The sequence below is a fragment of the Nocardia vaccinii NBRC 15922 genome (genome assembly GCF_001613305.1).
GTDB classification, from domain to species: Bacteria; Actinomycetota; Actinomycetes; order Mycobacteriales; family Mycobacteriaceae; genus Nocardia; species Nocardia vaccinii.
This window is the reverse complement of the sequence record NZ_BDCC01000065.1, coordinates 56,947-101,185: the sequence shown is the minus strand read 5'-3', so window position 1 is coordinate 101,185 and position 44,239 is coordinate 56,947. Positions and strand designations below refer to the sequence as shown.

The 44,239-nt window shown below is 65.7% G+C and carries 48 protein-coding genes (1 of these 48 cut by a window edge); 24 read left to right on the top strand and 24 right to left on the bottom strand.

Features of this window, described 5'->3' with window-relative positions:
- Positions 1-294 precede the first annotated feature (294 nt).
- The 4 genes from NV1_RS34235 to NV1_RS47030 all read left to right on the top strand — a co-directional run bounded on the left by NV1_RS34235 (position 295) and on the right by NV1_RS47030 (position 6,509).
- Complete coding sequence (locus tag NV1_RS34235) at positions 295-4,257, top strand: DNA-directed RNA polymerase subunit beta' (RefSeq protein WP_067901169.1); 3,963 nt, start codon at positions 295-297, stop codon at positions 4,255-4,257.
- A gap of 188 nt (positions 4,258-4,445) precedes the next feature.
- The gene (locus tag NV1_RS34230) at positions 4,446-5,258 is read left to right on the top strand and encodes a Uma2 family endonuclease (RefSeq protein ID WP_169813476.1); all 813 of its coding nucleotides are present in this window, start codon (positions 4,446-4,448) and stop codon (positions 5,256-5,258) included.
- 309 nt (positions 5,259-5,567) lie between these two features.
- On the top strand, positions 5,568-6,035 hold the full coding sequence (locus tag NV1_RS34225) for a PaaI family thioesterase (protein WP_084526191.1): 468 nt from the start codon (positions 5,568-5,570) through the stop codon (positions 6,033-6,035).
- Positions 6,036-6,080: 45 nt separating this feature from the next.
- On the top strand, positions 6,081-6,509 hold the full coding sequence (locus tag NV1_RS47030) for an IPT/TIG domain-containing protein (RefSeq protein ID WP_373864688.1): 429 nt from the start codon (positions 6,081-6,083) through the stop codon (positions 6,507-6,509).
- Here NV1_RS47030 and NV1_RS34220 read toward each other — a convergent pair.
- Complete coding sequence (locus NV1_RS34220; RefSeq protein ID WP_067901226.1) at positions 6,449-7,453, bottom strand: aldo/keto reductase; 1,005 nt, start codon at positions 7,451-7,453, stop codon at positions 6,449-6,451. The genes NV1_RS47030 and NV1_RS34220 overlap by 61 nt on opposite strands.
- A 102-nt stretch (positions 7,454-7,555) precedes the next feature.
- Here NV1_RS34220 and NV1_RS34215 point away from each other — a divergent pair, with 102 nt between their 5' ends.
- Positions 7,556-8,431, top strand: a complete 876-nt coding sequence (locus NV1_RS34215; RefSeq protein ID WP_067901165.1) for a helix-turn-helix transcriptional regulator — start codon at positions 7,556-7,558, stop codon at positions 8,429-8,431.
- A 169-nt stretch (positions 8,432-8,600) separates the two neighbouring features.
- Here the strand turns inward: NV1_RS34215 and NV1_RS34210 are convergent, their stop codons facing one another.
- From NV1_RS34210 to NV1_RS34195, 4 genes are all read right to left on the bottom strand, one after another.
- Positions 8,601-9,575, bottom strand: coding sequence for a pirin family protein (locus tag NV1_RS34210; RefSeq protein WP_067901163.1), 975 nt, complete (start codon positions 9,573-9,575; stop codon positions 8,601-8,603).
- Positions 9,572-9,883 carry a GNAT family N-acetyltransferase gene (locus NV1_RS44770; protein WP_067901160.1) on the bottom strand — a complete coding sequence of 104 codons (312 nt, stop codon included), beginning with the start codon at positions 9,881-9,883 and terminating at the stop codon, positions 9,572-9,574. The genes NV1_RS34210 and NV1_RS44770 overlap by 4 nt, the downstream gene beginning before the upstream one ends.
- Positions 9,884-10,360, bottom strand: a complete 477-nt coding sequence (locus tag NV1_RS44765; protein ID WP_067901158.1) for a carboxymuconolactone decarboxylase family protein — start codon at positions 10,358-10,360, stop codon at positions 9,884-9,886.
- A 61-nt stretch (positions 10,361-10,421) separates the two neighbouring features.
- On the bottom strand, positions 10,422-10,883 hold the full coding sequence (locus tag NV1_RS34195; protein ID WP_067901155.1) for a MarR family winged helix-turn-helix transcriptional regulator: 462 nt from the start codon (positions 10,881-10,883) through the stop codon (positions 10,422-10,424).
- Positions 10,884-10,978: 95 nt separating this feature from the next.
- Between NV1_RS34195 and NV1_RS34190 the strand changes: the two genes are divergently transcribed.
- On the top strand, positions 10,979-11,608 hold the full coding sequence (locus NV1_RS34190) for a GTP cyclohydrolase II (RefSeq protein ID WP_067901153.1): 630 nt from the start codon (positions 10,979-10,981) through the stop codon (positions 11,606-11,608).
- An 11-nt stretch (positions 11,609-11,619) separates the two neighbouring features.
- The gene (locus tag NV1_RS34185; protein ID WP_067901151.1) at positions 11,620-12,405 is read left to right on the top strand and encodes a dioxygenase family protein; all 786 of its coding nucleotides are present in this window, start codon (positions 11,620-11,622) and stop codon (positions 12,403-12,405) included.
- Between the two features lie 193 nt (positions 12,406-12,598).
- Here the strand turns inward: NV1_RS34185 and NV1_RS34180 are convergent, their stop codons facing one another.
- Together NV1_RS34180 and NV1_RS34175 are read right to left on the bottom strand one after the other, a co-directional pair.
- Positions 12,599-13,342 (bottom strand): MBL fold metallo-hydrolase, encoded by a 744-nt coding sequence (locus NV1_RS34180; protein WP_067901147.1) that lies wholly within the window; start codon positions 13,340-13,342, stop codon positions 12,599-12,601.
- Positions 13,343-13,352: 10 nt separating this feature from the next.
- On the bottom strand, positions 13,353-13,658 hold the full coding sequence (locus tag NV1_RS34175; protein ID WP_067901144.1) for a hypothetical protein: 306 nt from the start codon (positions 13,656-13,658) through the stop codon (positions 13,353-13,355).
- 160 nt (positions 13,659-13,818) lie between these two features.
- Between NV1_RS34175 and NV1_RS34170 the strand changes: the two genes are divergently transcribed.
- The 3 genes from NV1_RS34170 (at position 13,819) to NV1_RS44760 (ending at position 15,880) form a co-directional block, all read left to right on the top strand.
- Positions 13,819-14,253 carry a hypothetical protein gene (locus NV1_RS34170; protein ID WP_067901140.1) on the top strand — a complete coding sequence of 145 codons (435 nt, stop codon included), beginning with the start codon at positions 13,819-13,821 and terminating at the stop codon, positions 14,251-14,253.
- An 81-nt stretch (positions 14,254-14,334) separates the two neighbouring features.
- Positions 14,335-15,417 (top strand): LpqN/LpqT family lipoprotein, encoded by a 1,083-nt coding sequence (locus NV1_RS34165; RefSeq protein ID WP_067901138.1) that lies wholly within the window; start codon positions 14,335-14,337, stop codon positions 15,415-15,417.
- Between the two features lie 124 nt (positions 15,418-15,541).
- Positions 15,542-15,880: an NIPSNAP family protein gene (locus tag NV1_RS44760; protein ID WP_067901135.1), complete on the top strand. Its 339-nt coding sequence runs from the start codon at positions 15,542-15,544 to the stop codon at positions 15,878-15,880.
- 201 nt (positions 15,881-16,081) lie between these two features.
- On the opposite strand, the gene NV1_RS34155 is transcribed toward NV1_RS44760, so the two are convergent.
- Positions 16,082-16,561, bottom strand: coding sequence for a hypothetical protein (locus tag NV1_RS34155; RefSeq protein WP_067901131.1), 480 nt, complete (start codon positions 16,559-16,561; stop codon positions 16,082-16,084).
- A gap of 598 nt (positions 16,562-17,159) precedes the next feature.
- On the opposite strand from NV1_RS34155, the gene NV1_RS34150 reads away from it, so the two are divergent.
- The 3 genes from NV1_RS34150 to NV1_RS34140 all read left to right on the top strand — a co-directional run bounded on the left by NV1_RS34150 (position 17,160) and on the right by NV1_RS34140 (position 18,773).
- Complete coding sequence (locus NV1_RS34150) at positions 17,160-17,510, top strand: MerR family transcriptional regulator (protein ID WP_067901223.1); 351 nt, start codon at positions 17,160-17,162, stop codon at positions 17,508-17,510.
- 691 nt (positions 17,511-18,201) lie between these two features.
- Positions 18,202-18,393, top strand: a complete 192-nt coding sequence (locus NV1_RS34145; RefSeq protein WP_067901128.1) for a hypothetical protein — start codon at positions 18,202-18,204, stop codon at positions 18,391-18,393.
- Positions 18,394-18,569: 176 nt separating this feature from the next.
- Entirely contained in the window at positions 18,570-18,773 is a 204-nt protein-coding gene (locus NV1_RS34140; RefSeq protein WP_067590617.1) for a cold-shock protein, read from the top strand.
- A 238-nt stretch (positions 18,774-19,011) separates the two neighbouring features.
- On the opposite strand, the gene NV1_RS34135 is transcribed toward NV1_RS34140, so the two are convergent.
- From NV1_RS34135 to NV1_RS34110, 6 genes are all read right to left on the bottom strand, one after another.
- Positions 19,012-19,791: an ESX secretion-associated protein EspG gene (locus tag NV1_RS34135; RefSeq protein ID WP_067901125.1), complete on the bottom strand. Its 780-nt coding sequence runs from the start codon at positions 19,789-19,791 to the stop codon at positions 19,012-19,014.
- Positions 19,775-21,130 (bottom strand): hypothetical protein, encoded by a 1,356-nt coding sequence (locus NV1_RS34130; RefSeq protein ID WP_067901123.1) that lies wholly within the window; start codon positions 21,128-21,130, stop codon positions 19,775-19,777. Before NV1_RS34130 ends, NV1_RS34135 begins: the two co-directional genes overlap by 17 nt.
- A complete protein-coding gene (locus tag NV1_RS34125) occupies positions 21,130-21,501 on the bottom strand; it encodes a hypothetical protein (RefSeq protein ID WP_084526185.1) in 372 nt (123 codons plus the stop codon). Before NV1_RS34125 ends, NV1_RS34130 begins: the two co-directional genes overlap by 1 nt.
- Before the next feature lie 13 nt (positions 21,502-21,514).
- A complete protein-coding gene (locus tag NV1_RS34120) occupies positions 21,515-22,063 on the bottom strand; it encodes a DUF3558 domain-containing protein (protein WP_169813475.1) in 549 nt (182 codons plus the stop codon).
- Positions 22,064-22,719: 656 nt separating this feature from the next.
- Positions 22,720-22,926 carry a DUF397 domain-containing protein gene (locus NV1_RS34115; RefSeq protein WP_067901114.1) on the bottom strand — a complete coding sequence of 69 codons (207 nt, stop codon included), beginning with the start codon at positions 22,924-22,926 and terminating at the stop codon, positions 22,720-22,722.
- Positions 22,923-23,807, bottom strand: coding sequence for a helix-turn-helix domain-containing protein (locus tag NV1_RS34110; RefSeq protein WP_067901220.1), 885 nt, complete (start codon positions 23,805-23,807; stop codon positions 22,923-22,925). The genes NV1_RS34115 and NV1_RS34110 overlap by 4 nt, the downstream gene beginning before the upstream one ends.
- A gap of 386 nt (positions 23,808-24,193) precedes the next feature.
- On the opposite strand from NV1_RS34110, the gene NV1_RS34105 reads away from it, so the two are divergent.
- Positions 24,194-24,499 carry a hypothetical protein gene (locus NV1_RS34105; RefSeq protein ID WP_157117545.1) on the top strand — a complete coding sequence of 102 codons (306 nt, stop codon included), beginning with the start codon at positions 24,194-24,196 and terminating at the stop codon, positions 24,497-24,499.
- A gap of 155 nt (positions 24,500-24,654) precedes the next feature.
- On the opposite strand, the gene NV1_RS34100 is transcribed toward NV1_RS34105, so the two are convergent.
- From NV1_RS34100 to NV1_RS34095, 3 genes are all read right to left on the bottom strand, one after another.
- On the bottom strand, positions 24,655-25,407 hold the full coding sequence (locus NV1_RS34100) for an isocitrate lyase/PEP mutase family protein (RefSeq protein WP_373864687.1): 753 nt from the start codon (positions 25,405-25,407) through the stop codon (positions 24,655-24,657).
- Positions 25,408-25,492: 85 nt separating this feature from the next.
- Complete coding sequence (locus NV1_RS44085) at positions 25,493-25,648, bottom strand: hypothetical protein (RefSeq protein ID WP_157117544.1); 156 nt, start codon at positions 25,646-25,648, stop codon at positions 25,493-25,495.
- A 52-nt stretch (positions 25,649-25,700) separates the two neighbouring features.
- On the bottom strand, positions 25,701-26,201 hold the full coding sequence (locus tag NV1_RS34095; protein WP_067901107.1) for a hypothetical protein: 501 nt from the start codon (positions 26,199-26,201) through the stop codon (positions 25,701-25,703).
- A 565-nt stretch (positions 26,202-26,766) separates the two neighbouring features.
- Here NV1_RS34095 and NV1_RS34090 point away from each other — a divergent pair.
- The 4 genes from NV1_RS34090 (at position 26,767) to NV1_RS34075 (ending at position 30,029) form a co-directional block, all read left to right on the top strand.
- A complete protein-coding gene (locus NV1_RS34090) occupies positions 26,767-27,312 on the top strand; it encodes an MspA family porin (RefSeq protein WP_307630841.1) in 546 nt (181 codons plus the stop codon).
- A gap of 57 nt (positions 27,313-27,369) precedes the next feature.
- Positions 27,370-28,065, top strand: coding sequence for an MspA family porin (locus tag NV1_RS34085; protein ID WP_067901101.1), 696 nt, complete (start codon positions 27,370-27,372; stop codon positions 28,063-28,065).
- Positions 28,066-28,302: 237 nt separating this feature from the next.
- A complete protein-coding gene (locus NV1_RS42740; protein ID WP_084526179.1) occupies positions 28,303-28,875 on the top strand; it encodes an IclR family transcriptional regulator in 573 nt (190 codons plus the stop codon).
- A 290-nt stretch (positions 28,876-29,165) separates the two neighbouring features.
- Positions 29,166-30,029 (top strand): P1 family peptidase, encoded by an 864-nt coding sequence (locus NV1_RS34075; protein WP_067901098.1) that lies wholly within the window; start codon positions 29,166-29,168, stop codon positions 30,027-30,029.
- Positions 30,030-30,245: 216 nt separating this feature from the next.
- Here NV1_RS34075 and NV1_RS34070 read toward each other — a convergent pair whose 3' ends face one another.
- On the bottom strand, positions 30,246-30,857 hold the full coding sequence (locus tag NV1_RS34070) for a TetR/AcrR family transcriptional regulator (protein ID WP_067901095.1): 612 nt from the start codon (positions 30,855-30,857) through the stop codon (positions 30,246-30,248).
- Positions 30,858-30,954: 97 nt separating this feature from the next.
- Here NV1_RS34070 and NV1_RS34065 point away from each other — a divergent pair, with 97 nt between their 5' ends.
- From NV1_RS34065 to fadD11, 6 genes are all read left to right on the top strand, one after another.
- Positions 30,955-31,836, top strand: coding sequence for a metal-dependent hydrolase (locus tag NV1_RS34065; protein WP_067901092.1), 882 nt, complete (start codon positions 30,955-30,957; stop codon positions 31,834-31,836).
- Between the two features lie 98 nt (positions 31,837-31,934).
- Positions 31,935-32,945: a PDR/VanB family oxidoreductase gene (locus tag NV1_RS34060; protein ID WP_067901216.1), complete on the top strand. Its 1,011-nt coding sequence runs from the start codon at positions 31,935-31,937 to the stop codon at positions 32,943-32,945.
- Between the two features lie 22 nt (positions 32,946-32,967).
- A complete protein-coding gene (locus NV1_RS34055) occupies positions 32,968-33,468 on the top strand; it encodes an SRPBCC family protein (protein ID WP_067901090.1) in 501 nt (166 codons plus the stop codon).
- The gene (locus NV1_RS34050) at positions 33,465-34,919 is read left to right on the top strand and encodes a flavin-containing monooxygenase (RefSeq protein WP_067901087.1); all 1,455 of its coding nucleotides are present in this window, start codon (positions 33,465-33,467) and stop codon (positions 34,917-34,919) included. The genes NV1_RS34055 and NV1_RS34050 overlap by 4 nt, the downstream gene beginning before the upstream one ends.
- Positions 34,919-35,806 (top strand): short-chain dehydrogenase/reductase, encoded by an 888-nt coding sequence (locus NV1_RS34045; RefSeq protein WP_067901084.1) that lies wholly within the window; start codon positions 34,919-34,921, stop codon positions 35,804-35,806. The genes NV1_RS34050 and NV1_RS34045 overlap by 1 nt, the downstream gene beginning before the upstream one ends.
- Before the next feature lie 123 nt (positions 35,807-35,929).
- Positions 35,930-37,753 (top strand): fatty acid--CoA ligase FadD11, encoded by a 1,824-nt coding sequence (gene fadD11 / locus NV1_RS34040; RefSeq protein ID WP_067901081.1) that lies wholly within the window; start codon positions 35,930-35,932, stop codon positions 37,751-37,753.
- Positions 37,754-37,816: 63 nt separating this feature from the next.
- Here fadD11 and NV1_RS34035 read toward each other — a convergent pair whose 3' ends face one another.
- The 6 genes from NV1_RS34035 to NV1_RS34010 all read right to left on the bottom strand — a co-directional run.
- The gene (locus tag NV1_RS34035; protein WP_067901078.1) at positions 37,817-38,707 is read right to left on the bottom strand and encodes a Sco1979 family transcriptional regulator; all 891 of its coding nucleotides are present in this window, start codon (positions 38,705-38,707) and stop codon (positions 37,817-37,819) included.
- 358 nt (positions 38,708-39,065) lie between these two features.
- Positions 39,066-40,040: an alpha/beta hydrolase gene (locus NV1_RS34030; protein WP_245714074.1), complete on the bottom strand. Its 975-nt coding sequence runs from the start codon at positions 40,038-40,040 to the stop codon at positions 39,066-39,068.
- Positions 40,041-40,345: 305 nt separating this feature from the next.
- The gene (locus NV1_RS34025; RefSeq protein ID WP_084526198.1) at positions 40,346-41,158 is read right to left on the bottom strand and encodes an SAM-dependent methyltransferase; all 813 of its coding nucleotides are present in this window, start codon (positions 41,156-41,158) and stop codon (positions 40,346-40,348) included.
- A 190-nt stretch (positions 41,159-41,348) separates the two neighbouring features.
- Positions 41,349-41,591: a hypothetical protein gene (locus tag NV1_RS34020; protein ID WP_157117543.1), complete on the bottom strand. Its 243-nt coding sequence runs from the start codon at positions 41,589-41,591 to the stop codon at positions 41,349-41,351.
- Positions 41,592-41,810: 219 nt separating this feature from the next.
- Positions 41,811-41,999: a hypothetical protein gene (locus tag NV1_RS34015; RefSeq protein WP_040828068.1), complete on the bottom strand. Its 189-nt coding sequence runs from the start codon at positions 41,997-41,999 to the stop codon at positions 41,811-41,813.
- A gap of 139 nt (positions 42,000-42,138) precedes the next feature.
- Positions 42,139-44,239 carry the 3' portion of a 2Fe-2S iron-sulfur cluster-binding protein gene (locus NV1_RS34010; RefSeq protein WP_169813473.1) on the bottom strand. The gene runs 392 nt beyond the window's last position, so only the last 2,101 of its 2,493 coding nucleotides appear in the window; its start codon lies beyond the right edge, outside the window; the stop codon is at positions 42,139-42,141.

Below are 44,239 nucleotides of genomic sequence, written 5' to 3'. Positions count from 1 at the left end.
TTCTGCTCAAGGAACTCCAGTCCCTGTGCCTGAACGTGGAGGTGCTGTCCTCGGACGGCGCGGCCATCGAGATGCGCGACGGCGATGACGAGGACCTGGAACGGGCCGCCGCGAACCTGGGCATCAACCTGTCCCGCAACGAAGCCGCCACGGTAGACGATCTGGCGCAGTGATTTTGGTCCCGTTCCCCCTGCTCACCCGGCCGCGCGCCGGGCGAGCAGGGCGGGCGGGGCACCTGTTCACGACGATTGAGAACTTGCTCGAAATCAATCCCGACAGGGGAAAGGAAGTTACGTGCTAGACGTCAACTTCTTCGATGAACTCCGGATCGGCCTGGCTACCGCCGAAGACATTCGCAATTGGTCTTTCGGCGAGGTCAAGAAGCCGGAGACCATCAACTATCGCACGCTCAAGCCGGAGAAGGACGGCTTGTTCTGCGAGAAGATCTTCGGTCCCACCCGGGACTGGGAGTGCTACTGCGGTAAGTACAAGCGCGTGCGCTTCAAGGGCATCATCTGTGAGCGCTGTGGCGTCGAGGTGACTCGCGCCAAGGTGCGCCGTGAGCGGATGGGCCACATCGAGCTGGCCGCCCCGGTCACCCACATCTGGTACTTCAAGGGCGTGCCCTCGCGTCTGGGCTACCTGCTGGACCTGGCGCCGAAGGATCTCGAGAAGATCATCTACTTCGCCGCCTACGTCATCACCGCTGTCGACAACGATCTGCGCCACAACGAGCTGTCCACGCTCGAGGCGGAGATGGAGGTCGAGAAGAAGGCCGTCGCCGATCAGCGCGACGCCGATCTCGAGGCCCGCGCCCAGAAGCTCGAGGGTGATATCGCCGAGCTCGAGGCCGAGGGCGCCAAGTCCGACGTGCGCCGCAAGGTCAAGGACGGCGGCGAGCGCGAGATGCGTCAGCTGCGCGACCGCGCCCAGCGTGAGCTGGACCGGCTGGACGAGATCTGGACCACGTTCACCAAGCTGGCCCCCAAGCAGCTGATCGTGGACGAGGTGCTGTACCGCGAGCTGCAGGACCGCTACGGCGAGTACTTCACCGGTGCGATGGGCGCCGAGGCGATCCAGAAGCTGATGGAGACCTTCGACATCGCGGCCGAGGCCGAGAACCTGCGCGAGACCATTCGCACGGGTAAGGGCCAGAAGAAGCTGCGCGCGCTCAAGCGCCTGAAGGTCGTCGCGGCGTTCCAGACCAACGGCAACTCGCCGATGGGCATGGTTCTGGACGCTGTTCCGGTGATCCCGCCGGAGCTGCGCCCGATGGTTCAGCTCGACGGTGGCCGCTTCGCCACCTCCGACCTGAACGACCTGTACCGCCGCGTGATCAACCGCAACAACCGCCTCAAGCGACTGATCGATCTGGGCGCGCCCGAGATCATCGTCAACAACGAGAAGCGGATGCTGCAGGAGTCCGTGGACGCGCTGTTCGACAACGGCCGTCGCGGCCGCCCGGTGACCGGTCCCGGTAACCGCCCGCTGAAGTCCCTGAGCGATCTGCTCAAGGGTAAGCAGGGTCGTTTCCGGCAGAACCTGCTCGGTAAGCGCGTCGACTACTCCGGCCGTTCGGTCATCGTCGTCGGCCCGCAGCTCAAGCTGCATCAGTGCGGTCTGCCCAAGCTGATGGCGCTGGAGCTGTTCAAGCCGTTCGTGATGAAGCGTCTGGTCGATCTGAACCACGCGCAGAACATCAAGTCCGCCAAGCGGATGGTCGAGCGGCAGCGGCCGCAGGTGTGGGATGTCCTGGAAGAGGTCATCGCCGAACACCCCGTGCTGCTGAACCGCGCGCCCACCCTGCACCGGCTGGGTATCCAGGCCTTCGAACCACTTCTGGTGGAAGGCAAGGCAATTCAGCTGCACCCGTTGGTGTGTGAGGCGTTCAACGCCGACTTCGACGGTGACCAGATGGCCGTGCACCTGCCGCTGTCGGCGGAGGCGCAGGCCGAGGCCCGCATCCTGATGCTGTCCTCGAACAACATCCTGTCCCCGGCCTCGGGTCGTCCGCTCGCCATGCCTCGTCTGGACATGGTCACCGGCCTGTACTACCTGACCCGGAGGGTCGAGGGTGCCAAGGGCGAGTACCGCGAGGCCACCAAGGACGAGCCGGAGTTCGGCGTGTACTCCTCGCCGGCCGAGGCGCAGATGGCGGTCGACCGCGCCGAGCTGACCGTGCAGTCGCAGATCAAGGTGCGGCTGACCGATCAGCGTCCGCCGCGGGCGATCGAGACGGAGCTGTTCCCGCAGGGCTGGCAGCCCGGTGACGCGTGGACCGCCGAGACCACCCTGGGTCGTGTGCTGTTCAACGATCTGCTCCCCGCGGACTACGCGTTCATCAACGAGCCGATGCCGAAGAAGCGTCAGGCCACGATCATCAACGATCTGGCCGAGCGCTATCCGATGATCGTGGTCGCGCAGACCGTCGACAAGCTCAAGGACGCCGGGTTCTACTGGGCCACGCGTTCGGGTGTGACGGTCTCGATGTCCGACGTGCTGGTGCCGCCGGAGAAGGCCGACATCATGGAGCGGTACGAGGGTCTGGCCGACGGGATCGAGAAGAAGTACCAGCGTGGTGCTCTCGATCACCAGGAGCGGAACAACGCGCTGGTCAAGATCTGGCAGGAGGCCACCGAAGAGGTCGGCGCCGCGCTGCGCCGCCACTACCCGGCCGACAACCCGATCATCACGATCGTCGACTCGGGCGCCACGGGTAACTTCACCCAGACCCGTACCCTCGCCGGTATGAAGGGCCTGGTGACGAACCCGAAGGGTGAGTTCATCCCGCGGCCGATCAAGTCCTCGTTCCGTGAGGGCCTGACGGTTCTGGAGTACTTCATCAACACCCACGGTGCGCGAAAGGGTCTGGCCGACACCGCGCTTCGCACCGCCGACTCGGGTTACCTGACCCGTCGTCTGGTGGACGTGTCGCAGGACGTCATCGTGCGCGAGACCGACTGTGGCACCGAGCGCGGTATCACCGTCGCGATCGCGGAGAAGCAGGCCGACGGCTCGATCATCCGCGACGCCCACGTCGAGACCAGCACCTACGCCCGGACGCTGGCCGCCGACGCGCTCGACGCCAACGGCAATGTGGTGGTGGAGAAGGGTCACGATCTCGGCGACCCGGCCATCGAGGCGCTGCTGGAGGCGGGTGTCACCGAGGTGAAGGTTCGCTCCGTGCTGACCTGCACCACCGGCACCGGCGTGTGCGCGACCTGCTACGGACGTTCGATGGCAACCGGCAAGCTGGTCGACATCGGTGAGGCCGTGGGTATCGTCGCCGCGCAGTCCATCGGTGAGCCCGGTACCCAGCTGACCATGCGCACCTTCCACCAGGGTGGTGTCGCCGGTGACGACATCACCGGTGGTCTGCCCCGCGTGCAGGAGCTGTTCGAGGCTCGCGTGCCCAAGGGCAAGGCGCCGATCGCCGAGGTCTCGGGCCGAATCCGGCTCGAGGACGACGACCGCTTCTACAAGATCACCATCATTCCGGACGACGGTTCGGACGAAGTGGTCTACGACAAGCTGTCGAAGCGTCAGCGTCTGCGGGTGTTCAAGCACGACGACGGCTCCGAGCGCCTGCTCGCCGACGGCGACCACGTCGAGGTCGGCCAGCAGTTGCTGGAGGGCTCGGCCGATCCGCACGAGGTGCTGCGCGTGATGGGTCCGCGTCAGGTGCAGGTCCACCTGGTCCACGAGGTCCAGGAGGTCTACCGGTCGCAGGGTGTGTCCATCCACGACAAGCACATCGAGGTCATCGTCCGGCAGATGCTGCGGCGCGTCACGATCATCGATTCGGGTGCGACGGAGTTCCTGCCCGGTTCGCTGGTGGAGCGTTCGGAGTTCGAGGCGGTCAACCGTCGCGTCATGGCCGAGCACGGCGATGCCGCGTCGACCGCGTCGGGGCGTCCGGTGCTGATGGGTATCACCAAGGCGTCGCTCGCGACGGATTCGTGGCTGTCGGCGGCCTCCTTCCAGGAGACCACCCGCGTGCTCACGGATGCCGCGATCAACTGCCGCTCCGACAAGCTGATCGGCCTGAAGGAGAACGTGATCATCGGTAAGTTGATCCCGGCCGGTACCGGTATCAACCGCTATCGCAACATCCAGGTCCAGCCGACCGAGGAGGCCCGCGCGGCCGCCTACGCGGTGCCGTCCTACGACGACACCTACTACACCCCGGAGGGCTTCGGCCAGACCACGGGTGCGGCGGTTCCGCTGGACGACTACGGTTTCAGCGACTACCGGTAATCCGGTAGGAGACAACACAATCCGCCCCGCCTCGGTTATCCGAGGCGGGGCGGTTGTCGTATGTGTGGGGATTGTAGTGCTGTACGGTTTCGTGGTGTTCAGATTGGGTCAGTTCCATTGTGCACCTGCAGGTTTCGGTAGAGTATCAATGTAAACTGTTGTGCTGCAACAGTTTAGAATTCATGCGCGTGGACTATCGCTGGGTCTGGCTGTATGCTTCGGACATGCTTGCCGACATGATGCGATCGCCTCGGGAGCCTGAGATGGACCGCCGTGAGATCGTCGAGCGGCTGCGTGAGGGGTTTGCCCAGTTGGCTGCGAATCCTGATTCATCCCGCATCTACACTCGTGAAGATTTGTTGCGGGAAGTTTTTTTCGACCGGTACCCTGCTGCTATGGCCGTCGCTGCGCACCATCAACCAGAGGAGCCGATTCGCTCTCGGTTGGTGTCGCTGCCAGTGCCTCCGCCCGAAGGGTTTACCACCGCTGACCTGCCTCGCCTGATCGAAGTGGTCGACGGCAGCTTCGAGTTGGAGGACGGACAAGTCGTGATGATGGCGCCTGCCACGCATTGGCACGATGAAGTGGTCTATGCGCTTAAATTTGCGTTGCGAGCGATTGCCCCTCGCGAGTTTGTTATCGCTACAGAAAAAGGTATCGACCTCGTCGAAAGCGCGCCCGAGCCAGACGTGCTGGTTGTCTCTCGCGAGGCGGTTACCGCTGGCAGCCTGATGTTCGATCCTTCAGATGTGCACCTCGCCGTCGAGGTCGTCTCACCCAATACGAAGACCAAGGACCGCAAACTGCGGCCGGTGCAATACGCCGAAGCAGGCATCAAATGCTTCTGGCGGGTCGAGAACGAGGACGACGAAATGGTCGTCTACGCCTTCGAATTACTTCCCGAGGGCGGTCAGTACGTGCCCAGCGGTGTCTTCCGCAAGCAACTGCGTCTCGATCGCCCGTTTCCGATCGACGTTGAACTACCCGAAATCACCTGGTGACCGAAGGCTGCTCGCCCGGCGCAGCTGTGAAGGGGCAAGCCCTGGCGCACAAGCGATTCAGCCGCGAATCGGTCGAATGTCCGCTGCAACCCGGACGCCCGTAAGGGGTTCGGCGCATCGGAGGGTTTTCGACCCAACAGCCTGATACCAGTCGCGCCGTGTGGGTGGAGCCGTCTCCTCTTCTTGCGCGCGGCTCCGGCGGAACCGAGTCGAAGGGCAAGCAGTCAAAGGACAAGCTTCACGCATGGACAGCGTTCCTCATCCACTGTATGAAAAGTAGAACGTGTTTCACTTGGGATGGGAGTAGTCGTGGACAGTGCCGTGGGTGAGCTGGTGTGGGGCGGGTTTCAGAAGTTGGGGTTCATCCAGTACGCGGGGATGGAGAACGTCGAGTACCGGGAGGGGTGCAATGTCGTGCAGATGGCGCCCAGGCCCGAGCATCTGAATCACAACGGTGATCTGCATGCGGCGATGCTGTTCGGGCTGGCCGAGACCGCGGCCATGGGTGCCTCGATCTCCGGGATCGTGGATCTGATGGGGGATGCGTTCATCGTCGCGCGGGACGGGCGCATCGAATATCTGGCGCGGGCGAAGGGAGAGGCGGGGCCGATCCGCGCCACCTCCGAATTGAACGCCGAGGAGTTGAAGCAGATGCGCGAGGACATCCTGGCGGGCGCCCCGGTCGAACTCTCCGTGCCGGTCGACATCACCGACAACACCGGAAAGTCCGTCGCCGCAGCAACTTTCACCGCCGTCATCCGCCCGCGCCGCAAGTAGCACATCGCTCGGCCCCCGGTCCGACCTGCGGACGGGGGCCGTGCTGTGCCGTGCTGCGCCCGGCCGAGCTGTGCTGCGCCGTCGTCGGGCACGGCGGCCGGTGGAACCGCCGTGACTCTCACCGGGACGGGTCTGACCGGCGTGACCGCGGTGAATTTCGGGGCCACACCGGCGAGTTCGTTCTTCGTGAACTCCGCCACGCAGATCACTGCTGTATCCCCGGCCGAGGCGGCGGGGACGGTGTCGATCACCGCGACAACCCCGTGCCGTGCCGCGCTGTGCCGTGCCGTGCCGTGCCGCGCTGTGCCGTGCTGCGCTGGGCCGAGCCGTGCCGGGCCGTGCCGGGCTGTGCCAGGCCTTGTCGGGCGGTGCCGCACGGGATGTGCTGCGGCCGGGCGGTCACAGGCCGCGGCTCAGTTCTCGCTGTCCAACAGTGCCATCTGCGCGGGCGCGTACCGATCGCCGGCGACCTGATCGGCGGGTACGGCCGCCTCGATCGCGGCGAGTTCCTCGGGGGACAAGGCGATATCGAGTGCGCCGATCGCCTCGGTGAGGCGGTCGCGCCGGCGGGCGCCGATCACGGGGACGATATCGCGGCCCTGCGCCAGAACCCAGGCGATGGCCAGTTGCGCGACACTCGTGCCGCGACGTTCCGCGATGGCGGCCAGCGCATCGACCAGGCGCAGATTCGCCGTGAGGTTCTCACCCTGGAATCGCGGGCTGAACGCTCGGAAATCGCCCGCGCCGAAGGTCGGCTTGCCGCGCAGTGAATCGCTCAGCAGCCCGCGCGAGAGGACGCCGTAAGCGGTGATCGAGGTGCCGAGCTCACGAGCGGTCGGCAGGATCGACGCCTCGATACCCCGCGAGATCAGCGAATATTCGATCTGCAGGTCCGCGATCGGGTGCACGGCCGCCGCACGGCGCAAGGTATCGGCTCCGACCTCGGACAGCCCGATGTGCCGTACGAATCCGGCCTGCACCATCTGCGCGATCGCCCCGATGGTGTCCTCGATCGGAACGTTCGGATCCAGCCGCGCGGGCCGGTAGACATCGATGTGGTCGACGCCGAGTCGTTGCAGGGAGTATCCCAGGAAGTTGCGGACCGCCGCGGGCCGCGCGTCGGTGCCGCCCCAGCTGTTGTCGGGTCCGCGCAACGCCCCGAATTTGACGCTGAGCAGGTAGTCCTCGCGTTTGCGGTCGGCAAGTGCGCGCCCGATCAGCATTTCGTTGTGGCCCATGGCATAGAAGTCGCCGGTGTCGATGAGGTTGACGCCCGCGTCGAGAGCGGCGTGGATGGTGGCGATGGATTCCTGTTCGTCGGCATGGCCGTACGAGCCGGACATTCCCATACCGCCGAGGCCGATGCGCCCGACCGACGGTCCGGTGGCGCCGAGCTGAACTTCTTCGATCGTGGTCATGGCGTCCATCGTGCGTGTGGATCCCAGGATCGGGGAGGGACGACACATCGGGGGATCGGCGATCCCTGGCTGCGCGCTCGGTGGCAGGGCACAGTGGGACGCATGGACCGCGACGAACTGGCCGACTTCCTGCGACGCCGCCGCGACCAGCTGCAACCCGCCGAGGTGGGTTTGCTGCCCGGTCACCGTCGGCGCACTCCGGGCCTGCGCCGGGACGAGGTCGCTCTGTTGGCGGGTATGTCCACCGACTACTACACCCGGTTGGAACAAGCGCGCGGCCCGCGGCCCTCGGAGCAGGTGCTCGGTGCGCTGGCCCGCGCGCTGCGGTTCACCGACGATGAGCGCGACTATCTGTTCCACCTGTGCGGGCATACCGCTCCGCATCGCGGTGGCGGTGACCGGCACGTCGGTCCGGGGCTGCTGTATCTGCTGTCCAAACTCGAGGACACCCCGGCCGCGGTGTGCTCGGATCTCGGTGAGGTGCTGGCGCAGAACCGGATGCACGTCCTGCTGATGGGCGACCACACCGGGTTCACGGGCCTGTCGCGGTATGCCCTGTGGCGTTGGTGCACGGATCCGGACGCCGGACGCAAATTCCCCGAGGAGGATCGGGATCGCCTGATCCGCAAGCATGTCGCCGATCTGCGGGCCACGGCCGCGCGCCGAGCGGGTGATGCCGACGTCGTCGGGCTGATCACCCGATTGCGTTCGGTGAGTCCGGAGTTCGAGAGAATGTGGACCGAACACGAAGTGGCGGTGCGGCTCTCGGATGCCAAGCGGATAATCCATCCCCGGGTGGGCTTTATGGATATGGTGTGCGAGACGCTGGTCACCCCGAACGTCACACAGAAACTGCTGGTCTATTATCCGCGCCCCGGCAGCGATGCCCAGGAGAAATTGGATCTCCTGCGCGTCATCGGAGTTCAGTCCATGGCTCCCGAAACCAATATCGGCACAACGATATTCGGAACACCCTGATTTCACCTCGCTCGGTCCCCGCCGCGCCACGTAGGCGCTGCCCGGATCGACGCCGGTGTCGAACTGTGCCGCAATCATTTTCGGACGGCGGCGTTGAATGCACCGAGCTGTGCTGCCCCGTCGCAGCCGAACGAGAAGCGGGTGCCGCACCCGCTGCCGAAGCCGGGGCTCAGACGGCCCGGCGCTTGCGCGGTTTCAACCGGAGGTTGGGGAGCGGCGGCGCCGGGATGCGTTGTTCCGGAGGATGTCCCGCGATATCCGCGAAACGGGCGAGATCGCGTTTCTCCCAATCGTTCCGGGCTCGCTGGATCTCGTCGTGGCTGCGGGCCACGAAATTCCACCACATCACCAGATCCTCGCCGAACGGCTCGCCGCCGATCAGGATCACATGCGCGCCGGCACCGCTGGACAGTGACAGTTCCGCGCGGTCGCTGCCCAGATACAGCAGCGGTCCGGCGGGCGCGGGGACGCCCGCGGCGGTCAGATCGCCGTCGATCACCAGCAGTGCGTGCTCGAATTCCGTTGCCAGCGGCAGATTTACCGCACTGCCGGGTTCGATGCGCAGATCCGCGCCGACGATCGGGCTGTAGACCGTCGCCGGGGAACTCACCCCGGCGAGCGATCCGATCAGCACGGTCGCCCGCAAGCCGGGAAGTTCCACGACGGGCAATTCGCGATGCTGATCGAAATGCGGCGCGATCTCCCGATCGCCGTCGGGCAGCGCGATCCAGAACTGGATGCCGTGCCCGGCGGGCGCGCCCGGCACCGTGTATTCCGAATGGGCGATGCCGTGTCCGGACGTCATCAGATTCAGTTGACCGGGCTCGATCTCGACATCGGAGCCGATACTGTCCCGATGCCGAATCCGGCCCTCGAACGGCCAGGTCACGGTCTGCAGTCCGATATGCGGATGCGGATCGATATCCGGCGGCAGATCCGGGCTCGGCGCGGTGGAGCCGAAATGGTCGAGGAAGCACCACGCGCCGACGGTCGGCAGATCCCGCTGGGGCAGAACGCGATGCACGGTCACTCCGCGCACGCCACCCAGCGGCACCTCCCGGGACGGATAGCTGTCGGTTCGCGGTCCGGGGCCGGGGGTGGCTTCACAGATCGCCGCCTCGGGATGCGCCTCGAGGTTGCTCAACGCTGGATGCCTTTTCCTACCACGTGATCATCATATTCCGGATGCTTGTCCAGCCAGCCCTTGATGAACGGGCAGCGCGGCACGATGGCCCGCCCACGCTCCACGACATCCTCGATCGCGGCCTCGGCCAGGACGCCGCCGAGGCCCTTACCCGCGTATTCGGTGTCGACCTCGGTATGGATGAAGACCGTGTCGTTCTCGCGCTCGCGGTATTCGGCGAATCCGGCCAGCCTGTCCTGGTACCAGATCTCGTAGCGCAACTGCGCATCGTTGCGCACAACCGATGCCGGCGTCGCCTGCTCGCTCACTCAGTTCTCCTTCCGCACTCGCACCGGATGCCTGCTCATGATCGATACGCGATTGAAGGCACCGATGGTCGTCGCGGCCCAGATGACCACGGATACTTGGTCGTCCGACATATGTTGTCGCGCAAGAGCATACTCACGCGTCAGGGTTTCCTCATCCGGGAGAGTGGTGGTCGTCTCGGCCAGGACGAGGGCGGCTCGCTGCACCGGTGTGAACAGGTCGCTGCGTCGCCATGCGGGCAGCACATCGAGTTGCTGCTGAGTTACTCCGGCCGCGATCGCGGCGCGGGAGTGCAGGTTCAAGCAGAACGGGCAACCGTTGAGCTGTGAGACGCGAACGTTCACCAGTTCCATCACGTCCCGATCCAGGCCCGCGGCCTCGGCGGCGTGCTGCACGGCGAGAGCTACCGCGCCGAGCGCGTGGAACGGCTCGGGGGTCTGCTTATCGATCCAGATGCGGGCTTCGGGTCCAGGTTGCATAGCGGTCGAATCGTAACCGCGCCCGGCATAGAGCGCGCGCCGCGCAGGTCGTCGGTGGTCCTCAGCCCTGGCCGCGGAGCCTGCGGCCGACCTCGCCCAGACCCTCGGCGATGGCGGTGAGCTGCTCGGAGGTCAACGGATCGAGGAACATCTCGCGCACCGCGGCGACGTGTCCGGGCGCGGCCCGCTCCAGCGTGCGCTGCCCGGATTCGGTGAGCACGGCGTAGACCGCGCGCATATCGGTGGGGCAGGAGCGTCGGCGGACCAGTCCGGCCTGTTCGAGCCGGTCGATCTGGTAGGTGAGCTTGCTCTTGGAATCCAGCAGCGCACCGGCCAGTTCGCTCATCCGCAGTTCGTGGTCGGGGGCGGCGGACAGCCGCACCAGAATTTCGTATTGCAGATGCGAGAGCCCGGAGTCGCGTTCGAGTTGCTGATCGAGACGGCGGTTGAGCAGCGCCGCGGTGGTCAAGAAGGTCAGCCAGGCGCTCTGCTCCTGCTGGTCGAGCCAGCGCGGACCACTCATCGCCCCAGGTTACCGGCCGATCGTTCGAAGTGGAATAACCTCGCGGACTCCTCTGTTCAAATTTGAACGGAACAGTTACCGGACCCGGAGCAGCTATGACATCGATCCTCGCAGGCGGCAATGCCGCGGCCGCGGTGCGAACCCGGGTGCGCATCCCGCTCACCTTCGCCGACGGGTACTCGATCGCCGCCGAGGTGGTCACCTTCGACGGACTGGTCGACGGCCGCGAACATCTGGCGCTGGTCCTGGGTGATCCCGGTCCGACGCCGCTGGTGCGACTGCATTCGGAATGTCTGACCGGTGATGTATTCGGCTCGGCCCGTTGCGATTGCGGACCACAGCTGCGCGAGGCGGTACAGCTGATCGCCGAGGCCGGCGGATACCTGCTCTACTTGCGGCAGGAGGGTCGCGATATCGGGCTCTACAACAAGCTCGACGCCTACGCGCTGCAGGATCAGGGGCTGGACACCTACCAGGCCAATACCGCGCTGGGCCTGCCCGAGGACGCCCGCGACTACACCGCCGCCGCGCAGATGTTGCACGCGCTGGAAGTCGGGGCGATCGAGCTGCTCACCAACAATCCGGACAAACCGCGGCAACTGCGCGCGCTGGGTGTGGACGTGCGCGTCACGGTGCCGACGGGCGTGCACTCGACGGCGCACAACCTTCGCTATCTGCGCGCCAAGGCCCAGCGCACCGGGCATACCATTCGATTGATCGGTTGAAAGGGTTCGCCATGTCCACCGCCGAGACCTCCGGGCGGATGCCCGCGTTGTATCTGAGCCACGGCGCTCCGCCACTGGCCGACGATCCGCTGTGGCCGGGGCAGCTGGCCGCCTGGTCGGCCGAATTGCCCAGGCCCACAGCGATTCTCGTGGTGTCAGCGCACTGGGAGGACGCGCCGGTGACGCTCGGTGCGACCGCGACCGTGCCGCTGGTCTACGACTTCTGGGGTTTTCCGGAGCATTACTACTCGGTGTCGTATCCCGCACCCGGCGCCCCCGAGTTGGCCGCGAAAGTGCGTGCGCTGCTGGGTGATTCGGTGCACGAGGCGCCTGATCGGGGCCTGGATCACGGCGCGTACGTGCCGTTGGTGGAAATGTTCCCCGAGGCCGATGTCCCGGTACTGCAATTGTCCATGCCGACATTGGATCCGGTCGGCCTGTTCGATCTCGGGCGTCGCCTCGCCCCGCTGCGGGACGAGGGCGTGCTGATCATCGGCAGCGGATTCTTCACCCATAATCTGCGTGAGATCACGCCCGGGGCCGCCGACGACGAGGCTCCCGCCTGGTCGCGCGAATTCGACGCGTGGGGCCGGGAAGTGCTGGACGCGGGAGATATCGACGCGCTGCTGGACTTCCGCCGCACCGCACCCGCCGCCCGCCTCGCCCACCCCCGCATCGAGCATTTCGCCCCGCTGTTCGTCACTCTCGGCGCGGGTGAAGCCGACCTCGATATCCGCCGCACCCCGATCGAAGGTTTCTGGCTGGGCCTGGCGAAGCGGTCGATTCAGCTCGGGTGAGCGGGGGCCCGGTCGGTGTTCGGAGGTGTTGCGCCCGGCGTAGATGGTGTACCGGGGATCGAACGCTCATACAGCGGTCGCTGATGCGACGGTGCGTCGTTCACCACATGAGGGCCCGCATGTGGTTCGCCGGATATGTACTGATCGATTGCGGTGAATTTACTGGAGGACTCCAGGGAGGCCGGGACAACGATTATTCGTCCGTCGAGCCGAACAGGCGGGTGAGGTCGGCCGGATCGTATTCGGCGGGTGCGCCGTGACCGGGGACGAGGATGTGAGCTGGTTGGGCGGCGAGGGCGGCGGCGCTGGCTCGGGTGCCGGATTCGTCGTGGTTGAAGAAGCCCGGCAGGAGTTGCAGGCCGGCGCGTTGGGAGAGCGGGTGGCCGGTGACGAGGGTGTCGCCGGAGAACAGGACGCCCTCCGAGGGCAGCAGGTAGGCGGTGTGGCCGTCGGTATGGCCGGGCGTCGGTATCGCGACGATGCCCCCGGGCAGGGTCGCGAGGGTCGCCTCGTCGGCGGTGGCGGCCGCCGGGATCGAGGTGTTGATGTGGCCGTAGACCGCGCGGACGGTCTGGGCCACCCAGCGGCGGCCCCGGCCGGTGCGCAGCTGTGCGGCCATCTGTACTGGTGAAATCTGTTGCAGGTATTCGCGTTTCGCGTGCCGGACTTCTTCGGCGCCGGTGTACACGGGCACCCCGAGACGTTGGACCAGGGTCGGGATCGCCCCGATGTGGTCGAGATGGGCGTGGGTGAGCAGGATCGCGGCGATATCGGTGAGCTGGTGGCCGATCTGCTGCACCGACTTCAGTACGTCCGGGGTATCCCCGGCGTATCCGGCGTCGATGACGGTGACACCCGAGCCGTCGCTGACCAGCGCCCAGTTGACATTCGTCCCGGCGACGACGTGGACGGAGTCGGAAACCTGCTCGATCTTCACCCGCGCAACGCTAGCGCGCCTGATCGGTGCGCTGGAACTCGCGCCACGCCTTCTGCGTCTCGGTCAGCCTCGGGCGCGGGGTGCGGTTGCGGAAGAAGTTCACCACCATCAGCACCGGCAGCAGGAACGCCTGGAAGAAGATCAGGTACGAGCCGCCGTCGAAGAGGAAGGCGAGATAGATCGCGTAGCCGAGGTAGACCGCGCCGAAGATGCCGTTGATCGAGCGCGAGACGACGCTCTGCCCCTGTTTCAGCGCGGCCATCGCGAGCATGACGATGCCGCTGATCGCGAGCAGGGCTACATACCAGTTGAACATGAGAATCCCCCGAGGTCGCATCCGGTCGTTCCGGTTTGGTGCGAAACCATAGCATCCGGTGTGGCGGTGCGCGATCGAGATTCCGGTGCTCGGCGCGCGTCTCTTGCAGGGGCCAGTTACGCTGTGCGCGAGGACAAGTCGTTGAGGGAGGCGACGGGGTATGGGGCTGTTCTTCGAACATCCGGCGCAGCGGGTTCCCGCGGACGTGGTCTGCGCCGAGATCCGGCGTGCGCTACTGGATTCCGGGAAGGGCGATGCGGCCGCGATAGCGGCGCAACGCATGAGCATGCTCGGGGTCGAGGATCCGCGGTTGGAATCGGCGATCACCGCCGCGCTGCAGATCTCGCCGGCGTCCGAATCCGATGCCGTCGAACAGGCGCGCACGGCGGCCGCGGCGCTCGCCACCCCGCCGCCGTCGCAGTTCTACTGGGGGCGTTCGGCATTGGCGGTCACGCTGTTCGCCCTGCTCGCGGCCATGGGGTTCTGGTCCGACACCACCCGGCACCCGACGTCCGCGACCGCGTTCTTCGGCTTCGCCGGTGCGGTGTTCGGCGTCGTGACCGCGCTGCTGTCCGCGGAGAAGGCGCGTTCCTGAGATATCCGTCCGGCGGAGGATGGGCGTGCCGGATATGTGCGGTACGGTCGGGTGCGCACGAGAAGGAGGGGATTCGTCGCGATGAACGTGGCTTCACAAAACGAGATTCCGCGGGAGCGGGACTCGGACGAGCAGGCGCTGCTCGAGCAGACATTGCCCACGATCAGCGAGTTTCTGGCCGCTGTCGGCGCGACGCCGGTCGTGGTCCATCCCGAGTATCCCGGAGTTCCCGTTGTGCTGCTGGATATTCCGGGAGATTGGCACGAGGTGGTCCGCGAGGTGCTGCCGAATGCCTTCGGGGCGTGGGCATTACCGGCCGGGGAGGGGAGCTCTTCGGAGGAGTCCGGTTGGGTCGAGAATGCGGTTCTGATGGTGTGGCGTTTATCGCTGCCGGTCGACCCGCGTGCGGTGATGCGTTGTGCGTACACCGATTCGCGTCGCCTGCCGGATTGGGTGGAGCTCGGCGGCGATGTCGAGGATTACGACGGATTTCCCTCGGCGGAGATTTCCGGTACGTATTCCTATGCGGGACTTAGCCTGTGGATGTCCACGCGATATCTCGTCGCGAGCACTCCCACCGGTCAGTATCTGCTGCAATTGACCGTGACGACCTTCGCCGACGAGATCTCCGAAGGAGTCTTCATCGCCGAATCCTTCACGGTTCAGGTGCCTCCCGCGCGTCCCGGACCCGGTGCGCACGAACAGCGGCTCTCGCCGGAGACCGGAGCGCAGCTGCCGGTTGACGACCTTGCTGCCGAATTCCGATCCGGGGTGTACGACCCGGAGCCCGAATCGCGATGGCGGCAGGCGGATTCCGGTGTGGCGGTCGAGTCTTTCGAGCCGCAGTCGGCTGCGCGGCCGTATGAATTCGAACATTCCGCGGAGCCGAATTTCCCGGACACCGGTTCGCATTCGGTGGTGCGGGAGTTCGAATCGGTGATTTTCGTGCAGGAACCGAGCGTCGGATTCGACACTCCGGCAGAGGGTTACGAGACCTCCGGCGGACAGCTGGATTTGCCTGTGCGCGAGTACGAATCGTCGGACCGCGACGCATATTCGGCCATCATGGGTGTCGAACCGCAACCCGCGGAGAGTGATTCCCGTGAGTCCTATCGCCGAGAACCGGATGCGCCGAGCACCGGGAATATGGACTTTCGTATCTGAGTCGCTGGGGCACAGTTACTTTCGTCCATGTGTGCGACTTCATGGATGGATATCGCTGTCCGGCAATGCGGCCGGGGCGGGTGTGGAAGTATGGGGCCCGATTGTCGGCGGTATGACTGGTTGGATGGGACTTGTGATCTATCGGATGCAGATCTATCAGGCGGTGGGGGAGAATCTGGCGATCTTCCACGACTATTTCCGGATACATCTGCTGCCGGTGGAGTTGCGGCACGGCTCGCGGTTGGTGGGGCGGTGGGAGACCGAGGACGGTCGCGTGGTCGCGGTGTGGGAGTACGACGATCGCGAATCGTACGAGCATATTCAGGCCCAGGTGGCGGCCGACCCGGCTACCCGATGGGCGGAGGAGTTGCGGCGCGAGCTGCCGCCGTTCTTCACCCAGCGGGACGAGGCCTTCATGCATTCCGAGCCCGCGTCGGGTGCGCCGGGGGATTCGGCCGGGTGAACCCGGGCTCGTGCGGTGCGGGCTACCGCGGCGCGTTCCGTGCACCGCAACGAGACGAACATGAGGTGCGGGAAAGCCGGTCGGCCAGCACTTCCCAGATGTCGGTTGCCGTGATGGCGCGGTTGAACCCATCGGTCCAGGATGGTGAGGCCGCGGCACGGTGAGCGATCGTGCCGTGGCGTGTTTGCTTGTGGCGGTTGGTTATCCGGCGAAGACTTCCGTAAGGGTCGTGGCAGTCAGTGCGCGGTCGAACCATTGTTCGAGGAGTTCGAGGTCTCGGCAGGACCGGATCTTCTGCTCGGCCGTTGCATCCACGTTGATCCCGTGAGCCCGCACGAGGCGCAGGATATTCTCGGCTGCCATCTCGGCCTTGCCCTCGGCGCGGAGGCGTTGTGAGGTCTCGGACTTGAAGTAGGCGAGGTTCGCGCTCATCAGTTGGCTCCATTTCTTGGCGGCGGCTGTCTTGCCCAAACCCAGGTCTGTCAGTTCGGCGAAGACGTTGGACTCTTCGTCGGTGCCGAGTTGTCGCATGGCGGACGCCAGTGCCTCCAGTATCGCACCGATGTCGGGTTCGTTGACGTGGGTGATGGCGGCGAGGGTCGCCAGGGGGATGTCGGCTGCGGCTTCGTCGGCGTCGGTTATGGCAGGGACGTTGTGCGGGCCGAGGACCAGCGGGAACACCCCTGGACTCCGCCATTGTGGGAGACCGAGGTAGATCGGTTGTCCGGCCCAGTCGGCTGTTGTCCGGCTCTGGCGCACTTCCGCTGCGGAACGCCCCTGTACGGATTGAGCGCTGATCGGCATTGAGCGCTGATCGGCGAGGGCGGTATGCGACTGGGGCGGGGGTGATCCGCACTTTGTCGAAAATCTGTAGTGGAAGCTCTAGACATTCCGTGTTCCGGTGTGTAACTTCACTGTCGTTGAAGTGAGAGATCGAGTGGCTGGGCAGGTGAACTGCCTGGTTTGCGGTACACCCGTTCCCTCCGGCGCAGACGAGAATCCGGCCGACCCCCCGGGCTGGACCGCCGCCGGAGGGGGCGGAGTGCGGCACGACAGGGGCTCTCGCAAGCAGGACCCGGCGCATATTGGAGGTGGTGGTCACTGAGTAGGCCCCAACCTGTCCCGCGACCCGGAAAAATCCTGGTGCGGTGTACACCGTCGGCCCGCGAGGGCCGGTGAACAGTTGACCATTTCATATATGTAGGTTCCAGGCCCCGGCGCACCCGCGCCGGGGCCTCCCGGCGTTTCAAACCCGAGAGGTGTTGTGCAGCAACCGGATATGACTTTCCCCGGCGGCGCCGGGGGGACGGACAGGCTCGATGACGAGAATTTCCCCGCCTACAGCATGGGCCGCGCGGCGGAGATCCTCGGCGTTACCCAGGCGTTCCTGCGCAGCCTCGACGCCGCGCGCCTGTTGACCCCGCAACGCTCCGCGGGCGGGCATCGCCGCTACTCGCGCTACCAGCTGCGGATCGCCGCGCGCGTGCGCGAACTGATCGATGCCGGCAATTCCCTCGAAGGGGCCTGCCGGATCGTGATCCTCGAAGATCAGCTCACCGAGGCTCGGGCCCTGAATGCCACCCTGCAAGACGCCCTGGACGAGCACGAATCGCAGGACCCGCGCCGCTGACCGGGACCTGACGCCGGTAAGCCGCGACACAGAAATTCTTTAGCGACGACAGTAGACATCAGGTTCGTCCTGCGGTAGTTTCTCTCTTGTCGAGAGAGAAGTAAGGGTCCAATCGGCACGGGAGGTGATGAACTGCCCGTGATAGCAGGACGGCGAGCGCGGGGTCGGCACGTACGACGGTCCCGCCGTCCGCTGGGAAGCACGATGAAGTTGCACGGAAAGAAGAAGAAGTAACTCTGCGAGAGAGGAGGTATTGCCCGTCGGGTCACCCGCGAAGATATGTGGTCCGGGTGATCGCCGACGTTTCGGTTGTATGTCGGAAGACGAAGTAATCCCCCCTTTTTCAGTGCCCCGGCGCCACAGGCGCCGGGGCACTTCGGCGTGTGGCGGTCGCACCGCTGAGGCTGCGAAGCCGAGGTGACAGATCGGGCCGGTGCGGTGATTTCGGGTTGCACGCGATTCCGGCTGTCCGGCTCGACGACGATCGTTGCCGTCCAGCGAGCCGGCTCGAAGTCGGTGCGATGGATCGATCTGGGATATCAGGGTTGGCGGGGCGACCGAACGGGTAACGTCGGGAACAACCGAACACGACCGTCGGCCGGCGCACAGGATGTAGCGGGTCGTGGTCGAGTAACGGTCCTCGATCGCAGGCATCAGGCGTTTCGGTCGAGGCTACCCGCAAGGAGCCTTCATGACCTCGGCCCGAAACGCTCATGTCGTCGACCCGACAGTCGCATTCGCGGACATCCGCGCCGCTGAGAAAGCCGCGCACCTCGAGCGAAACGCGCTGGCTGCGAAGACTGTCGCGGTCTACGCCCACGACGCCGCCGAATGCATGGATCTGCTGGCCATGCTCGGCCTCGACCTCTCCGAATTGAAGTAGCCGAAGCGGCCGGCCGGGGTCCGGCCACGGCGGCGTGCCGGCTCGGCGACCTCGCGTTGCTCCCGCCGCTGACCGGGCGGTTCCTTCTCATGCGCGGGAGTGTGACATGCTGTGGGGGACGAGGACGGGTTGTTGACGTGATCGCCCGGCTCGCAAACAGGAAGTAAGAACAAAGTATGTCGCAAGGCAGTGTGAAGTGGTTTAACGGCGAAAAGGGCTTCGGGTTCATCGCGCAAGACGGTGGCGGTCCCGACGTTTTCGTTCACTACTCCGAGATTTCCGGCTCCGGCTTCAAGTCCCTCGAAGAGGGGCAGCGTGTGGAGTTCGAGATCGGCCAGGGCCAGAAGGGCCCGCAGGCCCAGAGCGTCCGCGCCATCTAGGAGCTGATAGCCCGCAACCCGCGCCATTCGCGCGGGTTGCGTGCTTTCCGGACCTTTTACCAGCGGCGCAGTGTTGATATCCGGCTGGAGGTCAGCCCAGCAGACCGAATTCGAGCATCAGCCCTTGGTCGAGGGCCGATAGTTCATGAGCGTCGAGCCTGCGGCGGAACGCGCCGGATCGTGACGGATCCACATTCCAGCGTGACACAAATTGTGTAACGGCAGATGGGCGGTGGGGTCAGGGGCGGCGGGTGCGGAGGTAGGCCTCGTGTTCGCGGTCGTCGCGGTAGTAGGTGGCGGTCAGGGTGGTCAGGCGGGTCACTTCTGCGGCAAGGGATTTGGGGGTTATCGGTTTGGCGGTTATGGGGTCGCTGGTTCGCACGTGGTAGCGGCCGTCGGGGTAGTCCATCCACCAGAAGGAGCGGCCGGGGGAGCGGCGCGCGTCCAGGGCCGGGCCGGGGAAGATCATCACTTCGCCGTAGGCGGTTCGGGGGCGGTCGAAGACGCGGTCGAGTCGGTCGGTGAGAGAGGGGCCGTGACGGACCGGATCGAGGCGGTCGCGTTCGAGGTCGTCCCGGTGGATTTCCAGCGGCGGTAGGGTTCCGGGTTTGCGTTTGGGCAGGGATTCGACGGCGTATTCTCCGATTTGGTTTGCGGTGCAATACTTTACGATCACATCTCCGCCGGAGTCGAGGGCGGCGCCGGGAAGTTGGACCACCACCGCGCCGCCGTTGTCGCGGACCGCGCCGTGGAAGCGGTAGACCCGGTCGTGGTCGGGACCGCCGAAACCCTTGGCCTCCACGCGCGCATCGGGATTGACCAGAATGGCCAGGGCGCGGTCGAGGTCCGGATGGTATTTGGTGAGCAGCGAGTCGACCGCGGCCTCGCGCGCCCGCTTCAGATCGTCGAAATCCTCGATGTCGGTGCGGTACTGCAGCGGATACGGCAGCCGGTCGCGACCGTATGCGGCCCAGAGGATTTCGAATTCCAGGCCGGTGAATCTAATACTTCGGGACATCGTAATCTCCACCGGTCACGGGCGGTACGTGCTCGGGACGCTCGTCCGAGCCGGTGAGCTCCTCACCGTGCTCTCTCGTGACGAGATAGTCCGGTACGCCGGACTTTTCGGGATCCGCGGTCTTCTTGCCCGGTGCGGCCGAGCCCAGGCCCGCCATTCCCGGCATGCCGGTACGGCCGGTCGAGGCGGCGCGCTGGGCGGCGGCCTGCATGGCTGCCGATGTGCCCGGGAAGCCGCGGCTCGGCGTGGAGAATGTGGATCCGCCCGCGTTCCTCGCATCGGAATAGGCCGGAACACCGGCGGATCGGAGTCCGCTCCCGGAGTATCCGGAGATTCCGGGGCCGGCTTCCGAGCCGTATCGCGACGTGGTCGGGTCGTAGCCCGCCGTTGCGGTCGACTGCGACCCGGTGGCCGATGGATTCGTGGAACCGCTTGTGCCGGAGGACTGTTGACTCGCTGCCTGCGCCGGGCCGGATGCGCCGCACTGCTCCCGAGTGTGGTCGCTGCCGGGTCCGGATGCGGCCGAGGCCGACGGGCCAGAGGCGGCGGGAACGGAGGATCGGTCGGGGCCGGTCGCGTCGTTCGGCCGTGCGTTCGGACTCGACGGCTTGTACGGTCCGGATGCCGCCGGAGTCGGACCCGAGGTGATCTGTGGGGCCGCGGGCAGATACGGGACACCGGTGTCGGTCTGGCCGGCCACCGGTCCGTAGACTGTGTTGAGGATGCGCCGGGCCTCCTGCGTGGCCTCGTCCTTGTTGTGGTCGTTGACCTTCATCACGCCATCGGTGGGGAGGGTCTTCCCGGCCGGTGTTATCGTCACCGTGACGCCGGGCATGAGGTTCCTGGTCTCCTCGAGGCCCGTCTTCATCTCGGAGAGTTTGAGGCTGATCAGGGTCGCGGCTTCGGCGAGGTGTTCGGATTCGGCGGAGTAGTTGTCGACCGCGTCGACCGCTGCCTTGGCGGCTGCTCCGCGCCAGCCGGAATGCCGGCCCTGGCCGTTGATCGTGCGGGCGAACTCCTCTCGGAACTGAGCGAACGTTCCGGTGAGCGTCATTCCGATATTCGCCCACGCCGTGGCGGCCTCGTTCACGGTCGAGGGGTTCATTTTGTCCACCGACTTCTGCATGGTGGCCAGATCCATGCTGTCGAAATTATCCGGTGAGGTGAGTTTCCGCGGTTGGATGTCACCGGTGAATTCGGAGCTGTAGTTGCCCTGCTGCTCGGTCTTGTAGATCCAATCCCGGTCCCTGTTCCACTGCTCCTGGGCTTGTATGACCTTGCGCTTGTACTCGTTATAACTGTCGCCGAAGAGCTCGTGGAGATCCTGAATGATTCCCATTACGGCTTCAGCTTCTCTATCTCGGCGCGCTGGTCCTCGTCGAGTGCGACATAGTTTGCAATCGCCTTGGCGACAACTTCTTTCGTGATATTGATGGCATCGATGTGCTGCTTGATCACGGTATCGAGCGCGCGATCGTCGCCCGAGGCGAGTGCGGAAAACTTCTTCTCCAGTACCTGGCTGGAGTTGAAGTCTCCGAAACCGGTTATGCGGCTGACGAACTGACTGGACTGCAAGACGGAATTCAGTTTCTGAATGTGATCGTCGCATACTCTATCGAGTCCTTTGCCCGTCTCCGGGTCCAGGTACAACTCGCCGGAGTTCGCTCGACCAAGCAAATTACGCCATGCGTTGGGGTCGGCACCGTCCATTACCTGTTCCCCCTCATGCGCCAGGGAGATACTGGGCTAGTCCGTCAGCGAGGTGGCGAACATGAGTGCACGGATCACTCGTACCGCTGACTCCGTAATTATCCAAGACCTCGAAATCGACTGTGCCGCCGGGGATCTGCGCGCTGATCGAACAGTCGAGATCATGGTTTCCGCCTGCGGCGCGGTATTGCAGAGCCTGACGCTTGTCGACAGCCATAGGAGTGAAATCTGTGTAGTCGGTACGCTGTTTCAGTTCGTCCAGTGAATGGCCGGAGGTGAAGATCTCGAATCCGTAGGTCTTGTCTGCGGACTTCCATCCGCAGACCTTCCAGCCATCGATTGTGGTCCCGGAGATCTGATTGCTCTTCGTAGTTGTATCGAGCCCCAGACCGGAAATTGTCGTCTCGGGGATCGTGCACGGATCCCACTGGGATGCCGCCGACACGCTTGTGGCTGCAACCGATTCGCTGGCTGTGGTCTGTGCGCCGGCAGTCGGTGAGCCCGAAGTGGACTTCCCGCACCCTGCGAGCGTCAGGCCGGCCGCCGCGACCAGCGTGATCACCCCGAGGGTATTCGGCATATGGCTCATCTGCTGCCCTCCTCATCGGCGAAGTCATGGCAATGAGGGGCTGATCAATAGATCCCCCGACTCCGGACGAACCTTACCGGGGATTCCAGTACGGTGACAACGGCTGCGGCCGTTGCCACAACGCCGGGCGAGTAAGCGCCATAATGCGTTCTCACTCCTGCGCCGAGCGGATACTCGATCGCTTCATCGACGAGTCGGCGGATATCGGCACACGGATCGCTGGTGCCGCTTGCTCCGCAGTTGTCGAGGGGCTCGGAATCGATTGTCCGACGACGGATTTACGCGCGGAACGAATATTCGGGAAGATATCCGCTCGGGATGTGGTGTTGGACACCTCTTATCGCCGCCTACGACCGACCGGCCATCATGTGGTGAACAGATGGATGTGCACGTATCGGGTCGACGTGTCCCGCTCGTGCACGAGGATGACGCGGTCGACGGACTTTCCGTTGGAGTTCCGGTAGTGGTCCTCGCCGCGCATGAGCGACGGCGAAGTCCCCAGCGTCGGGCCCGCAAATGGCGGTAACCCCTGGTCCGCTGGAGACCTTGTAGGTTCCCCCGGGCCACCCGTTCCCTGTGAAGTACCTGTGGGGGATCGAGGCGTCTCGATCCCCCACGGTCGCGTTCGGTCAGGCGTGATCGGGGCCGCCGGTCTGGATGCTCGTATTGAATGCATCCCATTCTTCCGGGGTGAAGACGAGGGCCGGGCCGGTCGGGTTCTTGGAATCGCGGACGCCTACCGAGCCGTCGGTGAGGTGGGCGATCTCAACACAAGCCGTGGTCTCTTTGCTTCGGCTCGACTTGAACCAGTGAGCTTGGGACAGTTCGTGATTCACGCTCGGTACTCCCTTGCAATCTGACCCATCAGGGTCCGGGATCGATCCTCGTCCAAGGCTACGCGGCCCAGCTCCCTGATTGCATTCATATACGGATTCACCTCGGTGTCGCGTTCCAGATAGAGGTCTCCAGTGAAACCCTCCACATAGACCACAGGCGGTTCGGCCAACCCGGTTGCCGGAATCCTCTCGAACTCCAGCAGTACGAACGAGCCCAGGTGAAGTCCGAGATGGCTGCCCCGGTCCCGCGGGATGATTCGGATCGAGACATTCGGCAGGTGGCTGAGCCGATCCAAATGGAGCATCTGCCGATCCATCACCGCCGCACCGCCCACAGGATGATGTAGGGCCGCCTCCAGCATGAACATGTTCACTTCGAACTCGTTGTCCTGCAGACGTTCTTGGCGCCGAATCGCCATTTCGACACGACGTTCGACATCCGAGCTCGAATCCTGTGGATGTATGGTCCATTCTCCGGCGCGTCGGTAGTCGGCTGTCTGCAGCAGGCCGGGAACCATGGCGTTCTGGAACGACGTCAATTTGCTGGCGGCCTCCTCGAGCGAGACGTAATGGTCGAACCCATCGGGCGACAGGTCGGCGTATGCTCGCCACCATTTCCCGCCGGATTTGGTTGCCTCACGCGCCTCTTGGCCCAGCTCCAGCAGCAATCGGCGCTCCTCGTCGGAGACGCCGTACAGGTTGCACAATGCATTGATGTGCAGTCCGGACACCCGGGTCGCCTGCCCGTCCTCGAGTCTGCCGATGGACTGCGGGGACAACTCGACGGCTCGGGCGGCGGCGGACTGGCTGAGTTTGGCTGCGTCGCGGAGCTTTCGGAGCCGGCGGCCGAGCGATCGGCGCGCGAGCGTTGATCCTGTCATGGCATTGCCTCGCAATCTGGTGTCGTACGTGCCGCCCTCGCCGGAGGATTCCGTACTGGAGTCGGCAGTTCTGGAATACGGTGCGTCACAATGCATTGCCGTACGGCAGCTTTCCGAAAGGCGCGTTCCGGAAAGCGCCGCATCGGAAAACTGAATTACAGAAAACAATGTATTGGATGCGTCCGTTCCGGAATGCTCCGTGCTGGAATATGATTCGCGGGGGAGGATCGCAGTGGATATCTTTCGTGTCTCAGCCGACATGGTAGGTCGTGCTGTTCTGCTTCGCTATAACTTGGCGTAGAACGGAATCCATTCGTACATCAATAGATGCGAAGGGGCGGCATGTCCAGAGAAATGGAACGTGTCCGAAAGCACCACGATGCTGTGTGAACCGTTGCCCACGAAATATCAAGTGCGGCGCGCACTGCGTCACCGCATCGCTGCCGCCCGCGCCCCGTTCGGCCCATGTGCACACCGAGACCCTCGGCGCGGTGGTCGATTCGGATTCTTCATACGGTCGGGCGGGCCAAGCCCAGGACCCGGGCTCGCGACGCACCGACCATGTCACCGAGCGCAGCGAATATGCCGATGCGCGCATTGCCTCGTACCGGATCATCGATCCGGAGACGCCGATCAGCCTGCTGCCCCTTCGGCTCGCCGATGAGCTCGGTCATGTCGAAGGGGAGAAGTGACGGGTTGTGCCGGACCGGTACGCCGTGCCCGCTCACGATCGACGTCGGACAGTTGACGGCGGTCGGCGGACGCTGATTCGGCGGTTTCGGTCCGCCCGCCCGGGCCGCCGACGGCGTCACCCGGGCAGACGGGCTACCCCAGGAGATGACCGGAATCAGCTCCAGCGCTGCAACAGGCGGTTCGTCTCGGTCGCCAGAGCGGCCTGCAGGAACGGGCCGAAACTCACTCGGGCAACGCCCAATTCGGCGAAATAGGCGCGGTCGTTCTGGTCGGGGGTGGAGATGGCGTTGACCGGCAGGGGGAGTTCGGAGGTCAAGCGGCGCAACGTTTCCGGGGCGTGGCGGCCCACCGGGTAGAGGACGTCCGCGCCTGCGTCGGCGGCCAGGCGCAGGCGGGCGATGGCGCGGTCGGTGCGATCGGATTCGTCGCCGTCCTGACGCAGGAACAGGTCGGTGCGGGCGTTGATCACCACGTGCACGCCGGAGGAGTCCGCGGCCTGACGCAGGGCGGCGACGAAATCGGCGTGCTCCTGCGGCTCACGCAGGCGGCCGCCTTCGCTGTGCACGGTGTCTTCGATGTTGAGGCCGACGACGCCGGTCTCGACCAGGCCCTCGATGAGTTCGGCGGGCTTGCGGCCGTATCCGGCCTCGATGTCCAGCGAGACGGGAATGTCTACGGCGGTGGTGATTTCGCGGACCCGGGCAAGCGACTCGGCGAAGGTCATCCCCTCCTTGTCCTGCTTGCCCAGCGAATCGGCCAGCGGGTGGCTGCCCACGGTCAGCGCCGCGAATCCGGCCTGCTGCACGAGGTTCGCCGACCAGGCGTCCCAGACGGTCGGCAGGATCGCCGGTTCACCGGGCTTGTGCAGGGCGAGGAATTTCGTGGCCTTGTCGGCGAGTGCGTTCACGGCAGTCAGCTCTCCTGAAGTGAGGTGATGGTCTCACCGACAACCGTAATCGGTGAACGACGCCGTGTGAGCCCCTAGGCGTACCTCAGCGGTCGTGGTCGGCCGGGGTGGGCGGCGCGGCAGGTGCGCTGCTGAAGATGGGGCGCTGCGCCTTGGCCTCGGCGGTGGCGCTCGTAGGGGTGTGCACTGCGACGGTGCTGTGACTGAACAACTCGGGTTTCGGCCCGTTCTCCTGGTCCATTCGATGAAGTCTGCTCGCCGCGGGCGGTAAAAGCGAATCTTCTACCGACTGGTCACGTCAGATCGCCGTCGTGGCACAGACTCGAGGTGCGCGTCGTCGGGGCCGGACGCGTCGCACCGGGGTCGAAGGACCACCGCGAGATCGGGGCGACCGCGCGCCAATAGAGGTTGCCGTCGCCGCCGGAGTAGGCCCGATACACGTCGTCGGTGCCGGGAACGAGTTGATCGCCGACGCAGTAATCGTCGTAGGCGGTGCCGGGTTGGCGCGCGCCGACGCTGAACAGTCCGGTCGGATTGGTGGCGGCGCCGGGTGTGGGCACCGTACTGCGCGCGCTGGTGCGTCCGGTCGGCTGCCAGGTCGGTGTGCCGTGGTCGTCGGTGCAGCGGAAGTCCCAGCCGCCGGAGATGATCGCCGAACCCTGCGCATGTGGTGATCCCGCCCACAGGCAGGCCGCGGAAGGCGTTGCGGCAGGGGCGATTCCGGAGCCGAGGAGGCCGGCGCCGCACAAGAGGCCGAGCCCGGTCGCGATCGGGATGGGAAGGACGCGTCGCACGGCAGCCTGCTTTCGCCGGTGTGAGAAGGGGGAGGAAACCGCGTGCCCGCCGAAACATGATGAGGGGACATACATTTCGGCGGGCACGCGCGCAGGCCCGGTGGTCTTACGGCGGCAGGTCGCGAGGTCCGGCTGCGGTACCGGGTGCGTTCTCGACGAGTGCTTGCCCCGCCCTCCGTACGGGCGGCTACCAGCATCGCCTCGAATTCACCGGCCTCGCCACCGCGATTTCATTGAAGGAAGGATTTCATTGATGGAAACGGCCGTGTACGAATTTCGATGATACTTTCTGCAATGAAAGAAAGTTCGACTCATGTAAATAGTGACTCGAGCTACCGTTCGGGGCGGTGCGTGTTCGGCGGATTGCGAATTCGAAGGCGTAACCGTCCACGTGCCACACGATTGCCGCGCCTGCGCGCGGCATACCGATGAAGGTAGTGAGGGACGACAGATGAGGGAATATTGTGGTGTCGGCGCCCGGGTTTTCCGGGCCGCCGGCACAGCCGCGGCGGTCAGCGCCGCGATCGGCTTCCTATCCACGGGGGCCGCGAACGCAGACACGTTTGTGCCGTTGCCGGACGGACATATCGTGGACCCGGGTGTTTCCATCGACAGTATCGGAAACAGTGTGAATATCTCGCCGTCGCTGGCGGCCAACGGGGCGGGCCGGGTCGCCTGGCTGAGCTCGCACATCACCGCGAATGTGACGACTCCGCCCGGCACGGTCGGACCGTGGAACGGGCCGAACAACGATCCCGGGACGAACAATTCCTCGACGCACGGTGCCTCGACGATGGCCGTCGGGTATCTCGTGGGCTGCCAGGTGTCGCTGGGTAGTTTCTCGGCGGCGCTGTCGGGATCGATCAGCACGGCACCGACCCTGTCCGGGTCGCTGTCGGTGCCGCTCGCGCCCGGACAGGTGAAGTGGGTGAATTTCGACGAGCGGGATATGACCCAGTCGGGCCGGTATCACTTCGATCTGCAGGATCAACAGGTCGAGATTCAGGGATGCGGGGGCTATGCCCAGGCGCGCCAGGTGGTGACGGTGGAAATCGTCGGGCCCGATTACGCCAAGACGACCCTCTACGGCCAGCCGTTCAGCCTCGGCTGATTTCGCCTGTAGCCCACAGCATTTCGCTCCGGCGAATTCGAATCGAGGAATACTCACATGAATACTGTTCGCATGGGCCTATTGGCCCGAATGGCGGGTATCGGACTCGCGGCCACCGCCGCGTTCGGATACTTCTCCGTCGGTGCGGCCGACGCCGACACCTTCGTCCCGCTGCCGGGCGGGCACATCACCCAGACCATGGGTGACGGGACTGTCGTCGATGTCGACATCACCGGGGAATCGGCGAATATCAATCCGTCGCTGAACGCGACTCCGCTGAGCCGCAACGCGTGGACCAGCGGTCATGCCGAGGTGAATCTGACCGGCGGATCGGCGAAGAGTCCGCAGACCTCGACCAGACTGGTCGTCGGATACATCGTCGGCTGCCAGGTCGATCTGAGCGGCGGCATCGAGTCCGGGGTGGATGCCAGCGGCACCGCGGACCTGAGCACGAACCCGGCGACCGTCTCGGCGACCGGCGGGGCCTCGACCACCCTGACGCTCGCGGCGGGGCAGGCCAAGGTGCTGAATCTGCTGGATGTGGAGGTGCCGGACGACTTCGGCACCGATACGCACAATCCGTACCAGTCGGTGAAAGGTCCGCACCAGAGCCTGACCTGGCACGACGAGACCTTCGCCGTGGATGGTTGCGGCGGGTACGCCCAAGCGCGCTCGTTCGCGCAGGCGAAGGTGTACACCGCATCGTCGATCGGATACGTGACGGTCTGGGGCAAGCCCTTCAGCATCGGATAATTCGGACAAAATTCGAAACCTCCACCGGGTCGTGTTTTCGATCACGGTGGAGGTTTCTTTGTATGAAATGCGGCGGACCATAGCTTTCCTTGGTTGCAACGCACGCCGACGCACAGAGAATTCTAAGCATTCGAGCAGGGGACAGCCAGGCCGGTGCGACAAAGTCGAGACCCGTCGTGTCCGCAACGCAGCGGATCGCTGCTGCGTGTCCCGGATATACCGGAAGGTAAGTCGTAGATGGCCAGATATTCCAACGGTGAGTCGGTCTTTTCTCGATTGGCTCGCCTGCTCGAGGCGTTCGAGGACGACAGTCCGGTCATCACCGTCTCCGAATTATCGAAGCGGACCGGCCTATCGTTACCGACGGTTTCGAGGATGGTGTCCGAACTGGTCGAGCGGGGCTGGCTGCAGCGTGATGCCGACCGGCGGGTGTGGATCGGGCTGCGGATGTGGGAGCTGGTCTCCCGGGCCGCGCCCACCCGGGATCTGGTGCGGACCGCGGTGCCGTTCATGACCGAACTCAGCGCGCGGATCGGGCAGAACGTGCATCTGAGCGTGCGGCAGGGCTCGGAGGCGATGTTCATCGAGACGTTCGTGCCCAATACCGATGCCGCGCGGGCGATGGTGCCGTTATTGCGCACCACGGGCGCACAGATTTCGCGTGCGCTCGCGGCGCGGAATACGCCGGCGTGGCAGCCGGATTCGGAGGATCCGCAGGAATCCGAGGACTCCCGACATAACGCGAGACCGGCGCGTTCGTTACGGAACAATGCCTCGGTGTTCGCGCTCGGCCGGGTTGTGATGCCCTGATCTCTCAGGCCGTACGATTATTGAAGGAAACAACTCCGGCGCCGGAAAATCAGGCGGCTACAGTCTATTTCGGGCGCCCGCCGGAAAAGGAACCTCGGAATTTTTTCATCCGGTGGGCGTCCATGGTTTTCGGCACGCTCCGGGTGCGGCGGAGGCTCACAGCCTTCTTACAGGCGTCATGTCGGTCGACGGCACGACCGTCTACGACCTCACGACGCGATCTCGGTAAGCGTCACGCGTTCGCGGTAGTGCGATGATCGCGGGGACGACGCGAGTGACGGAGGGTGCGTATGACGATCGGAATTCCGGGGATCCGGATCGGGCACTGGTCCGATCCGGCCGCACAGACCGGCTGTACCGTGCTGACGTTGCCGGAGCACACCACCGCCTCGTGCGAGGTGCGCGGCGGCGCTCCGGCCAGCCGGGAGCTCGACGCGCTCGCGGTGGACAAGGCCGCGGTCACGATCGATGCGATCGTGCTGACCGGCGGGTCGGCCTTCGGCCTGGCCGCCGCCGACGGGGTGCTGCGCTACCTGGAGGAACGGGGGCGCGGCGTGCCCACCCCGGTCGGGCCGGTGCCCCTGGTGCCGACCATGGCGCTGTTCGATCTTGCCGCGGGCGATCCGTCCGCCCGGCCCACGCCCGAGCACGGTTACGCCGCCGCGCGGGCCGCCGCGGGGGAGCAGATCCTGCACGGCCGCGTCGGGGCGGGGACCGGTGCGTACACCTCGCAGTGGCGCGGTGAACAGCGACGTCCGGGCGGAATCGGTTATGCCGAGCGGACATTGGGGCCGCTGGTGGTCGGTGCGCTGTGTGCCGTCAACGCCTTCGGCGATATCGACGACGGCCACGCGGAGATACCTCTCGACGCCGTCGCGATCATGGGCGAGCCGTTCGAATTCGACACCTCCCGCACCCACACCACGATCGGCGCGGTCCTCACCAACGCCCGCTTGGACAAGACCAGCTGTCTGATCGCCGCCCAGGGCGCACACGACGGCCTGGCTCGCGCCCTCACCCCACCCCACACCCGCTACGACGGCGACGGATTCATCGCCGCGGCAACAGGTTCGGTCGAGGCCCACGTCGACACCGTGCGGTTGATGGCCGTTGCGGCGGTCGCGGCGGCGATTCGGTCGGTGGCTTCGACGTGAGCCGGATCGTTGGGCCCGCGCCTTGCCGACGCGGTCCGCTGTCGCGGTCGTCGGTCATGGGCGCAATGGTCGTGGGTGAGCGCGATTCCTTGCGGCGGTGCGGAGTTCGGCCGCTGCGAGCACGACAGCTGTGGCGGCCGTTCTCGTGGCGGCCCGGCCAGGGGTGACGGCACTCTCGGTCGGGCCGATTTCCGCTGCGGCGGAGCGAGTTCGGGCTCAGCCGACGACGATGGGGACGAGGTACTCGTGGGCGAACGCCTCCAGGTCGTCCGTGGTGTCCAGGGTGACCGTGCCGACGGGTTGGAGGATGAGGGAATGCACTATGCGGCAGGAGATTTCGACGCGGGTGCTCAGATCGGGGGGCTCGGGCAGGCCGCGATCGCGCAGGGCCTGGCGCAGGATGGCGGTGCTGGCCGTGGAAGCCATGGTGAAGAAGGACGCCCCATCGGTGGTGAGTTGGGGTAGCAGCCGATCGGGTTCGAGTGCGATCATGCGCTCGACCAGTGGATGGGTGCGCCAGCGCGTGACGACCGTGACGAAGATCGCGGCGACCACGGATGCGATGGTGTCGTGCTGTGCGGGCAGATCGCGCAGTTCGGTCAGGACGGCCTGCACCTCCCGCGCGGTCACCGAACGCACCAGATCCTCCCGGGAGCCGATACGCCGATACACCGTGACCCGATCGACCTCGGCTTGGCGAGCGACGTCTTCGATGGTCGTCTTCTTCACGCCGAGACGCTGGAACTGGATCAGGGCGGCGTCGAGAATGCGCCCCTCGATGGACTCGGTCTTCGGCGCTTCTTTCGAGGTCCGGGAGGCGGTGGGCATATATCGACGCTAGCAGCTCCGGCGCCGATTGCAACAATCTTCCTCAATTTGTGGCTGCAACATTGCAATACGATTTGTGGTCTTGTACGGTCGGGGCATGGCTGATGACGGTGCTATGCCGCACCCCTACCGGGAAGAAGCGCACGCGATCCACGCGCGGGACGTCCACTTCGACTTCTCGTCCGTACCGATGCACTACATCCCCGGAGAAGTTCTGGCAACCCATGTCACGAATGTGATGCATCTGGTTCTGCCGGAGGGCGAGCGGGCGATGGCCGCGTGCCTCGGCGAGGCGCTGCCGTACATCGAGGACGAGCGCCTACGCGAAGAGGTGACCGGATTCATCGGCCAGGAGTCGATGCACGCCAGCAGTCACGAGCGCGCCCGCAATCATCTGCAGGCCATCGGTCTGGACGTGGAGTCCTATGTGTCGAAGGTCGCCTGGCTGCTCGACCGGGTCCTGGGCGATCACGGGCTGAGCGGCCGGGCCAAGGAGCAGTGGCTGCGCGAACGTCTCGGCCTGTTCGCGGGGATGGAGCATTTCACCGCCGTCATCGGCGAATGGCTGCTCGAGTCCCAGGTGCTCGAGGATCTGGGCATGCATCCGACGATGCTGGATCTGGTGCGCTGGCACGGCGCGGAGGAGGTCGAGCATCGTAGCGTGGTATTCGACGCCTTTATGCACGTCGACGGCGGATATGCGCGTCGGTTCCGCACCGGCCTGCTGGCCAGCGGACTACTGCTGCCGCTGTTCATCCTGTCGACGGCGTACCTGTATCGCAAGGATCCGAGCCCGGCCAAGGGCCGGAACTGGCTCCGGCAATTCGCGAGTGCCACCAGGCGAGGCGTGATTCCGAGCTTCACCACGTTCTTCACCGAGATGCCGCGGTATCTGAGCCGCGATTTCCACCCCTCCCAGCTGGGCTCGATGGACAGTGCGCTGCGTTATCTGGCGCACTCCCCGGCGGCTCGCGGATGAGCGGGCCCGAAGCGGCGGCCGAGGCGCCCCGCACGCCGGATCAGCGGACCGCGACCGGATCGACGCTGACAGCAGAACGCCCACGCAAGGGTGTGGATATGTCCATGGTGGGCCTGCGGGCGCTGGGCGTGGTGATGGACGTGTACAAGAAGGTCGTCACCGCACCGGCGGCGTCCCGGCCGAATCCGGTGCGGCGCAGCGGTTTCGATCTGGACGTCCTGGTCGAATCGGTTCGCGACGAGGCCGATGACGTGGTGAGCCTGACGTTGATCCGGCCCGGCGGCGCACCGCTGCCCTCGTGGCGGCCCGGGTCGCATGTGGACGTCTTCCTGCCGTCGGGGCGGCAGCGGCAGTATTCGCTGTGCGGTAATCCGCGCGATCGGTTCCGTTATCGAATCGCGGTGCGGCGCATCGCCGATGGCGAGGGCGGATCGCGGGAGATGCATACCGTTCAACCAGGGGAGCGGCTGCGGCTGCGCGGCCCGCGCAACGCGTTCACCTTCGTCGAGACCGCGCCGTCCTACCTGTTCGTGGCCGCGGGTATCGGCATCACGCCCATCCTGCCGATGGCGCATGCGGCCGGATCGCGCGGGCGGCTGGTGTATCTGGGCCGGTCCCGCGCGAGTATGCCGTTCCTGGGCGAGCTGCCCGAGGGCGCGGAGGTCCGCACCGACGACGAGCACGGCATTCCCGATATCGCCGCCATCCTCGCCGAGGCCGCACCCGGCGCGGCGGTGTATGTGTGCGGTCCGCCGCCGGTACTGGACGCGGCGCAGCGCAAGCTGTTCGAGCTGAATCCCTCGGGATCGCTGCACACCGAGCGCTTTTCGCCGCTGCCCGTGCTCGACGGTCGCGAATTCGATGTGACCCTGGCTCGTTCGGGCCGGACCGTCCGAGTGGGCGCACAGGAGACGACGCTCGCGGCGATCCAGCGGGTGAAGCCCGATGCGCCCTACTCCTGCCGCCAGGGTTTCTGCGGCACCTGCAAGTCCGGGGTGCTCTCCGGCGAGGTCGATCACCGCGACCGCCTGCTCTCCGACGCCGACCGCGCGGACCACATGCTGGTGTGCGTCTCCCGCTGCGACGGCCCCCTCGTACTGGATATTTAGATCCGAAAGGCTCACGGCCACAATGACTCCACGATTCAAGCTGGCAGCCTCGGACGATACGTTCCTGGCGACCGCTGCCCGGCGCTACGTGCACACCGTCGACATCGCCGCCGGTCCACAGGACGTCTGGGATATGTTGACCGCCGACGACGCGCTGGTGTCCTGGTCGGCGGTGATCACCGCCTCGAAGTGGATTTCGCCGCGGCCGTTCGGCGTCGGTACCACCCGGCTGGTCACCCTCGGCGGCGTCGTGCGGCTCGAGGAGCGGTTCTATCGCTGGGAGGAGGGCGAGCGCATGACGTTCACCGTCGACGCCGCCTCGATTCCCGGACTGAAGCGCTTCGCCGAGGATCTGGTTCTGCGGCCCGCACCCGGCGGAACGCAATTGACCTGGACGTTCGCCCTCGAAGGCAATCCGCTGCTGCAACCGCTGCTGAGTGTGGCGAGTCCGGTGAACAACATCGTCACGCGGACCATCGCGCACGGCATCACCGGCAAGACACGGCAGGAGGCGCGGCGATGAGCACCGAACATCACCGGATCGTCATTCTCGGCGCGGGTTTCGGCGGGATCGGCCTGGCGATCAAGTTGCGCCAAGCCGGATTCGAGGATCTGATCCTGCTCGAGCGCGCCGACGATCTGGGCGGCACCTGGCAGGCCAACACCTATCCAGGCTGCGCCTGCGATGTGCCCTCGCAGCTGTACAGCTACTCGTTCGCTCCCAATCCGAACTGGTCGCGCACCTACGGTCAGCAGCGCGAGATCCTCGACTACATCCGTTCGGTGGCCACCGAACACGATGTGGTCCGGCACATCCGGCTCGGCACCGAGATGCTCGGCGCGCGCTGGGACGAGCAGGCGTCGCTGTGGCGCATCGAGACCTCGCGCGGCGACCTCACCGCCGACTATTTCATCTCCGCCGCGGGGATTTTCGCCGAGGCGAAGTTCCCGTCGGTGCCCGGACTGGACAGCTTCGAGGGCAAGACCTTCCATTCGCTGCACTGGGATCACGAGCACGATCTGTCGGGTGAGCGCGTCGCGGTGATCGGGACCGGAGCCTCCGCGGTGCAGTTCGTGCCCGAGATCGCGCCGAAAGTGGCCGAGCTGACGGTATTCCAGCGCTCCGCGCCCTGGATCGTGCCGCGTATGGATCGCGCCACCCTCGGTTTCGAACGATTTCTGCTGCGTCGTTTTCCGCTGGCGCAGAAGACGGTTCGCGGCACCTGGTACACCCTGATCGAGAGCTTCGGTCTGGTCGGCTTCGTGGACAACCGATTCCGGCATCCGTTCGAACTGATGGGCCGGTATCAGCTGCGGCGGCAGATTCGCGATATCGTGCTGCGGCGCAAGGTCACCCCGGACTACGTCATCGGCTGTAAGCGGGCGATCTTCTCCGATGCGTACCTGCCCGCGCTGGACCGCGACAACGTCGAGGTGGTCACCGACGGCATCGCCGAGGTGCGGGCGCGATCCATCGTGACTCGCGCCGGGGAGGAGATCCCGGTGGACACCATCATCTTCGGCACCGGATTCACCTCGATCCCGACCGCGTTCGGACGGATCGTCGGGCGCGAGAACGTATCCATCGCGGATCTGTATCACAAACGCCCGCAGACCTATCTGGGCACGAGCGTCGCCGGATTCCCCAACTTCTTCTGCACCCTCGGGCCCTTCGGCGCGGCGGGTAATCAGTCGGCGATCTTCATGATCGAATCGCAGATCGCCTACATCGTGGACGCGCTGTCGACCGTGCGCGAGCGCGGGGCGTCGCGGGTGGAGGTGCGGGCGGAAGTGCAGGACGCGTTCGTGGCGGAGATGCGTGAACGCAGTGCGGCCACGGTCTGGCTCACCGGCGGATGCCAGGGCTACTACACCACCCCCGACGGGGAGAACGCGGGCCTGTATCCGAGCTGGAGCTTCGAATACCGGCGTCGCACGAGTAAATTCGACGCCGACGCCTATGAGGTGGCCTGATGAGACTGCTGCGTACCCTGGGGCTCGGCTCGGCCGGTTACGACGTGGCGGGCAAGGTCGCGCTGGTCACCGGTGCGGGCCAGGGCATCGGCCTGGAACTCGCGCGGATCCTGCACGCGCGCGGCGCGATCGTCGTGGTGGTCGACATCGACGCCGAGGCGGCGTTGCGGGCCGCGCGTGAATTGCGTACGCGCGCACTGTCGATCGGCGCCGACGTCGCGGATCGCGCGCAGATGGCCGCTGCCGTCGAGCAGGTGATCGGACAGTACGGCCGCCTCGACGTGGTCGTGGCGAATGCCGGTGTGACGCCGGTGCCCTCGACCGTGCGCGCGATGGATCCGCGGGATTTCGACCGGGTGATGAGTATCAATCTCACCGGCGCGTTCAACACCGTGCATCCCGCGCTGGACCACATCGTGCGTTCGCGGGGGCATGTCGTGGTGGTGTCCTCCTGCGCTGCCTTCGCACCCGGGATGGGCGGTTCCCCGTACATGATCAGCAAGGCCGCGGTCGAGCAGATGGGACGGGCGTTGCGGGTGGAGCTGTCCGCCTCGGGAGCGAGCGCCGGCGTCGCGTACTTCGGCATCGTCGAGACGGCCATGACCCACGACATGCTCGACGCCGACGAGCTGGGCCGCCGCATCGACGGCCTGCTGCCGTGGCCGCTGAACATCCGCATCACCGCCACCCATGCCGCCCGCACCATCGCCGACGGCATCGCCGATCGCGCCGCCCGCACCGTGGCCCCGGCCAGTTGGGAGCCCTACGCCCTGTTCCGCGGCGCGATCAACGTCATGCTGGACGCCAAACTCGCCGCCGATTCCACTGTCCACCAACTCATCCACGAGATCGAGCAGCGGCGGAAATCGCAGCCGATATCCGAATGAGTTGCGGATGAGGGTATTTCGCGGTGACGCTGACGCCGGACCGGTATCGATGCGCTTTCGCGGCGCCGTTGTCAGCGGAATCGGGTCGGTGAACCCGGTCGTCTGTCCCCGAAAGGTTTTCGTGTGAGTACCTCTCGCTTCGATACGCTTCCCGAGGCGTTCCAGTACACCGCTGCTCGTACGCCCGAGGCGGTTGCCTTGCGGACGCCCGGCGACGGGCAGGTCCTGACGTGGGGTGAGTACGCTCGGCAGGTCGAAGTGCTGGCCGCCGGGTTGGCGGGGATCGGGGTGCGGCGGGGGGACACCGTCGCGTTGATGATGTCCAATCGGCTCGAGTTCTATCCGCTCGAGGTCGCGGCACAGCATCTGGGGGCGACGTCGTTCTCGGTGTACAACACGCTGCCGCCCGAGCAGTTGGCGCATGTGCTGGGTAATGCCGGTGCGCGCGTGGTGATCTGCGAACCCCAGTACGTGGATCGGTTGCGTGCCACCGGGTTCGGACTCGAGCACATCGTCTGTGTGGACGAGGACGTCGAGGGCACGTTGTCGATCGACGAGCTGATCGGTTCGGGTGCGGCGGATTTCGAATTCGAGTCGGCCTGGCGGGCGGTGCGCGCCGAGGACGTGGCGACGCTGATCTACACCTCCGGCACCACCGGAAACCCCAAGGGCGTGGAGACCACCCACGCCAACATCCTGTTCCAGGTGTACGGAATCGCCGACGTGCTGGGCATCGAATTCGGCGACACCATCACCTCGTTCATGCCCAGTGCGCATATCGCCGACCGGCTCACCGGTCTGTATGTGCAGGAGGTGCTGGGCACCCAGGTCACCTGTGTGCCCGATCCGAAACTGATCGCTCCGGCGCTGGCCGATCTGCATCCGACCATCTGGGGTGCCGTGCCGCGGGTATGGGAAAAACTGAAGGCCGCGATCGAACTCCGGGTCGCGGGCGAGCCCGACGAGCAGCGGCGCACCGCGATGGAGTGGGCGTTGTCGGTTGCCCGGCGGCGCAGTGCGTTTCAGCTGGCCGGCGAGCCGGTGCCCGATGACGTCGCGGCCGAATGGGCACGTGCGGACGAGTTGGTGCTGCGCGGGCTGCGTGCGGCGCTGGGGCTGGACCGAGTGCGCTGGGCGATGTCCGGCGCCGCGCCGATTCCGCCCGGCACGCTGGGCTTCTTCGCCGGGCTCGGCATTCCGGTGACCGAGATCTGGGGTATGTCGGAGCTGTCGTGCATCTGCAGTGTCAGCCATCCGCGCGATGCCCGGCTCGGCACCGTCGGCAGGTTGCTGCCCGGGATGCAGGCGCGCCGAGCCGCAGACGGTGAACTGCAGGTGCGCGGCCCGCTGGTGATGAGGGGCTACCGCGGCCTCGAACAGCAGACCGCCGAGGCCATCGATCCCGAGGGCTGGCTGTCCACCGGCGATATCGTCCGCATCGATCCGGACGGCTATCTCACCGTCGTGGACCGCAAGAAGGAATTGATCATCAACGCGGCGGGGAAGAACATGTCACCGGCCGTCATCGAGAACGCCGTCAAGGCCGGTGCGCACCTGATCGGCGCGATCGCCGCCATCGGCGAGGGCCGCGCCTACAACACCGCTCTCATCGCCTTGGACGCCGAGGCGGCCGAAGCCTATGCGCGCCACCATGATCTCGCCGATGCCTCCGCCGCCGCCCTCGCCGCGGATCCGTCGATCATCCACACGATCCGTACCGCTGTCGGCGCGGGCAACGCCCGTCTGTCCCGCGTGGAACAGATCAAACGCTTTCGCATCATGCCCGTCTTCTGGGAGCCGGGTGGCGAGGAGATGACCCTCACGATGAAACTCAAACGCCGAGTCGTCACCGAGAAGTACGCCGACGAGATCGAGGCGCTCTACACCGAGCAGCTCTCGCCGGACGTGTATGAACCCGCCACCGACGCGGCGCTCGCGGCGCACTGACCCGGAGTCACCGTGATCGTGTGCCACACAGTGATATTCGCCTCACCCGGGCCCGTCGCCGCTTCAGTCCAGGTCCGCCGCGGCGGCGCGCAGGAGTTCCTGGGAGTGGCCGGGCGGGTCGGCCTGGATGCTGAGGCGGTCCATGACCTCGCGGTAGAGCTCGAGGTCGTCGGGGCGGTCGAGGTAGAGGGCGCTGGCCATCTGCTCGAGGTAGACGACGTCCGGGATCTCCTGCTCGTTGAAGCGCAGGATGGTGAACGAGCCGCCGACCGCGGCGTGACCGCCGGCGCGGTAGGGCAGGACCTGAATGGTGACGTTGCTGCGGTGCGACATCTGCTCGAGGTAGATCAGCTGCTCGCGCAGGACCTCGCGACCACCGACCGGGCGGTGCAGCACCGATTCGTCCAGGACCGCCCACAGCGTCGGGCCGTTGGCCAGATCCAGGATCTGCTGACGGCGGCGCCGGAGTTCCACGCGCCGATCGACCTCTCGCTCGCCGTGTGCCAGCGAGACGACCGCGCGGGCGTAGGCATCGGTCTGCAGCAGACCCGGGACCAGTTGTCCCTCATAGGTTCTGATCGATTTCGCATCGCCCTCGAGGCCGAGATAGTTCTCGAACCAGGACGGCAGCAGGTCGCTGTAACCGTGCCACCAACCCTGCTCGTTGGCCATCGCGACCAGGCTGAGGAAGGATTCGCGCTGGGCCGAATCGGTGACGCCGTAGAGCGTCAGCAGATCGTTGACGTCGCGGATCTTGTATCCCGTGCGGCCGAGTTCGAGTCGGCTGATTTTGGCGTGCGAACCGCGGATGTGCTCACCGGCGACCTGCGGAGTGATCCCGCGGGCCTCACGTAGTTTGCGGAGCTGGCCGCCGACCATGATCCGCAATGCTGTGGGACCGCGCTGCTCCAGGGGAGTGGTGACGAGGTCGATCCGGGCCTGTTCTGCCGTCATGAGGCTTTCTCCGCTGTTCTTCGATCACTGGCACACACCGCATCGGTACATGCGCAAGTGCGTGCCGTCATCACCGCACCCGCTCATGGTAACGCCGAGACAGGCGAAAAACCGAGCGTGGCGAGGGAAATATCCGGCGTTTTGCTGTGACCCTGAGTAACTGTCGCATCGAATCCCCTCGGCGTTCCCCTTGCGTCGACGACCATACCGGTAGGGGCAGGTCGTTGCCACTGCCGCCGGGTCGCGGGCGTGCCGACCCGGCGGAGGACGGTCCGCCGCAGCGGATCTGCTGGAGTATTGCCGAATGCTCGTGCGGGCGTTGAGTTTCGGCTTCTCAGCCGTGGTGGCAGGTCCGATATCAGTGTCCGACGGTGGAATTCAGCCAGTCGAGGACCGCGGTGTGGTACGCGCCGGTATTGCGCGCGAGGTTCACCGAATGGCCGCTGCCGGGTAGTACGAAGGTCTGCAACTCGGCCGCGGGCGCGAAGTACGGAGCCTCCGCTGCCTTCAGTGTGGCGGCGGACCGGCACACGGAATAGCCGGGGCCGCAAGACAACCGGTCCAGGCTCCCGTCGACGATCAGCACCGGAGCATCGATCTCACCGGACATGCCGGGCAGGGTCGACATCAGCCCGTCCGGGTATTCCGAGAGCGAGAAGATCTCCTTGGTCTTCTCGTCCTGCGCCACCACCGCGGGATCGGCGTCGCGGGGATCGAAGAAGTCGTGCATGCGGGTGCCGGGCCGGGTGGTCAGGTATCCGGCGTCCAGACCGCGGCCGGCGAATGCCGGATCGTCCACGGCGCGGTGGTAGGTCGAGATCACGCCGAGGGTTTCGGGAATGTTCAGCGCGTGCGAATAACCGGTCAGCACAACGCCGTCCACGTCGTGATAGGAACTGGCCTCCATCACCGAGGTGCCCGAGGTCAGTGAATGGCCGACGGTGACGACCTCGGCGTAGGGCGCGGCCCCGGCCAGGCCGTGTCGCAGGCCCTGGACGATGCCGTGCAGTGCCTGGGCGGTGTCGTTGGCGGTGAGCGACAGCGCGGCCGGATGAGTGCTCGCGCCGTTACCGAGACGATCGACCACCAGGGTCGCGTAACCGGCCCTGTTCATTGCCTCGCGGAAGTTGTAGGTCTGCGGCTGGTAGGCGAAATCCCAGTAGGTGCCGTTGTAATTGGAGCCCGACATCAGCACCATGACGGTGCCGCCCGGCTTGCCGACGGGTGTGCAGAGAGTCGCGGCGAGGTGGCCCTTCGCGACCGGGACCGGAAAGGATCGACAGGCCCCCGGATCGGCGTCGGCGTGCGCCGAACCCGCTGTTACACAACACAAGAGGAATGCAGCGAATAAGGTGAGTGTCCGCACCGAAGCTCGCACGTAACGCGCTCCCTGTCGTGAAATACGAGGAGCTCCCGAGGGTGCCCTCGTGAATCGATCGGTTCGAATGGATTGGTCAGCGAGGGTATAGCGCCGCGCAACGACATGCAAGAAATCCGGAGAATTACCGGCAATCGGATCGGCCGAAATGGAAAAAGCCTGCCCGGCATCCTGCGCAGCGCCGAGCCGATGGTGGATCTGGCCGAGCCGCATTCGGCGCGTGCCTGCGCCCTGGCCGGGCGGGGTGATCGGATCGCGGATCAGCCGTTACCGGTCGGCCCCTCGGGCTTGCGGCCGATGCCGGCCAGAATAACCAGCCGAGTGGGCGGCAGGTTGTCGGCGAGCCACTCCTGGATGGTCACGATCCCCGGATCGAGGATGTCGAAGCCGTCGAGCAGCTTCTCGACCTCGGACTTCGATCGGAAGACGAACTGCGCGGTACTGCCCTCGGTATCGCTCGCGGTCCGGTCGACGAACTCATCGTCGGTCTCGGGCGATCCGTGCGTGAAGGCCAGATAACTGCCCGGCGCCATCACCTCGGAGAATCGGGCGAGAATTTCGGCCGGCTGTTCATGATCCATGATGAAGTGCAGAACCCCGACGGTCAGCAGCGCGACCGGCTGATCGAAGTCGATGCCCGCCTCGGTGCGCAGGCGCGCGATGAGATCCACGGGTTCACGGAAGTCCGCCAGCATCGGCGTCACGCCCGCCTGGCCTGCCGTTATGGCGTTGGCGTGTACATAGACGACCGGGTCGTAGTCGACAGAGGCCACGCGTACCTCGGGGTCGACCTCGACGACCGTCTCGTACACACTCGGTGAGGTAGGGATGCCCGCGCCGATATCGATGAACTGCCGCACACCTGCTTCGGCGGCCGACCGTGCCGCCCCGGTCAGGAACTTGCGACTGAACCAGGCCAGTGTCCGATTTTCCGGAGCGACCTCCAGCATTCGTTTGGCAACCGCGCGGTCCGCGGTGTAATTATCCTTGCCCCCCAGCAGATAGTCGTATATGCGGGCGGCATTGGGTTTCGTCGGGTCGATCCCCGCGGGCGCCGGCCTGTCTCCTGACACCACACCTCCCGACATCGTGATCGGAATTGCATTCGCCGCCGCCGCGGTGTCCGTACAAAGATCCGTTTTGCGCCGTCATGTGGTCCGGCTACGGCCGGAAAGTGCACGAGACCGGCCTAATTCCAGCAGAACCCAAGAATTCGGCGATGTCAAGCGCGTCCGGGCCGCACCGGCATCCGTCGAAGGATGCTCAGGGGAAGCCGTACCACTCCCAGAGGAAGTTGTCGGGGCGGCCGGTCAGCAGGCCGGGGTAGGTGCCGCGATGTGCCGGGCGGGCGCCGGGCAGGTTCGGCGCACCGCCGATCGCGATGGCGGCGACTTCGCTACCGAGCTCGCGTAAGAGTTTCTCCTCCGCGCGAATCACGGACAGCAGATCGGCGAGGCGCTGCGTATTCGGCATTCGGGAGCCCGGGGTGGGTGCGGCGTGCTGCATGTGGCAGGTGACTCCTGGCTGGAGAGATACGCTGGGTGCGCATGAGGCGCGCAGCACGCTCGCGTCAACACCGGCGATGAGCATGCCGGTAGGTATGGTGACACATTCCTGCGAAGTTCGCGAAAATTGTACCAGTGCAAGAACATTCGAAAATGCATCTGTACAACCATTGGATGCCGGAATGTTGCTGCCGGTTGGAAGAACCTGATGGCGGAGGGTTTATACCGCCCAGAGTTCCTCGTGCGGCAGATCGGCCAGGCCGGTACGGAGATTATCGTCGATGGACACGTCGACGCCGTGCCGGCTCAGCTCGGCGGCCACCCGGTGTGCCACCGATCTCTCGGCACGGTAGTCCAGTACGGCTCCCCCGAGCGGGAATCGCAACTGCAGATGAACCTTTTTCGCCATATCGCCGGTACCGCTGAATCCCTTGGGGCGCAACCTGACACGTACTTACTGAAGATCCACAGTGTAACAGCGGATGCAAGTACATATGCAAGACCTCGGGGACAGGAATCGGGCGAATGCGGTCCGGGTCACTCCGGGCTCAGCGGCCGAATCGCAGCGTGACCGTGGCGGATTCGGGTACGGCGCGGCAGGTCAGAACCGCGCCGTCGGCCAGTTCGGCGGAAGTGAGTGCCGTCATCGGATCCTCGTCCATGTGTACCGTGCCGGAACATACTGTGGCGATACAGGTTCCGCACGATCCGCCGAGACACGAATACGGCAGATCCTCGCGGTGGGTGAGAGCGGCGTCGAGGATGCGGACCCCCTGCGGCATGGTGAACACCAGGTCCTCGCCGTGCCCGGTGAGGGTGATCGTGCACGGTGGCCGATCCGGTTGCGGGACGGCGGATTCGGGCTCGCGGGTCATGAAACGCTCGGTATATATCCGGGATCGGGTTACCCCCTCGTCCAGGAGTGCCTCGCGGGCAGCCGCGAGCAGGGAGTCCGGTCCGCACAGGTACCAGTGGTCCGCGTCCAGACCGGTCAGTTCGCGAAAATCCATGCGGCCCCTGCGGTAATCGATGCCGGGGGCGGTTGCCGGCAGCGGTGCGTCGTATTGGCGGGACAGGTGGTGGACGATCCGCAATCGTCCGGGAAACCGGGCGGTCAGTGTGGTGAGCAGATCGCCGAGCATGACGGTCGTGCTGTCGCGGCTGGCGTAGTGGAGGGTGAAGCGACTGTGCGGCTCGTTCGCGAGGACCGCCGCGGCGATCGCGGCGATCGGAGTGATCCCGCTGCCCGCGGCGACGGCGGCATGGTGGCTGGTGGTGGCCGGATCGGTGTGCGCGGTGAACGCACCCGACGGTTCGCCGATGTGCAGAACCGTTCCCGCACCGAGTCGTTCGAGCGCGTACTCGGAGAAGACGCCGCCGCCCTGTCTTTTCACCGCGACGCGCAACCGGCCCGCATCGGGTGCGTCGCACAGCGAGTAGCTGCGCCGGATCGGACGTCCGTGAGCCGTGCCCCGGATGACGACGTGTTGTCCAGCGGTGTAGCCGAATCGGTCCGTGAGCCGCTCGGGAACCTCGAATTCGATCAGCACGCTGTCGGCGGTATCGCGTTCGACCGCGCGAACCGTCAGCGGGTGGAAGCCGTGTGCCGGAGTCTGCGGGATCGGGTCGAATCCATTGTGCCGCACCTGTGGTGCGGATATCGCGACCTCGCGCAGCAGATTCAGGCCGACCACCGCCCCGTTCGCGGCGATCCGGGCCAGCAGGGCCGGCCGGGCCACCGCCAGCGGGCTGTCGAGCAGGCCGGCGATGCGTGAGATCTGCTGCCCCACAGCCGCGTCCCGCGCGCCGATGGCCATCGCCGTGCGTGCGGCCGGACCCAGTAGCCGCATCGGTCCCCGGCCTGCGGCGTCGACGTGCGGCATCGCGAGATCGAACAGGCGGGTGATCAGCCACGGGTCATCGATGACGTGGGCCGCGGCGCGGAAGAACCTGCGCGCGAGATGGTCGTCGCCGGCGGCGAGCGCCTTGCGCAGTTCCATCGCCTGTAATGCGGAGACCGACATGCCCTGTCCGAACGCCGGACTGAAACTGCACACCGCGTCGCCGAGGACGAGCAGCCCGTCCGGGAAGCGGGACAGGCGCTCGTAGCGGCGGCGTTGGTTGGCCGGGTAGCGGTAGGTGCTGATGCCGGTCAGCGATTCGGCCGACAGCAGTGCCTCGGCGACGTCCGGCGGTGCGACCGAAGAGGCGAATCGCCAGAACCCGTCGGGGTCGGTCGGGGGATGGTCCGCGCCGTAGCCGATCAGGGTCAGGATGTGCTTGCCCTCCTCGACCGCGAACAGGGCCAGGCCGCGCGCGGGATCCTGGTTCGCGACGACGATCTCCTTGTCGCCGCCGAGGTTCGCGGTCGAATCGTCCGGCAGGCGGATGTAGCGGCTGGCGTACATCATATCGATGCGCACGCCCTCCTCGGCGGGGCGCGGGTAGCCGATCGTCTCGAGCCAGTCGAGGATCGGGCCGTGGCGGCCCAGGCAACTCACCACCAGATCCGCGAAGATCTCGTGCGGGTGGTCGGCATGCTCCGGCTGCGCCAGAACTCCGGTGACCCGGTTTCGCGCGGGATCGGTCAGCAGGTTCAGCGCGGTGCCGCGGTCAAGGATCTCGACATTGGGCAGGGCCCGGACCCGC

What these genes read in the sequence shown, in the direction of transcription:
- NV1_RS34050 (WP_067901087.1), top strand. Translation starts at nt 33,465, where the DNA reads ATGAGCACCGAACATCACCGGATCGTCATTCTCGGCGCGGGTTTCGGC.
- NV1_RS34220 (WP_067901226.1), bottom strand. Translation starts at nt 7,453, where the DNA reads ATGACCACGATCGAAGAAGTTCAGCTCGGCGCCACCGGACCGTCGGTC.
- NV1_RS34065 (WP_067901092.1), top strand. Translation starts at nt 30,955, where the DNA reads ATGGCTGATGACGGTGCTATGCCGCACCCCTACCGGGAAGAAGCGCAC.
- NV1_RS34085 (WP_067901101.1), top strand. Translation starts at nt 27,370, where the DNA reads ATGAATACTGTTCGCATGGGCCTATTGGCCCGAATGGCGGGTATCGGA.
- NV1_RS44085 (WP_157117544.1), bottom strand. Translation starts at nt 25,648, where the DNA reads ATGGACCAGGAGAACGGGCCGAAACCCGAGTTGTTCAGTCACAGCACC.
- NV1_RS34140 (WP_067590617.1), top strand. Translation starts at nt 18,570, where the DNA reads ATGTCGCAAGGCAGTGTGAAGTGGTTTAACGGCGAAAAGGGCTTCGGG.
- NV1_RS34195 (WP_067901155.1), bottom strand. Translation starts at nt 10,883, where the DNA reads ATGAGTGGTCCGCGCTGGCTCGACCAGCAGGAGCAGAGCGCCTGGCTG.
- NV1_RS42740 (WP_084526179.1), top strand. Translation starts at nt 28,303, where the DNA reads ATGGCCAGATATTCCAACGGTGAGTCGGTCTTTTCTCGATTGGCTCGC.
- NV1_RS34145 (WP_067901128.1), top strand. Translation starts at nt 18,202, where the DNA reads ATGACCTCGGCCCGAAACGCTCATGTCGTCGACCCGACAGTCGCATTC.
- NV1_RS34045 (WP_067901084.1), top strand. Translation starts at nt 34,919, where the DNA reads ATGAGACTGCTGCGTACCCTGGGGCTCGGCTCGGCCGGTTACGACGTG.
- NV1_RS34075 (WP_067901098.1), top strand. Translation starts at nt 29,166, where the DNA reads ATGACGATCGGAATTCCGGGGATCCGGATCGGGCACTGGTCCGATCCG.
- NV1_RS34170 (WP_067901140.1), top strand. Translation starts at nt 13,819, where the DNA reads ATGGGGCTGTTCTTCGAACATCCGGCGCAGCGGGTTCCCGCGGACGTG.
- NV1_RS34060 (WP_067901216.1), top strand. Translation starts at nt 31,935, where the DNA reads ATGTCCATGGTGGGCCTGCGGGCGCTGGGCGTGGTGATGGACGTGTAC.
- NV1_RS34215 (WP_067901165.1), top strand. Translation starts at nt 7,556, where the DNA reads ATGGACCGCGACGAACTGGCCGACTTCCTGCGACGCCGCCGCGACCAG.
- NV1_RS34110 (WP_067901220.1), bottom strand. Translation starts at nt 23,807, where the DNA reads ATGACAGGATCAACGCTCGCGCGCCGATCGCTCGGCCGCCGGCTCCGA.
- NV1_RS34035 (WP_067901078.1), bottom strand. Translation starts at nt 38,707, where the DNA reads ATGACGGCAGAACAGGCCCGGATCGACCTCGTCACCACTCCCCTGGAG.
- NV1_RS34070 (WP_067901095.1), bottom strand. Translation starts at nt 30,857, where the DNA reads ATGCCCACCGCCTCCCGGACCTCGAAAGAAGCGCCGAAGACCGAGTCC.
- NV1_RS44760 (WP_067901135.1), top strand. Translation starts at nt 15,542, where the DNA reads ATGGGACTTGTGATCTATCGGATGCAGATCTATCAGGCGGTGGGGGAG.
- NV1_RS34135 (WP_067901125.1), bottom strand. Translation starts at nt 19,791, where the DNA reads ATGTCCCGAAGTATTAGATTCACCGGCCTGGAATTCGAAATCCTCTGG.
- NV1_RS34185 (WP_067901151.1), top strand. Translation starts at nt 11,620, where the DNA reads ATGTCCACCGCCGAGACCTCCGGGCGGATGCCCGCGTTGTATCTGAGC.
- NV1_RS34015 (WP_040828068.1), bottom strand. Translation starts at nt 41,999, where the DNA reads ATGGCGAAAAAGGTTCATCTGCAGTTGCGATTCCCGCTCGGGGGAGCC.
- NV1_RS34175 (WP_067901144.1), bottom strand. Translation starts at nt 13,658, where the DNA reads ATGTTCAACTGGTATGTAGCCCTGCTCGCGATCAGCGGCATCGTCATG.
- NV1_RS34055 (WP_067901090.1), top strand. Translation starts at nt 32,968, where the DNA reads ATGACTCCACGATTCAAGCTGGCAGCCTCGGACGATACGTTCCTGGCG.
- NV1_RS34125 (WP_084526185.1), bottom strand. Translation starts at nt 21,501, where the DNA reads ATGGACGGTGCCGACCCCAACGCATGGCGTAATTTGCTTGGTCGAGCG.
- NV1_RS44765 (WP_067901158.1), bottom strand. Translation starts at nt 10,360, where the DNA reads ATGCAACCTGGACCCGAAGCCCGCATCTGGATCGATAAGCAGACCCCC.
- NV1_RS34130 (WP_067901123.1), bottom strand. Translation starts at nt 21,130, where the DNA reads ATGGGAATCATTCAGGATCTCCACGAGCTCTTCGGCGACAGTTATAAC.
- NV1_RS34190 (WP_067901153.1), top strand. Translation starts at nt 10,979, where the DNA reads ATGACATCGATCCTCGCAGGCGGCAATGCCGCGGCCGCGGTGCGAACC.
- NV1_RS34150 (WP_067901223.1), top strand. Translation starts at nt 17,160, where the DNA reads ATGACTTTCCCCGGCGGCGCCGGGGGGACGGACAGGCTCGATGACGAG.
- NV1_RS34165 (WP_067901138.1), top strand. Translation starts at nt 14,335, where the DNA reads ATGAACGTGGCTTCACAAAACGAGATTCCGCGGGAGCGGGACTCGGAC.
- NV1_RS34020 (WP_157117543.1), bottom strand. Translation starts at nt 41,591, where the DNA reads ATGCAGCACGCCGCACCCACCCCGGGCTCCCGAATGCCGAATACGCAG.